This window comes from Mycobacterium sp. PTI7 (genome assembly GCF_056679845.1).
This window is the reverse complement of record NZ_CM155252.1, coordinates 1,762,565-1,819,019: the sequence shown is the minus strand read 5'-3', so window position 1 is coordinate 1,819,019 and position 56,455 is coordinate 1,762,565. Positions and strand designations below refer to the sequence as shown.

Below are 56,455 nucleotides of genomic sequence, written 5' to 3'. Positions count from 1 at the left end.
CCGGGCGAGGTCGACGAACCAGGACGGTGGGACTCCGCATCACGGCGGATCGGCCCCCTGCTCCGCTACGACCTCCCCGCATCCCTCGTGGTCTTCCTGGTCGCCCTGCCGCTGTCCCTGGGCATCGCGATCGCCTCCGGCGCCCCGGCCCTGGCGGGCATCATCGCCGCCGTCATCGGCGGCGTCGTCGCGGGCGCCCTCGGCGGGTCCCCACTCCAGGTCAGCGGCCCCGCCGCCGGGCTGACCGTGATCGTGGCCGGACTGGTGGCCGAGTTCGGGTGGAAGGTCACCTGCATGATCACCGTGGCGGCGGGCGTCCTGCAGGTGCTGTTCGGACTGTCCCGCGTCGCGCGCGCGGCGCTGGCCATCTCGCCCGTCGTCGTGCACGCCATGCTGGCCGGCATCGGCGTGACGATCGCGCTGCAGCAGGTGCACGTGCTGCTCGGCGGCGAGTCCCAGAGTTCGGCGCTGCGCAACGTCACCGAGTTGCCCGCGCAGATCGCCGGGGCGCACGGGCCGGGGCTACTGCTCGGCCTGATCGTCATCGCGATCCTCGTCGGCTGGCGCTGGGTGCCGGGCACGCTGGGACGGGTTCCCGCGCCGCTGGTCGCCATCGTCGCGGCCACGGTCACGTCGCTCGTCTTCGCCTTCGACGTGGACCGCGTGCGTCTCGACGGCTCGCTGCTGGACGCCATCGCGCTGCCGAGCCTCCCGGAGGGCAACTGGGGCGCGTTCGCGGTCGGCGTCATCACCGTGGCACTGATCGCCAGCGTGGAGAGCCTGCTGTCCGCCGTGTCGGTGGACCGGATGCAGAACGGCCCCCGCACCAATTTCGACCGTGAGCTGATCGGCCAGGGCACGGCGAACATCGCGTCCGGCGCGCTCGGCGGCCTCCCGGTCACCGGCGTCATCGTGCGCAGCTCCACCAACGTCGCGGCCGGGGCCCGGACCCGCGCGTCGGCCATCCTGCACGGCGTGTGGGTGCTCGTGTTCGCGCTGCCCTTCGCCGGCATGGCCGAGATGATCCCGATGGCGGCGCTGGCCGGCCTGCTGATCATGATCGGCGTCCAGCTGGTCAAGCGGGCCCACATCGAGACCGCCCGCAGGACCGGCGACATCGCGGTCTACGTCGTCACGATCCTCGGCGTCGTGTTCCTGAACCTGCTCGAGGGCGTGCTGATCGGCCTGGCGCTGTCGATCGCGCTGACCGTGTGGCGGGTGGTCCGTACCCGCATCTCCGCGGAGTCCGACGACGACGAGAGCACGTGGCGGGTGGTGATCGAGGGCTCCTGCAGCTTCCTGTCACTGCCGCGGCTGACGGGCGTGCTCGCCTCCGTACCGCCCGGCACGAAGGCGACCATCGAACTGTCCGTCGACTTCATCGACCACGCCGCGCACGAGGCGATCGAGGACTGGCGCAGACAGCACTGTGCGTCGGGCGGGTCGGTCGACATCCGGCAGCTCGGCTCGGTGGACATGGACAGCGCACTGGTGGGACCGCCCATCCGCGACATCCAGGGCGTCGACGCGCGGTCCGGCGTGATGCCGTGGCGGTCGTGGCAGACCGGGCACGTCGAGGGCGACCCCGCCGAGGGCGACTCCGAGGCGTCCGTGGTGAGCGGCCTGGCGACCTACCAGCGGCGCACCGCGCCGTACCTGCGGCCGCACATGGCGAAGCTCGCCCACGCCCAGCGACCGGAGACGCTGTTCATCACCTGCACCGACTCGCGGATCGTGCCGAACGTGCTCACCAGCAGCGGGCCCGGTGACCTGTTCACCGTCCGCAACGTCGGCAACCTGGTGCCCGCCGGACAGCAGGACCCGTCGATCGAGGCAGCGATCGCATTCGCGGTCGAGAAGCTGAGGGTCTCGTCGATCGTCGTCTGCGGCCACTCGAGCTGCGGTGCGATGAACTCGATGCTCGCCGGCGGTGAGCCCACCAGCCCCGGTGAGCAGCACCTGCACACGTGGCTCGCCAACGGCGGGTCGGCGCTCGAGGCGTACGACGACGGGCGGCACCCGGTCGCTCGGGAGGCTGCCGCCGCCGGGTTCGGCGCGGTCGATCAGCTGGCCATGGTCAACGTCGTGACGCAGGCCGAGGCGCTGATCGTCCACCCCCTGGTGACCGATCTGCACCGGCGCGGCGAACTGGAGGTCATCGGCGTCTTCTACGACATCGCGAGCGCGGCGCCGTGGCGGGTGCGGTCGACGACGATCGGCAGCTTCGACCTCACGGCGGCGAGCCGCGCATGACAGCGGCGGCCAGCCGCGGGTAGGCGCGTCATCGGCACGGGTGCGGCGTCGGATCCCGGGTGGTCCGACGCCGCACCGCGTCCTGGCCGAACGCCATCGATCGCCCGCCGTTCAACCGCGACGCCAGACCACCGGCCAGCGCACACAGCAGTCCGCTGGACGTCGCGGTCAGTACGACGTCACTGCTGCCGACCACCATCGCGAACCCGAACCAGGATGCGACGGCGAGGAGCCCCAGCCGCCACGGATTCCACGTCTGCGGCGGACCGAAGCGCATGCCCACCAGCACGCCGAGCACCAGGGCGAGGCCGTGTCCCGCGTCGGTGAAGTCGCCGTCCGCGGCGATGACGGCCGCACCGACGCCCACCCACCACCCGATCCACATCGGCTGCCACCGCCGTGGGATCGCAGCGGTCAAGGCCCCGAGTACCGCCATGGCGCCGTAGCTCATCCCGACGTCGGTGGCCCGGGTGATGTCGGTCGAGGTCCAGCCCTCCTTCACCGCCGCGACCAGGCCCGCAGCCACCAGCAGGGTCGCCCCGACGTGGCCCACCAGGAACACCACGACCAGACGGGTGCTGCCCCACAGCAATTCGCCGAGGGCGAGCAGGCACAGCAGGTTCGGCAACCACAGGGCGATCGCACCGGCGTCCACGACGAACGCGCTGCCGAGCAGGGTGCCGACGTGCCCGTGGGCGAGATTGTGCAGATTGGTGCTGGCGCGTTCGACGATGCGCTCCTGGGCATCCGGATCGAGCGCCGACAGCGCGGACGTGACGACCAGCAGCATCGCGCCGTACGCCAGGGTCACCCGCAGCCGACCCAACTGCAGCAGACCGGCACGCACCATTGGGTCGACTATGCCCCCGGTGGCGCCGATTCCCGGGTGTCGGCGGCTGGCAGATCCCTGCGAATCTTCAACCAGTACATCGAGAGATCCTCCGGCACACCCGTGATCTTTGGCGCGAACAGCGGCTTGCGGATGCGCTTGGCGGTGACGCCCATCGCGTCCAGGTCCTCGGCGGAGATGCGCTCCAGGGTGGTCTGCGACACCGCGATCCCACCCCGGGTCGCCCGATCCATCACGCGCGCCGCGATGTTGACGTCGATGCCCAACCAATCCGAGCCGATGCGCTGCGGGCGGCCGGTGTGCACCCCGGCGCGCACCCGCGGGGTGTAACCGTCGACCTCGACGGTCTTCGCGGCCTCCAGGGCCCTGAGCACCGCGCGCACGGCCGTCGTCGGGTCGGCGAACACGGCCATCGCGCCGTCGCCCATCCGCTTGACGATCTGCCCGCCCGCGGACAGCAGCGGCGGTTCCATCACCTGGGTGACGCGGCGGAGCAGTCGCAGCGTCGCGTCGTCGCCGGCGCCCAGCGACCATTCGGAGAACCCGACGAGGTCGGTGAAGACGAGGGTCACCTCGCGGTAGGCAGGCCGCCCGGACACCCGCTCGGTCAGGGCCTGCCACACCTGCAGGGCGCCGAGGCTCACCTCTCGCGACGCCGCCTCGCGGTCCAGGATCCGGTCGGCGGCGCGGGCCGCGGCGCGCGGGCCGCCCACCCCCGCGGCCGACAGCGGATCGCCGAAGTCGGGGTCACCCGGGAGCGCGCGCCGTGCCCGCCTGATCAGCGCGACGACGCCCGGGCTGTGATTGGTGGCCTTGAGCCACCCGAGCGGACCGCTCGCGCCGTATCCCGAGTCGGTGCGCTCCAGTCCGCCGGGCCGTTCCTCGAACGACTCGACATCCACGCCGCCAACCCTAGGTGGCTGTTCCGAACACCGGCAACGACGGTGGTCGCGTCGTGGACAACGTCCGTTGTCAGCCATATCGTGGACGGTCACGCCAACGGAAGGCCCCCTGACACATGCTCGAATGGTCCGACGTCGACATCGCCGTGCGCGATGCAGTTCGCGAGTTCGTCGACAAGGAGGTCCGACCGCACCTCGACGATCTCGAGAGCGGTGACATGACTCCCTACCCGATCGTGCGGACGTTGTTCGCCACCTTCGGGATCGACGCGATGGCCAAGGAGTCGCTCGAGCGGCGGCTGGCCAAGATGCGCGACGGCGGCACGTCGGCGCGCTCCTCGTCGGGCGGGATGTTCGGCGGCGGCACCGATCAGGCGGGCATGGGCTTCGTCCTGATCAGCGAGCTGTGCCGGGTCAGCATGGGCGTCGTCACGGGCATGGGCGTCAGCCTCGGGCTGACGGTGCCGACCATCGCATCGCGCGGCACCCTGGCTCAGCAGGAGCGGTGGCTGCCCGAGCTGGTGACCTACGAGAAGGTCGGGGCGTGGGCGATCACCGAGCCGGACTCCGGTTCCGACGCGTTCGGCGGCATGAAGTCCTACGTGGTCCGCGATGGCGACGACTACGTCCTCAACGGGCGCAAGACGTTCATCACCAACGGCCCCGACGCCGACGTGACCGTGGTGTACGCCAAGCTCAACGACGACTCCGCGGGCGAGCCCCTCGATCCGCGCCGGCGCAAGGTCCTGACGTTCGTCCTCGACCGAGGCATGCCGGGGTTCGTCCAGTCCGAGCCGTTCCGCAAGATGGGCATCCACAGCTCCCGCACGGGAGAACTGTTCTTCGACAACGTGCGCCTCGGCCGCGATCGGCTCCTCGGGGAGACCGAGGACAACGAGGCCGGCGACGGCCGCGACAGCGCCAAGTCCAACTTCTCCGCCGAGCGCATCGGCGTGGCCGCGATGGCGCTCGGGGTGATCGAGGAGTGTCTGCGGCTGTCGGTCGACTACGCCAGGGAGCGCACGCTGTGGGGCCGGGAGATCGGCCAGTTCCAGCTCATCCAGCTCAAGCTCGCCACCATGGAGGTGGCGCGAATGAACGTGCGCAACATGCTCTTCCGTGTCATCGAGGCCGCGCAGTCCGGTGCGTCGATCTCGCTGGCGGAGGCGTCGGCGATGAAGTGGTACTGCTCGCAGGCCGCCACCGACGTGGCGATGGAGGCGGTCCAACTGTTCGGCGGCAACGGCTACATGACCGAGTACCGCGTCGAGCAGCTCGCGCGAGACGCCAAGTCGCTGATGATCTACGCGGGAAGCAACGAGGTGCAGATCACCCACGTGGCCAAGGGGCTGCTCAGCGGCTGACGCGCGCGCTCTCGTAGAGGCAGATCGCCGCCGCGGCAGCCACGTTGAGGCTCTCCGCGCTCCCCCGCATCGGGATGCGGACGCGCACGTCGGCCGCCGCGGCGACCTCCGCGGGCAGTCCGTGTGCCTCCGACCCGAACAGCCAGGCCGTCGGCACGTCGAGGTTCACTTCGTCCAGCGACCGTTCGCCGTCGAGCGTCGCGGCCATCACGACGAGTTCCGCGTGGACGAGTTCCGGGATCAGAGCGAGGGTGTCGGGCGCCTCGACGACCGGCACGGCGAAGATGCTGCCCGCCGAGGCACGCAGACACTTCGCGTTGTAGGGGTCGACGCCGTCACCGGCCAGGACCAGCGCGTCGGCGCCCATGGCGTCCGCCAGCCGGATGAGTGTGCCCGCGTTGCCCGGGTCCGAGGTGTCGACGGCGACGGCGATCAGCCGCGGCGCCTCCAGCACCGCGGCCAGCGAGGCGTCCGGCATCCGGCACACCGCCACCAGTCCGACGGGGGTGACCGTGTCCGACAACGCCTTCGCGGCGCGCTCGGTCACCAGCTGGACGGAGGCGTCGGCCAGGAGGTCGCGATAGCGATCGGCGGCGGCCTCGGTGGCGAAGACCTCGTCGACGAGACCACGCCGCAACGCCGACTCGACGAGGTTGGAACCCTCGGCGAGAAAGCGTGCGGCGTGGCGTCGACCGGCGGGACGCTGCAGCTTGATCGCCGCAGCCACCCGGTTGGACTTCTCCGTCAGCAGCGAGGTCAGGCGGCTTCGCCCGACGGTGCGTTGACGTCCTCGGGCAGGGCGCCCTTCGCGACCTCGACCAGTGCGGTGAAGGCGGCCGGGTCGCTGATCGCGATCTCCGACAGGTTCTTGCGGTCCACCTCGACGCCTGCGGCCTTGAGGCCCTGGATCAGACGGTTGTAGGTGATGTCGTTGGCCCGGGCCGCTGCGTTGATCCGCGAGATCCACAGCTTGCGGAACTCACCCTTGCGGGCGCGGCGGTCGCGGTAGGCGTAGGTCAAGGAGTGGAGCTGCTGTTCCTTGGCCTTGCGGTACAGCCGCGAACGCTGGCCGCGGTAGCCCTTGGAGGCCTTGAGGACTGTGCGCCGCTTCTTCTGGGCGTTGACTGCGCGCTTCACGCGTGCCATGGGGTGTTCCTATTCTCAGTCGGTGCGATGGGAGGCCACGAAGGCCTGCGGGCTGGGTCAGCCGTTGAGCATCTTGGTGACGCGGGCGGTGTCGTTGGCTGCGACGGTCGTACGTCCATCGAGCCGACGCGTGCGCTTGGTCGCCTTGTGCTCGAGCAGGTGTCGCTTGCCCGCCTTCTGACGCACGATCTTGCCGGTTCCGGTCTTGCGGAACCGCTTGGATGCGCCGCTGTGGGTCTTGGCCTTGGGCATGAGTCCTCAGTTCTATGGGGTGTCGGTCGGTGCTTCGTCGGCCGGCGCCGGGGCGGCCGGGGCTGGTGCCGCCGGCGCGTTCGGTGCCTGCGCGTTGGCGCCCTGCGTATTGGTGCGCGGAGCAGCCGGGGCGTCTGCGTCGTGCGCCGCCTTGGCGCGAGTCTTCGCACCGCGGTGCGGTGCCAGCACCATCGTCATGTTGCGGCCGTCCTGCTTGGCGGACGTCTCGACGAAGCCGTAATCGGCGACGTCGGCGCCCAGCCGCTGCAGAAGTCGGTACCCGAGTTCGGGCCTCGACTGCTCACGTCCACGGAACATGATCGTGACCTTGACCTTGGACCCTGCTTCGAGGAAGCGGACGACGTGACCCTTCTTGGTCTCGTAGTCGTGGGGGTCGATCTTCGGCCGCAGCTTCTGTTCCTTGACGACGGTCTGCTGCTGGTTCTTGCGAGACTCGCGAGCCTTCTGAGCCGTCTCGTACTTGAACTTGCCGTAGTCCATGATCTTGCACACCGGCGGCTTGGCGTCGGGGGCTACTTCGACAAGGTCGAGATCGGCATCCGCGGCGACGCGGAGGGCATCTTCGATGCGCACGATGCCTACCTGTTCACCACCCGGTCCAATGAGGCGGACTTCGGGTACGCGAATGCGCTCGTTGATGCGTGTCTCAGTGCTGATGGGGCCTCCTATGTAGTCTTCGAGGAGACCAGCACCACGGCACCCAAACAGGTCGGGCCCCGTCGATGACAGGGCCCGAATGCCGACCGGTCACGACGAAGACGTCGCCTGTGCGTCGCACAGAACGGGCACCTCACGGTGCCTGTGACCGGACCGTCGAGCCCATGGGGCCAACGGTGGGAGCGGGACTCCACTTGCTGTCCCGGCAGTTGCCGAGACGGTCGCACGTGCCAGTCTAACAGCCATGACCGATCTTCCCGAACACCCGGACCAGGCATCGGAGCCGCAGACCCGCGAGTTGGCCGAGATCCCGGCCGTCGAGGTGATCACCCGGGCCGCCGTCATGTTGATGAGCGCCGCCGCCGAGAAGCTCGGACTCGGTGACGACGATCCCGACGAGAGCCCGCACCGCGACCTCGACGAGGCCCGCCGCCTCATCAACGCGCTCGCCGGACTGCTGAAGGGTTCCGTCGAGTACCTCGGTCTGCACGCCGGCCCGATCCGGGACGGACTGAAGGGTTTGCAGCTCGCCTTCCGCGAATCCAGCGCCGCACCCGAGGAGCCCGGCAAGGGTCCGGGCGAGTGGTTCACCGGACCCGTCTGGTAACCCGCTCCCCCGCAGTCCCACCCATTTCCCGGTTCGACCGAATATCCTCGCGCCCTATGACCCTGGCCCCGACCGACAAGCCGGCGAACAAGAAGACCCGCTCCGCCTTCTGGTGGGTTCCCGCGGCCGCGGGCTGGACGGTCGGCGTCATCGCCACGCTGTCGTTGCTGGCGAGCGTCTCTCCGCTGATCCGCTGGATCATCAGGATCCCGCGCGAATTCGTCAACGACTACGTCTTCAACTTCCCCGACACCAGCTTCGCGTGGGCGTTCGTGCTCGCGCTGCTGGCCGCGGCACTGGCGGCCCGCAAGCGGATCGCCTGGTGGATCCTGGTGCTCTACATGGTGGCCGCCTCCGGGTGGAACGTCGCCGACCTGGTGACCGGTGGCGAGAGCGTCATGGAGGACATCGGCGAGGTCATCGGACTGGGATTCCACGTCGCGGCCATCGCGTTCCTGGTCCTCGCTCGCGGCGAGTTCTGGGCGCGGGTCAGGCGGGGCGCCCTGGTCAAGGCCGCCGCCGCGCTGCTGGCGGGCATGGCCGTCGGCACGCTGATCGGTTGGGCACTGCTCGAACTGTTCCCCGGGTCCCTGGCCCGTTCCGATCGGCCCTGGTACGCACTGAACCGGGTGAGCGCGTTCGCCGGCGCCGACGCCGACACGTTCAGCGGGCACCCGCACGTCCTCGTCAACGCGCTGCTCGGCCTGTTCGGCGCGGTCGCACTCATGGTCGCGGCGATCGTCCTGTTCCAGAGTCAGCGGGCCGAGAACGCGCTCACCGGCGAGGACGAATCCGCCATCCGCGGCCTGCTGGAGCTGTACGGCAAGAACGACTCCCTGGGCTACTTCGCCACCCGCCGGGACAAGTCGGTGGTGTTCGCGCCGAACGGGCGCGCGGCGATCACCTACCGCGTGGAGGTGGGCGTCTGCCTGGCCAGCGGTGACCCCGTCGGCGACCCCAAGGCCTGGCCCGCCGCCATCGCCGCGTGGCTTCAGCTGTGCACCACCTACGGCTGGGCACCCGGGGTGATGGGCGCGAGCTTCGCTGCCGCGCAAGCGTTCCGCGAGGGTGGCCTGAACGCCATCGAACTCGGCGACGAGGCGATCCTGTACCCCGATCGCTACAAGCTCTCCGGCCCGGACATGAAGCCGGTCCGCCAGGCCGTGACCCGTGCCCGCCGTGCGGGACTGACCGTCCGGCTGCGCCGGCACCGCGACCTCTCCCCCGCCGAGATGGCCGCCGTCCTCGCCCGGGCCGACTCCTGGCGCGACACCGAGACCGAACGCGGCTTCTCGATGGCGCTGGGCCGTCTCGGCGATCCCGCCGACGGCGACTGCCTGCTGGTGGAGGCCGTGCGCGAGGGCGCCGGCGGTCCCGAGCACGGGGACACCGACGACGAGGTCGTGGCGATGCTGTCGCTGGTGCCGTGGGGCACGAACGGCGTCTCGCTGGACCTGATGCGGCGCTCCCCCCAGTCGCCCAACGGCACCATCGAATTGATGGTCAGCGAACTCTGCCTGCAGGCCGAGGACATCGCCGTCACGCGGATCTCGCTGAACTTCGCGATGTTCCGGTCGGCGTTCGAGGAGGGCGCCCAGCTCGGCGCCGGCCCCGTCGCGCGGCTGTGGCGGGCCCTGCTGGTGTTCTTCTCGCGCTGGTGGCAGCTCGAGACGCTGTACCGCTCCAACATGAAGTACCAACCGGAGTGGGTCCCGCGCTACGCCTGCTACGACGACGCCAGGCTGGTGCCCCGGGTCGGCATCGCATCGGTGATCGCCGAGGGATTCCTCATCCTGCCCTTCAGCAGGCGACACGAGCAGCACACCGGGCAGCACTCCGCGGTGCCGGTGAGCCTGGCCGAGAGCGGTCGACTGCACGACGACGGCTCGCTGCCGGACATGACCGGCATCACCGTCGACGACGACACGCCGAGCCGGTCGCGGCTGCCCGAGCAGGTACGGGTCCGGATGGCCAAGTTGAAGACGCTGCAGGACAAGGGCATCGACGCCTACCCCGTCGGCCAGGCGCCCAGTCACACCATCGCCCAGGCGATGACCACCTCGGACGTCGCCGTCAGCGTCGCGGGCCGCGTGCTGCGCATGCGCGACTACGGGGGCGTGCTCTTCGCCCAGGTCCGCGACTGGTCGGGCGAGGTGCAGGTGCTGTTCGACGACGCGCGCCTCACCGAGGGCCGGACGGCGGACGTCACCAACGCGATCGACCTCGGCGACCTCGTCGAGGTCACCGGCGTCATCGGGCAGAGCAGGTCCGGCACCCCGTCGCTGCTCGTCGACCGGTGGCGGCTGATCGGCAAGTGCCTGCGCCCGCTGCCGGACAAGTGGAAGGGTCTGACCGATCCGGAGGCCCGCGTCCGCACCCGCTACGTCGACCTCGCCATCAACACCGAGTCGCGCGACCTCATCACCGCCAGGAGCCGGATCCTGCACTCGATCCGGGAGACGTTGGTGGGCAAGGGCTTCCTCGAGGTCGAGACGCCGATCCTGCAGCAGATCCACGGCGGGGCCAACGCGCGGCCGTTCATGACCCACATCAACGCCTACGACCTCGACCTGTACCTGCGGATCGCCCCCGAGTTGTACCTGAAGCGGCTGTGCGTGGGCGGCGTGGAACGGGTCTTCGAACTCGGCCGCGCCTTCCGCAACGAGGGCGTCGACTTCAGCCACAACCCCGAGTTCACGCTGCTCGAGGCGTATCAGGCGCACGCCGACTACAACGTGTGGATCGACGGTTGCCGCCAGCTGATCCAGAACGCGGCCGAGGCGGCCAACGGCAGCCAGGTGGTGATGCGGCCCGGCGAGGTCGACGGCACGCTTCAGGCGGTCGACATCTCCGGCACGTGGCCGGTGAAGACCGTCCACGGGGCGGTGTCCGAGGCGCTCGGACGCGACATCGGCCCGGACACCGACCTGGCGACGCTGCGGTCGCTGTGCGACGGCGCAGGCGTGCCCTACCTGACGCACTGGGACGCGGGTGCGGTGGTGCTGGAACTCTACGAGCGACTCGTGGAGGGACAGACGCAGCACCCGACGTTCTACAAGGACTTCCCGACGACGGTGTCGCCGCTGACCCGCCCGCACCGGAGCATCCCCGGCGTCGCCGAGCGGTGGGACCTGGTGGCGTGGGGCGTCGAATTGGGCACCGCGTACAGCGAACTGACCGACCCCGTGGAGCAGCGCAGGCGTCTGCAGGAGCAGTCCCTGCTGGCGGCGGGTGGCGATCCCGAGGCGATGGAACTCGACGAGGACTTCCTGCAGGCCATGGAGTACGCCATGCCGCCGACCGGGGGGCTCGGCGTGGGCGTCGACCGCGTGGTCATGCTGATCACCGGCCGCAGCATCCGCGAGACCCTGCCGTTCCCACTGGCCAAGCCGCGCTAGCCGTCGCACGACTCCGAGGTCGCGTCCGGCAACCTCACAGCCTCCCTACAGCATCGGCGTCCACGATGACGTGGTGACGACTTCGATGCCGATGATCGCCGGCGACGTCTTGGCGGACGGCGCAGGAACGTGGGGGCGCGAACACCTTTCGCTGATGCACGGATGGCTGCCGCTCACCATCCAGGTGGTGGCGGCCGTGATCGTGGTGGCCGCCGTCGGTTGGCGGCACCCACGGTGGCGTCTGCTGTGGCTGCCCGTGGCCGCGGCTGCGGGGGTCGCGCTCACCGAGATCGCCTACTGGTACGTGTCGTCCGAGGGGCTCGCGGGCGACCCGGCGCCGAAGCGGCTCTGGATGTGGACGACGATCACCGGCGCGGCGGTCGTGGTCCTCGTCGCCGGGTGGCGCAGCGCACCGTGGTGGCGACGTACGGCGGCCGCGGTCGCGGTCCCGCTGTGCGTGCTGTGCGCGGCCCTCGCGCTGAACCTGTGGGTCGGCTACTTCCCCACCGTGCAGGTCGCGTGGAACCAGTTGACGGCGGGTCCCCTGCCCGACCAGACGGATCAGGCGACCGTCGTCGCCATGCAGCGGGCGCGCACGATTCCCGACCGCGGAACGGTGGTGCCGGTGACGATCGACTCGACGCCGTCGGGCTTCAAGCACCGCGGCGAACTCGTCTACCTCCCGCCGGCGTGGTTCGCCTCCGATCCGCCCCCTCCGCTGCCGACGATCATGATGATCGGCGGGGAGTTCAACACCCCGGCCGACTGGCTGCGGACGGGGAACGCCGTCACGACCGTCGACGACTTCGCCGCCCACCACGGGGGCAACGCACCGGTTCTCGTCTTCGTCGACTCGGGCGGCGCCTTCAACAACGACACCGAATGCGTGAACGGGTCGCGGGGCAATGCCGCCGACCACCTCACCAAGGACGTCGTGCCGTTCATGGAGAAGACGTACGGCGTGAGCGCGAACCGCGCCAACTGGGGCATCGTGGGCTGGTCGATGGGTGGCACCTGCGCGGTCGACCTGGCGACGATGCACCCCGACATGTTCAGCTCGTTCGAGGACATCGCCGGCGACATCGCGCCCAACTCGGGCACCAAGCAGCAGACCGTCGACCGGCTGTTCGGCGGCAGCGAGGCGCAGTACGCGAGCTTCGATCCGACCGCCGTGATCACCAAGCACGGCCCGTATTCCGGACTGTCGGGCTGGTTCGACGTCAACGGGTCGATGCCGTCGGCCCCCACCGTGGTCGACGTCGCCAACGGCGGCAACGGGCTGGGTGGCCGCGACGCCGCGGGCCACACCAGCGACCAGACCACGGCCGCCGAATCACTCTGCGGGCTGGGCGGAGTCAACGGGATCGACTGCGCGGTGGTGCAGCAACCGGGCAAGCACGACTGGCCCTTCGCCGCGCAGGCGTTCGTGGCGGCGCTGCCGTGGATGGCCGGCAAGATCGGCACCCCGGGCGTTCCGGCGCAACCCCTGCCGAGTCCGACACCGCAGGCCGTCGCCGCGCCGGTCCTGCAGGCGGCCGCCAAGTAGACACCGTCCACGCCGTCCTGCGGGCATACTGGGCTGCCACCCGGCACCCGGTCGAAAGGTCCACTCCGGCTAATGAGCACAGCGATCATCGGCACCGGTTTCATGGCACGCGTGCACGCGGAGGCACTGGCCCGCATCGGCGTCCCGGTGCTCGGTGTCGTCGGTTCGTCCCCAGAACGCGCCGCACTGGCGGGACTGGCGCCGGTCTACGAGAGCGTGGCCGAGGCGCTGGCCGACGACCGCGTCACCACCGTCCACGTCTGCTCGCCCAACCACTCGCACTTCGAGCAGGCGCTGGCCGCGCTCCGAGCCGGCAAGCACGTGATCTGCGAGAAGCCCCTGGCGATGTCGTCGGCCCAGGCCCGCGAACTTCGGGACGTCGCAGCGGATTCGGGCCTCGTCCACGCCGTCTGCTTCATCAACCGGCACTACCCGCTCTGTCAGGAGGCCGCGGCGCGGGTGGCCTCCGGCAGCGTCGGTGCGGTGCGCCTCGTCACCGGCGGCTACCTGCAGGACTGGTTGTCCAAGGACACCGACTGGAACTGGCGTCTCGATCCGGACCTGGGCGGCTCGCTGCGGGTGGTCGGTGACATCGGTTCGCACTGGCTCGATCTCGTCGGCTTCGTCAGCGGCCGCCGCGTCGAGGCCGTGATGGCGGACCTCACCACGGTGGTGCCCGAGAGGCGGCGCCCGCTCGGTTCGGTGGAGACGTTCGCGCAGTCGTCGTCCGACGCCGAGCCGGTCCCGGTGACCACGGAGGACGTCGCAGGCATCCTGCTCAGATTCGAGGGCGGTGCCCGCGGGGTGCTGTCGCTGTCTCAGGTGTCGCCGGGGCGCAAGAACCACCTGAGCTTCGACGTGAGCGGCTCCGAGGCCTCGCTCGCCTGGGGCACCGAGGATCCCGAGCGGCTGTGGATCGGCCACCGCGACGGACCGAACCAGATCCAGTTCCGTGACGCCGGTGACGTTCCCGCCGGACACGCCCAGGGCTACCAGGACACGTTCAAGGCGCTGTTCCGTGCGGCGTACGCGGCGATCGACTCCGGCGGCGCTCCGACGACACCGGACTACCCGACGTTCGACGACGGCCTCGAGCAGGCACTCGTCGCGGACGCCGTCGAGGCCAGTGCCCGCAGCGGGCGTTGGACCACCGTCCGCCGCGACGCCTAGCCCCTCGCGGCGGCGCGCCCGGTCAGTAGTCCGCCTCGGCGGCCAGGATCTCGGCGAGGAACGCGTCCGGGCCGGGTCGTCCGAGGCGAGCGCGCGCGTAGTCCCGCGCGCGGGACCGCAGCTCCGCGGCGGCGGGTGCAGCCGGCACGTCGGCACCGACGTCGACGCTCGTCGAGGTCCAGTCGTGGTTCCACGCCGAGTCCCCGGTGAGCGGGGCGCCGTCGCCGACGAGTTCCACCCGGGCGACGCCGTCGGCGTCGAGGGCGCCGCGGCCGGTGATCCCGCCCGCGTCGAGTCGTACCTCGATGCCGGACGCGGACAGCCCGCCCGCCATCGCCACCCGCACCGTCGCCGCGACACCGTCGTCGCCGGCATCGACCCGCCACGACACGGTGTGGTCGGCGGCGTCGAACACGCCGGGTGGCACCGCGTCCCAGTTCAGCGACCCGGTGCCGTCCGCGACGGCCGCCGGGGTTCCCCCGCCGCCGCCGGCACCCGCGGCCAGGGCGTAGTCCGCACGCCGGGCGGATGCCACGTCGAGCGCCGGCAAGGTCGCGTCCCACACACCCGCGTCCTCGGCGAGTTCCCGGCACGCGTCGACGAGTGCGACCACCCGGGGATCGCCGGCCCCCCGGTGCGCGGCGAGGGCGCCCCGATGTCCGGCGAGGAGTTCGCGGACCTCGGCGTCCACGGCGTCCTCGTCGAGGTAGTCCTCCGCGGCGACGAGAGCGACGGCCAACTCCGCGTCGAGCAGTGCGCCGTCGAGACCGGCGATGCCGTCCCGCAGGCTCGCCGGCCACCATCTGCGCGCCCAGTGTCCGATCGCGATGCGGCGCACTGGATTCAGCGCGTCGACGGCCGGTTGCGCACCCGGCACGTCGACGGATCCCGAGACGGTCCGCCCGTCGAGTGCGGCCGCCACGGCGGCGTGCCCGTCGCTGCCGACCACGCGCCACAACCAGTGCGCCGCGGTCACGTCGGTGATCGTGATCCGTGCCGCATCGGCACCAGCCGGGTCGTCGACCGTCCAGGCCAGCACGGCGCCGGCCACCTCGAGCACGGCGAGCACGGGCGGTCCGGTGACCTCCGGACCGCTGCTCCACAGTCCGCCGTCGACGTCGAACCTCATCGGACCACCTCGAGTTCGAGCATCGACTTGATGCGCTGCCGGTGGTCGAGACTGACCGACCGTGCGACGCCCTCGATGAGGCTGCGGACGTCGTCGACGTCCCCGCAGGGCTCCTGCCACACGTCGCGACCGTGCAGCCTCGCCCACAGCCGGGACACGTAGGGCCGCGCGAAGGTACCGAGGTCGTCGATGACCTGCTGCTGCCGGGGATGGATCGGCTCGCCGTCCGCCAGGTAGCGCCGCGCATGCATGACGTAGGCCTCCTTGCGCAGGCGTGCCTGCACGACGCGGCTCAGCTCGAACCGTGGCGCCGCCGACTCGTTCAGCGGCGCCAGCTCGACCGCCACGGCGATGCCGACGACGAGCGTGGCCTGCTTGTCCTCGGCCAGCAGCCCCCACGGGGCGCACGCACGGTCGACCTCCTCGGCGCACAGTGCCGGGATGTCGGGGAGTTCCTCGCGGTCGAGCGCCCGCCGCAGGGTCGCCCTGACGCGTTCGACCACGCTGCGGTCCAACGGCCGCGAGCGTTCCGAGGCGGTCCACACCAGCGGCGGGCCCTGCGGTTCGGTCGAACTGAGCCCGACGTCGGTGATCGACCACGGAAGGGCCCGCGGAGACGACCGTGCGCGGGCGCCCAGGTCGAACGGTGTCGCGTCGGCCACCAGCGCGGTCCACACCCGTTGCCGCGCCACCCGGGCGCCGTGGCCGTCCGCGGCACCCAGCACCGTCGTCAGGCCCGCGAAGAAGGGCTCTGGGGCGGTCGTGCCCGGCCGCACGTCACCCCAGCTGCGCACCAGCTGCGCCTCGAGGTCGTCGATGACGGTCTCGTCGCCGACGTACCGGTTGAGCACCTCGATCGCGGTGCGGTCCCGGTCGTCGTGCATCTCCCGCAGCACTGCCTCCGCCGCCGCGCGGGGCGAGTCCTGTTGCGCCGGATGCCCTCTCATGGCCGCGAGTTCGAAGCACATCGGGAAGTACAGCTCCTGCGCGTTGCCACTGGTGATCTTCAGCCGCCGCCGCTCCGCCTTGAGCAGCTCGAACCATGCTGCCGTGCAACGCAATCGAGGCGCATTGTCGAGAATCGCCTCGAGGACGCCCGCGGCGGCGTCCGGGTCGAGCATCGGGGCCGAGAACCGGGGGTTGGCCCGCAACCGCAGGACGAGCGGGTCGAGGATGCGCTTGACGGTGCGGCGCAGGGGTCCACCATCACCGGCACTGAGGGCCTCGACACCGGGGCCGATGGCCCGCCACGCGCGGTCGATGACGGCGCGTCGGGGCACGGCGACGGCGACGGATGCCTCGACCTGACCGGTGCTCATCGGTCCACCATAGGGGGCCGTACGGAAGTTGGGATCGGTAGCGCCGCGCCTGCGCGACGCTGTGCCGATGTCCGACGCCCTGCTCACCTCGTTCACGTTCATCGCCTTTGCCGCGCTCGCCGTGGTGGCCGCCAATCTCTGGTGGACGCGGTTCCCGACGCCCTCGACGCCGACGACGCCGGAGCGGCCGCCGAGCGTCGGCATCGGTACGGTCCGATCGGTCGCCGACCCCGTCACCGTCGAGGTCGAGAGCGTGTCCGGCCAGCGGTTCGTGGGCCGTCTGCACCGGTCCGACGACGTCCTCACGGCGGCCCTGCGTCCCGGGGTGGTCCTGCTGGTGTCGTTCGATCCGGCTGCGCGCGAACGGCTCTCGTTGGCGGACGACGCCGATGCCATCCGGTCGGCCGTCGCCGCGAGGTGACGGTCAGCGGGCGCCGTCGACGGCGAAGGTGACCAGCGCGGCCCAGTACAGCGGACTCGCCGCGACGTCGCCGGACCGCCAGCGTCCCAGTTGGTCGCGCTGCCACCGGTTGACCGCACGGCCGGCGTCGTCGTCCCGGTGGGCGCGGTCGACCGCGATGACGACGTCGGACATCGGGTCGGCGTCCGATGCGACGAACCGGCGGTGACCCGCGGTGGTCGGCAGCGACCACGAGGTCGCCGTGACGACCCGGGCACCGCCCAGTACCGCCGCGGCGACCAACCCGGTGGCCTCGTCGAACCGGTAGTCGCCACCCGAGGCGCAGGCGATCAGGGCCACGCGCGACGGCACCGGGAGTTCCAGCGACATCAGGTCCGCCGCCGTCAGCGGTTCCGCCTCGGCGAGGTGCAGGGCCGCGCGGTCGGCACTTCCGGACTCGGCCGCCGTCGCGTGTCCGACGTAGAGGAGCCGGCCGGGCCGCTCGGCCAGCATCGCGGCCAGCCAGCGCCGATCCGCGTCGGTCCGCCGGAAGAGTTCGACGGCGGCGCCGACCGGGGGAAGCACCGGTCCGCGCGCGATCGACTCCGAGAAGTGGCGCGCCAGCGGGGTGTCCGGGTGCGGGCGGCCCAGCACCGACCCGAGCGCGGAGTCGACCCGCTGGCCCGGAACGCGCGGATCGAGGACCAGCAGCGGTGGGCGGTGCGCGTCCGACGCCGGATCGCGCTGCGGCCGCGGGGTGTTCACGATGTTGGCGGGGACGGACATCAGGACGTCGACGAGGTCGAGCAGGCGCCGGCCGGCCGTCCACTCGGAGGGCTCGCCCTCCGGCCACGGAACGCGCGCGGGCGCCGTGCCCTCGACGGTGACCGCCGCGACGCGGGCCCGCCGCGTGGCCTCGGCGTCGGGACGCGCGGCCGGCACGGCCAGCAGCACCCAGGGCATCCGGGCCAACCGTGCACTCGGCGAGACGAAGAGCACTGCGCGGGGATACGCGACCGACTCGATCAGCAGCCGCCACGCGTCGTCGGAGAGCAGGAGCACGCCGAGGCGGTAGGCGAGGACGAGTTCGGCGGCCGGCGTGGCGAGTGGCCCCCGGGTCAGCGCCCGGCCCAGTGCGTCGCCCACCGACTCGTCGGACGTCGGTTCCGGTAGCGCCCCGGCCAGTTCCGCGACCGCGGCGAGCAGCAGCGGTTCCTCGATCACCCAGGTGACGGTGCGGGCGGGGTCGCCGACGACTCGCAGGCTGGCATAGGTGGCGATCCCCACGTCGGCGTACCGCAGGACCAGCGTCGAATCGCTCACGGCCACGTGATCCAGGCAACCTCGTCGGTGGTGACGTGCTGTCCGTAGCGCTCGAGCGCGAGGCGGCGATACCGGGCCAGTACCGGTCCCCCGGTGGGATCCATCGCGAGCGGCGGCAGCGGGCCCAGCCGGGTCAGCGACGGGCCGACGTCGACGGGCGGCCCGGCGGCGACGAGGGCGAGTTCGTCCACGTCGCTCGGCGGGGCAGGCGCGGTGGTGACTCGGGACCACTCGACGTCCTCCGCCGGCGCCCTGTCGGCGGTGAACGTGCCGCGCGCACCGTGGTATTCGATCAGCTCGCTGAGCAGCCCGGTGTTCTCCCACTCGGAGGCGACCGCGAACGCACCCGCCAGCAGCGGCGCCGAGATGCCGGCCGCCCACCGCGCCCGTGCCTCGGCGTCCGCGATCGAGTACCGCACGGAGTCGACGGCGAGCGCGGCGGGCAGCTTCAGATCGGCCGCGCGGGCGAGCTTGGTCATCGCGGTCGCGAAACCCGGGCCGGCGGGGTCGGCCCGTATGGCCCCGAGCGAGGAGCGGTACCGCGCCTCGAGTTCGTCCCAGCCGTCGTCGGGACGACCCGCGCCGTCGAAGCCGAGATCGGCGAGCGCGTCTGCCCGCCACACCGTGCCGAGGTGGTCGTCGAGCCGCGCGTAGGCGAGCCAGCTGCTGCGCGGGGACTCGTCGAGGCAGTCGCGGGCCTGCTCCACCATGCCGACGGCGTCCTGGTAGCGGCCCCGGGTGATGGCGATCCAGCTGCGCTGCAGCAGGATTCGATGAATGTGCAGCGGCTTGCCGAGTTCGCGCCAGTGCCGTTCGGCGTGCTCCCAGCTCTCGTCGGCGGCCCGCAGCAGGCCAGCGCCCATCCTGGTCAGCCCGAAGTACAACCAGCACCGCGACACGTCGTGCGCCCGGGCGTGGGTCGCGATCGCCGGGTACGCCTCGTTGATCAGCCGTTCGGTCGCCATCTGATCGCCCCGCGCCCAGCACGCCGTGCCCCGTTCCAGCCGGGTCCGCGCCGTGGCGAGTTCCCATCCCCTGGCCGCCGCACGGGCGCCCGCCCGCTGCAGCCAGGGTTCCGCCTCGTCCAGCCGCCCCGTCTCGATGCAGTACCGCGCGTAGCCGAGCGCACCGATCACGAAGAGGTTGTCCCCCGACTCGTCTTCGTGACGATTCGCGCCGATCTCGGCGATCACGTTCTGCCAGAGCGGCACCGAACGCACGTGGAGGTCGTCGTCGCAGAGCGCCACCGCGCAGTTGATCCGTGCGTAGGTGCACAGGTAGCCGTACTCGTCGGCGGGTCCGTCTCCCGGCCCCATCGCGTCGAGGTCCGCCAACTCGATGGCCGCGGACTCGTGGTCGCCGAGGGCCGCGGCCAGACCGACGTCGAGGAACCGGGCGCGGCGGGTGTAGCGGGACGTCATCCGCCGGATGTCCGGCACGGTCATCGTGCACCGCGCGACGACGTCGGCAGGTGCGGTGCCCGCGAGGATCGTCGCGTAAATCGCCAGGCACTCCGTGATCCGGCGGACGGCCTCACGCGTGCCGTCGTAGGCCGTCCGCACCAGGTACAGCTCACCGAGCTGCGCGAGCGCCTCGAGCATCAGATCGTCGCGGTCGGCCTGCTCGATCCGCGGCATCGACGACAGCAGCAGTTCCTTGGCCGCAGTCTCGTCGGCCGCGAGCGCCAGGTGACGGGCCCGCTCGAGGTCGTCGGCGATCGACACGGCGTCAGCATAGTGCGCCGCCGCGCCGCCGGAGGGTGCGTGACGGACGCGGAACGACGGAGGGCGGCGGACGCGTCGAGCACGTCCGCCGCCCCGGGAGCGAGCCGTCAGGAGCAGGTCACGGTGATCTCGAACTTCTTCGAGACCATCCCCGCCATCGGGTTGTTCATGTCGGCGCCCTGCGCGTCACCGGTGATCGTGTAGCTGCTGCCGTCGACCGCGACGGCCGCGCTGCCGGTCTTCATGCCGCCCATCTCGGACACCGCGAGTGCGCTGCCGTCGACGACGAGGCCCAGCGACTCGACCTTGGGGGTGGCCTCGTCGGTCATCACGACGCCGAGCCCCTGTGCGCCGCCACCGATGGGTGCGCTGGCGATGTTGATCTTGCCGCCCTGCTTCACGCAGGTGACCGACTTGAGGTCCAGGCCGGCGAGGTCCTTGCCCTCGACCTTGACCTGGGTGCCGCTGCTCGAGCCGCCGTCTCCGGCGGCAGTGGTCTCGGTCTTGTCGTCCGAGCACCCGACCAGCAGCAGGGCCGCTGCAACCAGGCCGATCGTCGCGGTTCCGACTCGCTGCATGCCCATGTTCATGTCTGCTCCTTCGTGTCACGTCGCCCCAGTGGCGTCGTCGTGGAGCAAGTACACGAGGCGCGAATCGCTACCGATCCCAACTATTCGGCGCGGTACGGTGACGGTGTGCCCGACACTCACCCCGTCGATCAGCCCGCCGACGACCCGCACGACGACGACGTGCTGGACGCCGAGGTGGTTCCCGCGGACCAGGTCGAGCCGGGAACGGCACCGGTCGACCTGACGTACGGGCCCGTCTCCACCTCCCCGATGGACACCGGCTACACCGCGGCCGGCGTGCCCACGTTCGACTCGGTGCGGGAGAAGATCGAGACACGGTTCGGCACCGCGATCGGCGCGGCCGAGCTGGCATCGGAGACGCCCGAGGGCCGCAGCGCCGAGGAGCAGTACGAGGCTCGGCAGAAGGCGGCCGCCGACCGGCTGGCGCAGATCCGCGCCGCCATGAAGTCCACCGACGACTCCTGACGGTGCGGCACGTCAGCATCGCCGAGCGGCGGGCCCGGCTGGGACGACGGCACCTCCTCGCGCCGTCCGTCCAGGACGCGGACGCGTCGGTTCCCGCGGTCGCCCACCGGTTCGTGGGACTGCACGCCACCGACCCCGCCACGCCGTATCTGACGCTGTGGGCCCGGGTCCCCGGCTTCCGGGTGGCCGGCCTCGACCACGCAATGTACGAGGCGCGCACCGTCGTCAAGCACCTCGCGATGCGACGGACGCTGTGGGTGGTCGACACCGACGACCTGCCCGCCGTCCAGGCCGCGGCCAGTGACCGCGTCGCGGGCACCGAACGCAGACGTCTAGTGGCCGATCTGGTCAAGGCCGGCATCGCGGCCGACGGCGACGCCTGGCTCGACACGGCGACCGCCGCGGTGCTGGGCCACCTCGCCGAACACCGGCACGCCAGCTCCCGCGAACTGCGGGCGGCGCTGCCGGAGCTGGCGGGCGACTACGATCCGGCGCCCGAAAGGACTTGGGGCGGAATGGGTCCGGTGTCGCCGCGGGTGATGACGGTGATGGGCGTCCGCGGCGACCTGGTCCGCGGTCCCAACGAGGGAACGTGGACGACGTCGCGGCCGCGGTGGCTCGTGCTGTCGGAGTGGCTGGGGTCGAAGCCCGAACCGGTGTCGCCAGACGTGGCGCGGGCCACGCTGATCGCCCGCTGGCTGCGGACGTTCGGCCCCGCCACCGCGATGGACGTGAAGTGGTGGTTCGGCCACACCCTGACGTGGGCGCGCGAGGGCCTGCGCGACGTCGGCGCCGTCGAGGTCGACCTCGAGGGCGGCAGCGCGCCCGGCTACCTGCTGCCCGACGACCTCGAGCCGGAACCGGACGCCGGACCGTGGGGCGCGCTGCTGCCCGGCCTCGACGTCACGACGATGGGCTGGCAGGACCGCGAGTGGTACCTCGGCGGCCACCGCGACCGGGTGTTCGACCGCAACGGCAACGCCGGACCGACCGCGTGGTGGGACGGCCGCGTCGTCGGCGCGTGGGGTCAGGATGCCGGCGGCCGGGTCGTGCTGGCCCTCGCCGAGGACCTGCCGACCGACGCCACGGCCGACCTGAACCGCCGCGCCGCCGCGCTGACGGAGTGGCTCGGCGGCGTGCGGGTCAAGCCGCGCTTCCCGTCACCCCTGTCGAGGTCGGTCGGCTAGGCGCTGACCTTCACCTTGCGCCGCTTCTTCGCGGGCGTCTCCGCGACCGGCAGCATCTCGGCCAGGAAGTGACCGGTGTAGCTGTCCGGGTGCGCGGCGATCTCCTCGGGCGTCCCGGTCGCCACGACGGTGCCGCCGCCGGCGCCACCCTCGGGGCCCATGTCGATGATCCAGTCGGAGGTCTTGATCACGTCGAGGTTGTGCTCGATGACGATGACGGTGTTGCCCTTGTCGACCAGTCCGTTGATGACCTTGAGCAGCTTGCGGATGTCCTCGAAGTGCAGGCCGGTGGTCGGCTCGTCGAGGATGTAGATGGTCCGTCCCATCGACCGCTTCTGCAGTTCGGCGGCCAGCTTCACGCGCTGCGCCTCGCCGCCGGACAGCGTCGGCGCGGGCTGGCCCAGCCGCACGTACCCGAGGCCGACGTCCACCAGCGTCTTCAGGTACCGGTGGATCGACGAGATGGGCTCGAAGAAGTCCGTCGCCTCCTCGATCGACATGTCGAGCACCTCGGCGATGGTCTTGCCCTTGTAGTGCACCTCGAGCGTCTCGCGGTTGTAGCGGGCTCCGTGGCACACCTCGCAGGGCACGTAGACGTCCGGCAGGAAGTTCATCTCGATCTTCAGGGTGCCGTCACCCGAACACGCCTCGCAGCGACCGCCCTTGACGTTGAACGAGAACCGGCCGGGCTGGTAGCCGCGCACCTTCGCCTCGGTGGTGGCCGCGAACAGCGTGCGGATCTTGTCGAACACGCCGGTGTAGGTGGCGGCGTTCGAGCGCGGGGTCCGCCCGATCGGCGACTGGTCGACGCGCACCAGCTTGTCGAGCTGGTCGAGGCCGTTGATCCTGGTGTGCCTGCCCGGCACCTGACGGGCGCCGTTGAGCTTGTTGGCCATCACCGTGGCGAGGATGTCGTTGACCAGCGTCGACTTGCCCGATCCGGAGACGCCGGTGACCGACGTCAGCACGCCCAGCGGGAACGACACGTCCACGTCGTGCAGGTTGTGCTCGCGCGCCCCGACGACGGTGATCTGCCGCTTGCGGTCGATGGGTCGCCGGATCTCCGGCACCGCGATGCTCTCCCGGCCCGAGAGGTAGGCGCCGGTGATCGACTCGCGGTTCTTCAGCAGGTCACGGTAGGTGCCGTTGTGCACGATGTTGCCGCCGTGCTCACCCGCCGCCGGGCCGATGTCGACCACCCAGTCGGCGTGGGCGATGGTGTCGAGGTCGTGCTCGACGACGATCAGCGTGTTGCCCAGGTTGCGCAGGCGCACCAGGGTGTCGATCAGCCGCCGGTTGTCACGCTGATGCAGGCCGATCGACGGCTCGTCGAGGACGTACAGCACGCCGACCAGCCCCGAGCCGATCTGCGTGGCCAGCCTGATCCGCTGCGCCTCGCCACCGGAGAGCGTGCCGGCGGCCCGCGACAGCGACAGGTAGTCCAGTCCCACGTCGAGCAGGAAGCCCAGGCGCGACTGCACCTCCTTGAGCACCTGCCCGGCGATCGCCGTCTCGCGGCTGCCCAGCGTCAACGCGTTCAGGAAGCCCGAACAGTCGGCGATGGACAGCTCACAGACCTGGGCGATGGACTTCGCGCCGAACTCGCCGGCCGTCAGCGACACCGCGAGGATCTCCGGCTTGAGCCGGGTGCCCTGGCAGACCGGGCACGGGACGTCGCGCATGAAGCCCTCGTACCGCTCCTTCATCTGCTCGGACTCGGTCTGCTCCATGCGGCGCTGCAGGAACGCCATGACGCCCTCGAAGTCGGCGTAGTAGGAGCGGGTGCGGCCGTACCGGTTCTTGTACCGGACGTGCACCTGCTCGTCGCACCCCTCGAGGATCGCCTTGCGCGCCTTGACCGGCAGCTTGTTCCACGGGGTGGTCATGTTGAAGCCGAGCGCGTCGCCCAGACCCGACAGCATGCGGGTGAAGTACTCGGCGGACTGGCCCATCGACCACGGTGCGATGGCGCCCTCGCCGAGGGTCATGTCGGGGTCCGGCACCACCAGTTCGGGGTCGACCTCCTTGCGGATGCCGAGGCCGGTGCACTCCGGGCAGGCACCGTACGGCGAGTTGAACGAGAACGACCGCGGCTCGAGATCGTCGACCGCGAGCGGGTGTCCGTTGGGGCACGCCAGCTTCTCGGAGAACCGCTGCTCGCGCTGCGGGGTGTCCTCGTCCTGGTCGACGAACTCCAGCACCACGATGCCGTCGGCGAGGCCGAGCGCCGTCTCGACGGAGTCGGTGAGCCGCTGCTTCGACGACGCCTTGACGGTGAGGCGGTCGACGACCACCTCGATGTCGTGCTTCTCCTGCTTCTTGAGCTTCGGCGGATCGGTGAGCGGGTGCACCACGCCGTCGACCCGCACGCGGCTGTAGCCCTGGGTGTTCAGCTTGTCGAACAGGTCGACGAACTCGCCCTTGCGGGTGCGGACCACGGGCGCGAGCACCTGGAAGCGGGTGCCCTCCTCCATCGCGAGGACCTGGTCGACGATCTGCTGCGGCGTCTGCCGCGCGATCCGCTCACCACACACCGGGCAGTGCGGCGTGCCGGCGCGGGCGTAGAGCAGACGGAGGTAGTCGTAGACCTCGGTGATGGTGCCGACGGTCGAACGCGGGTTGCGGTTGGTGGACTTCTGGTCGATCGACACCGCGGGCGACAGGCCCTCGATGAAGTCGACGTCGGGCTTGTCCATCTGGCCGAGGAACTGCCGCGCGTAGGCCGACAGCGACTCGACGTAGCGACGCTGACCCTCCGCGAAGATGGTGTCGAACGCGAGCGACGACTTGCCGGAACCGGACAGGCCCGTGAAGACGATCATCGCGTCCCGCGGCAGGTCCAGGTCGATTCCGCGCAGGTTGTGCTCGCGTGCACCCTTGACGATCAGGCGGTCGGCCAACTGATGGGTCTCCTGTTTCTCATGACTCTCCGCACCGCAGAGAGCTGTCCGCGCACATGCTATGTCCACCCACCGACACGTCTCTGCCGCGCCCGCTACCGTGGCAGACATGACTGCCGTCACCGACGACTACACCGGACACGTCGACACCGGAGCCGCTGCCCGGCGCACGTTGCCCGGCGCCACCATCGTCAAGACGTCGGTGGGCCAGATGGACAACAATTCCTACCTGGTCACGTGTTCCCACACTGGGCAGTCGCTACTCATCGACGCGGCCAACGATGCGCCCGTCCTCCTGGACCTCGTCGAACGCTACGCGCCCCGACTCGTCCTCATCGTCACCACTCACCAGCACCCCGATCACTGGATGGCCCTCGAGGAGGTCGCGACCGCGACCGGCGTGCCCACCGCCGCGCACGAACTCGACGCCGGGCCGCTGCCCGTGACGCCCTCGCGGATGCTGGCCGACGGCGACACCGTCGAGATCGGCGACCTGCGCCTCGACGTCATCCACCTCCGCGGCCACACCGAGGGCTCGGTCGCGCTGGCGCTCGGCGGACCTGCCACCGACGGCGCGGTCCACCTCTTCACCGGCGACTGCCTCTTCCCCGGCGGCGTCGGCAAGACGTGGCGCGACGGCGACTTCGAGCGACTCCTGGACGACGTCGGCAGCAAGGTGTTCGACGTCTACCCGGACTCGACGATCGTGTACCCCGGCCACGGTGACGACACGACCCTAGGCGCCGAGCGGCCACACCTCGGCGAGTGGCGCGAGCGGGGCTGGTGACGACGATGAGTCCATGGCCCACACCAGACAAGCCGGGCCCAGGCCAGGAATCGGTCTGGGACTACCCGCGGCCGCCGCGCCTCGAGGAGTTCCGCGGCTCAATCACCGTCGAACTCGGCGGCGAGACGATCGCCACGACCGATCGCGGCTGGCGGGTCCTCGAGACCAGCCACCCGCCGACCTATTACGTGCCGGCGGGCGCGTTCGCGCCGGGCACGCTGCGCGAGACCGCCGGTTCGTCGTGGTGCGAGTGGAAGGGTCAGGCCAGCTACTACGACCTGGTGACCCCCGCCCGAACCGCCGAACGCTCGGGTTGGACGTACCTCGCGCCGACGCGCGGCTTTACGCCGATCGCCGGCGCCATCGCGGTCATGGCGTCTCAGGTCGACCGGTGCACGGTCAACGGCGAAGAGGTACGGCCACAACCGGGCGGTTTCTACGGCGGCTGGGTCACCAGTTGGGTGACCGGGCCGTTCAAGGGGATTCCGGGCTCGATGGGCTGGTAGCCCACCGGAACTAGGACGTGTGGACGATGAGCACGTCGGTCTGGGACCGACGGGCGACGTTCGCCGGAACCGAGCCCAGCAGGCGTCCGGCGATCGTGCTCAGGCCGACGTTGCCGACGACCAGCAGATCGGCCTTGACCTCCCCGGCGAGTTCGACGAGGGCGTCGACGGGGGCGCCGACGATCGCGCGCTCCTCGACGTTCTCGGCGCCGGCCGCGTGGGCGCGGTCACGGGCCTCGCGCAGGATCGCGTAGATCGGTGCGTTGCCGGACATCTTGTAGCCCTCGTCCTTGAGGACGTCCGCGGCACGCTGGTCCTCGTTCTGCGGGAAGTAGGCCGTGGTGACGATCAGCTTGGCGCCCGAACCCGCGGCGATCGAGCCCGCGCGATCGACTGCGCGCAGCGACGAATCCGAGCCGTCCGTTCCGACAACCACGGTGGTGTAGCCGCTCATGCATGCCCTCCAAGTATCGATTCCAACGCCACCCGAGACCCTAACCCGTCACCCCGCGAGCGGGGGCTGATTCGCCCGGATGACGGGCGTTCTACCGGCACCGATGGTAACCGGCGGGGGCACCGGACCTCCCCCATTGGTGACGAAACGTACCCGTGGCGAGTCGTGCCACCCGGGTCGCAGCGCCCCCGGGTACGTGACGCGGGTCATCACCGGCGTCGCGAGCGCGGAATCATCGTGTCCGTCAACGGCATTCGACGGGGGTCGGATCACTCCCGGTGCCGCGGGTCGAAGTTGTGCGGTGGACCCTCCCCCACGTCGACGGCAAAGTCGGTGTCGGAGAACGTATAGCGGTACCACGGCTCGTCGTCGCACCGCCCCAGCTGGTGGCGCAGATTGCTGAACGCACCGTAGACGACGCGGTAGGACTGTCCGTTGTACTGCTGGAGGATCTCCTTCCACGTCCTTGGCGCGGCGCGGATGAACGCGGCCATGTCGGCCGTCAGCTCGTCCTCCGACATCGCGACGACGCCGGGCGGCGGGTCACCGAGTTCGAAGACCGTGCTGCGGTCGAAGTGCGAGCGCACGAACTTCGGGCTGATCGGGATGGTGCAGTCGAGTCCGATCTTCGACGCGGTGCCGGGCGCGGCGTCCTCGGCGATCATCGGGTCGACGGTCATCGTGTTGCCGCTGCCGATGGTGACCGTGTCGAGGTGCGGCATGTACCGGAACGCCATCGCGAACTGCACGGCGTTGTCGTCCCATATGTCGACGTCCTCGTCGAACACCATGGCGATCTTCGGCAGTCCCTGCTTGGAACAGGTCAGCATCACGCCGAGCGCCTGCTTCGAATCACCCGCGCCGCGCGTCCGGATCTTCGCGTAGGCGATGTTCGACAGTCCGCCCAGTGGAGCGCGGACCTCCTTGACGTCGATGCCGGCCATCGCGAGTCCCCCGTAGAGGTCGGACTCGATCATGGGCAGCTGCAGCATGTTGTCGGTGTACCAGGGGTGCGTGCCGCCGATGGTGGCGTGCTGGAAGATGCCGCCCCTGCGGAACGTCATCGCCTTGACCACCGCGCGGAAGTTGGCTTTGATTCCGCCGCCGTACATTCCGGTGAATTCCCCGTACGGGCCCTCGTCGTGGGTGAGTCCCTCGGTGGCCATCAGTTCGCACTCGATGACGATCTCGGCGTTGGCGGGCACCAGCAGGTCGATGGTCTCGCACTTGACCAGCTTGGCCGGATGTCCGTAGAAGTTGCCGAGCACCTCGAAGTCGTCGGTACCGGGTGGGACGCCCGTCAGCGCGGCCACCTTGTCCACCAGTGGGCCCCCGAGCACGATCGCCAGTTCCAGGTTGTGCCCCTTGGCCTGGGCCGCCTGTGCGTTCAGCCGCGCACGATGCGACGTGCACGTCATGTCGAACATCTTCTCGTTCTTCGTCCGGAACATGCTGCGATAGATGCCCCAGTCGTAGACGCCGGTGTCCGGGTGCTTGCTGACCACCAAGTTGTCGTTCGTGTACGCGTGCCCGTCACGGTCGTGGTGCAGGAAGAGCGGCAGCCGCGTCAGATCGACGTCGTCGCCGGTGAGGATGACCTCCTTGCACGGCGCGGTCTCGACCACCTCCGGCGGGATGCGGCCCTTGCCGAGTTCGACCATGCGGCGGCCGGTTTCGCTCTTGTCGCACCCCAGCGCCCAGGCCGTCTGATCCTGGTTGGAATACGCGTTGGCGAGGAACTGGAACTCGCAGTCGGTGACCTTCTCCACCAGCACGGCGGTCAACGGGTGCGCCTCCATGACCGCGGGCAGTTCGTCGACGCGCTTCTCCTCGGTGACGCGGACCAGCAGACCCGCCTTCTCCATGTCCTCGACGAACTCACTCAGGCTCTGCTGCGGCACGATCGGCCCCTCACTCGAATGCCGGTGCGGCGTCGCCGGTCTCGACGTAGTCGCGGAGGTGGTGCAGGAGCACGCCCCACGTCGTGTTGCACTTGCGGAAGTTCCCGTGGGTGCCCGGCCATCCGGCATGGCGGAGTTCCACGACCGTGCGGTCGCCGGCGGGACCGATCGTGAACGTCGCCGTGGTGCCCACCGAGTCGCCCGGCCCGCCGGTGCAGCGCCAGTCCACCCGGGTGGGTGCGTCCGATGCGACCACCTCCCAGACGAATTCGGGATGGCCGGCGTAGGGGAACACCCATTCCGTGCCGATCTCGCCGGTGCCGCGCGCACCGGGCGCGTGCCAGGCCCTGATCCCGTCCACGGTGGTCAACGCCGCGTACACCTGCTCGGGTGATCCCTGGATCCTGATCTCGTGGTCGATCTCGGGCACGTCGGTCTCCTAGCTGCCGTGGTGGTCGAGTTCGGGGAAGTCGTAGTCCCGCCAGCCGGGCACGTCGGCCACCTCGACGAACTCCTTGCCGTGCTCGGCCACCGACGGCCCGCAGGCGTCACCGGCCACCCTGATGACGGTCCCGTACGGGTAGGTCGCGTCGATCCCCAGCGCGGAACCGGTGCGCTGATCCAGCGGAATCGAGTCGGGGATCGACGGATCGAGCGGTCCCGCACCGAGCCCGTCGACGACGATGACGTCGCGTGCGGGCTGACTGCGGAACGACACGGCCCACTCGACCTGTTCGGAGTCCTGGACGTCGATGTCGGGGTCCACCACGATGACGGTCTTGGGCCGCACGTTGGTGGACATCGCCGCGAGGATCGCCGCACGCGCCTCGCCGGCGTACCGGGGGCGCATCGCGATCACGACGTAGAAGGACACGCCGCCCGACTGCGGGATCGCGACCCGTTCGATGGTCGGGAACTGCTGACGCATCATCTGCAGGAACGACGCCTCGAAGGCCAGTTGCTTGAGGGTGTGGTTCTCGGTCGGCGGGACACCGGTGAGCAGTGCCTGGAAGTAGGCGCCGTTGCGGTGCGTGATCGCGGTCGGTCGCGCGATCGGCTTCATCGACGCCGGCGTGTAGTAACCGGTGTACTCCCCCAGCGGTCCCTCCATCACCGTGGTGTCGAACACGACCTCGAACTCGATGACGAACTCCGCGTGCGCGGGCACCTCGACGTCGATCGTCCGGCACCGCACCAGCTCGACGGGCGCACCCCGGAGCCCGCCCGCGACCTCGAAGTCGTCGGTGTCGTCCGGCACCTGGATGGGGCCCGTGTAGGCCAGCATGGGGTCCACGCCGATCACCAGCGCGGCGTGAAAGGTCTTGTCGCCGCGCGCCACCGCCTTCGCCATGTTCTTGCCGAAGCGGTGGAACGGCTGGGCCATGAACGACAGCGTGCGTGCGTCGATGATCTCGAAGCGGTAGTGGCCGATGTCGGGGATCCCGGTCTCGGGATCGCGGCTCACCACGATGCCCGGTGTGATGTACGGGCCGCCGTCGTCGGGGCTGTACCTCGGCACCGGCAACGTCGTGAGATCGACGTCGTCGCCGAGGATCACGTTCTCGTGGACCGGGCCGTCGTCGACCACGACGGGCGGGATGCGGTGCGACAGGCCGTTCAGGATGTGCGGGACGACGGTGTCCTCGTCGCATCCGAAGGCGATGAGCGCCTTGGCACGCGAGTTGTACACGCCGCCGACCAACGGGAAGTCCGTTCCGTTGTCGGTGAATACGATCGCCGGTCCCGCCACCGACGCGCTCTTGCGCATGGCCTTCGCCACCTCGAGTTCCGGTGCGACGTGACGGTCGACGTCGATCAGCTCGCCCCGGGCCCGCAGCGCGTCGAGGAACTCGCGGAAATCCTGGAACGCCATGGTGGGATGCCCCATACTCTCTGCGTGAAGGTGGCGAGCAAATACAAGAACTACCGTGCCAAGATCACGGTGGCAAGGGGTTGGTTCCCCGAAGCCGCCCGATGAGCGGCCGCGCCGGCTTCACCGACTTCGCGCTCGATCTCTACGGCTCCGCCGGCGTCTCCCCGGCGTGCCTGCTGCTGCAGGAGCGACGCGCCGTGGACGTGAACCTCGTCCTGTTCGCGGCCTACGTCGGCGCCCACCGGGGGCGGCCGCTGACCGCGGCGGACCTCGCGCGCGTGGCCGCGAGCGTCCGGCCCTGGCAGGACGAGGTGGTCGTGCCCCTGCGCCGGATGCGCCGTCGTCTCGCCGACGGACCCGAGCCCGCACCCACCGCAGCGACGACCGCCCTGCGGGACCGGATCAGGGGCGTCGAACTCGACGCGGAGATGATCGAACTCGAGCATCTGCGCGGGCACGCCGAGGCCCTGGTCGACGACGGACCACGTGACTCTCCGTCCACGGGCGAACGGACGTCGGCGGCCATCGACCTGGCCCTGGGCGGTGCGGGTCCGGCCGGCGACGAGCGCGCTGCCGTCGACGTGATCGCCTCGGCCGCAGTGGAATTGGCGGGACGGTGCCCGTCGTGACGCGGCGGGTGATCGTCGCCATCACCGGAGCCTCGGGGGCGATCTACGGCGTCCGGGCCCTCGAGCAGTTGCAGAAGGTCTCCGACGTCGAGACGCACGCCATCGTCACCCCGTCGGCGCACCGCACCATCGCCCACGAGACCGACTACCGCCCCGAGGATATCCGCGACCTGGCCGACCACCTGCACCACCCGAGGGACATCGGCGCGGCGGTGTCGTCGGGATCGTTCGTGACGGCGGGCATGCTCGTCGCGCCGTGCTCGGTGAAGACGCTCAGCGGAATCGCCAACAGCTACGGCGACGAACTGGTGGTCCGCGCCGCGGACGTGTGCCTCAAGGAACGCCGGCGCGTGGTCCTGCTGTTGCGGGAGACGCCCTTTCACGCCGGCCACATCGATCTGATGGCCCGGGCCACGGCCAACGGCGCGATCGTGATGCCACCGGTGCCCGCGTTCTACGCGATGCCCACGACCATCGACGACATCGTCGACCAGACCGTCGGCCGGGCGCTCGAACTGCTCGACGTGGCAGTGCCCGGCATCAAGCGGTGGGACGGCAGATCGGTGCTGCCCGACGACGGCTGAGCCGCGTGGTCACCCGCGGCCGAAGTACAGCTCCTGGGTGGCGATGCAGACCAGCTGCCCCGCCCGGTTGTACATCGTCGACGTGGCGAGACCGCGCCCGTCCAGGCCGCTCGGCGAGAACTGGTCCGACAGCACCCAGTCGTCCAGGTCGATCGGCCGGTGGAACCACAGCGCGTGGTCGATCAGCGCGTTGAAGGTGCTGATCGCCGTGGCGCGCCGCATCACCAGGGCCGTCTCGAGCATCGTCGTCCCCGAGAGGTAGGTCAGCAGGCAGCTGTGCAGCACGGGGTCCGGCGCCACCGACTCGATGGGCCGCCACCACAGCCGCACGCGGGGGGACGGCTCGGGGAAGTCGACGGCCAGCCGCGGGGGCGGGTCGACGTACCGGAGGTCGAAAGGCTGCGGCCGCACCCAGTACCCGCCGAACTCGTCGCCGTAGCTGCCGAGCTGGTCCTGCACCGGCGGCAGCGCCTCCGGGGCGGGCACGTCGGGCATGGCGATCTGGTGCTGGTCGCCGCCGACCGCGGTACTGAACGACGCGAGCGCCTCGAGCAGCACGACACCGCCCTGGCTCGCCGTCACCTTGCGGGTGGAGAGCGTCCCGCCGTCGCGGGATCGGACCACCTCGAAGTCCACCGGATGGCGGGCGTCGCCCGCGCGCAGGTAGTAGACGTGGATGCTGTGCGGCAACCGTCCCGGTGTCGTCCGGCTCGCCGCCATGAGCGCCTGGCCCGCGATGTGCCCGCCGACGATGTGGTGCGCCGGGTTGTCCATCTGGTCGGCCACGAAGTGGTCGTCGTCGACCTGGTCGACCTGCAGGGTGGTGATCACGTCGGACAGCGACGGCGATGGGAAGCTCACGGCGGCATCATGCCGCAGCGCGATCACGGACCCGCAGCCACGTGCTCCCGACGGCCGAACATTTCGCCCTGGTGGTTAGGCCAGCTAAGCTGGGCGGCATGTCGTCCATCAGAGCAGCGGTCGCCGGGGCCCTGGCCGTCGCCGGTCTGTGGGCGGGTGCCGCGGTCGCCAACGCCGAACCCACGCCTGCGCCCGCGCCGCCGCCCGCACCCAAGACCACCATCGAGGGCAACGGCACCTACCAGGTCGGCGTCGACATCGCGCCCGGCGTGTACAAGTCCGCGGGCCCGATCGACGGCGGCGCCTGCTACTGGAAGCGCCTCAACGGCGACGCGATGGTCGACAACGGGCTGACGAAGAAGGCGCCGGTGGTCACCATCGACCCCACCGACACGACGTTCCGCACCAGCGACTGCCAGACCTGGCAGATGACCGACTGCTCGCAGGTCGACTGCAAGGGCCCCAGCGGCCTGCCGCCCGGCGCCCTCGGACCGCTGCTGAGCATCCTCGGCGGCCAGATCAATCCCGGCGCCACCGCGCCCGGTCCGCCGCCGGCCTCCGCCGCGCCGGCACCCGCACCCGCGGGCTGAGCCCCTTCGACGAGCGATGGGCACCGCCGAAGCGGTGCCCATCGATGCGAGCGAGTGACGGGATTCGAACCCGTGTGAACGGCTTTGCAGGCCGGTGCCTAGCCACTCGGCCACACCCGCATCGACACTGACGATGCCAGCGCCGGCCACCGGCCACCACCCTTTCGCTCGCGATGATCGCTCGACCCGACGAGCGGCTCCACGACTGCGGCGTGCGATCGGCCGCCGCGCGATAGCTTGTTCGGCATGCTGCAGTGGTTGGCCGATCCCCCGTTCTTCGGCGGACCGGGCCAGGGAACGCGTCAGATCGTGGAACTGTTCGTCGCCTTCGGGCTGACGGCGCTGATCGGCCTGGAACGCGAGGTGCAGGGCAAGAGCGCCGGCCTGCGCACCCAGACCATCGTCGGCACCGCGTCGGCGCTGATCCTGCTCGTCAGCAAGTACGGCTTCCAGGACGTGCTGACCCCCGACCTGGTGGTGGTCGACCCGTCCCGCGTCGCCGCCCAGATCGTCTCCGGCATCGGCTTTCTCGGCGCGGGCATCATCATCTTCCGGCGCGGCTCGGTGCACGGGCTGACCACCGCGGCCGCCGTCTGGGAGTCCGCGGCGATCGGCATGGCCGCGGGCTCGGGCCTGCTGCTGCTCGCGTGCACCGTGACGGCCATGCACTTCATCATCATCCTGGGATTCATGCCCGTGGCGCGACGCCTGGCGTCCCGGTTGAGCGGCGCCATCACGCTGCACATCACCTACGAGGACGGCAGCGGCGTACTACGCCGGATCCTGGAGGCGTGCAGTCGACGCAACTGGCAGCTGACCGAACTGGCGGCCGACCCGGTGGGTGAACCGCTCGGGGCGCCCGACGGGCACGTCGGCGTCCAGGTGACGCTGACCGGGTCCGGCATCCTGCGCGCCCCGATGCTGCTCGCCGACGTCGACGGCGTCTCGGGTGTCCGCCAGCTCGACGACGATCCGGACTAGACGCGGCCCCGGGCCGCCCGCGACGACGCCACCAGGCCCACCACGGCCAGCACCGCGAACGACCCGAACAGCCACCGCGCCGCCGTGGCGTCACCGCGCTCGGTGGCGTTGACCACGACACCGGCCAGGCCCGCGCCGAACGCCCCGCAGATGAGCTGCACGGTGCTGATCGCCGCCGCGGCGGTCCGCCCCTCGACGGGATCCTCGGCCGAACCCATCGCCCATGCCGACAGGTGGGGCCACGCCGTACCGACCCCGATGCCGGTGATGAACAGGGCGACGACCCACACGCCGACCACGCCGACGCCGGCCCCGTCGACCTGGCTCACCGCGGCGAAGGTGAGGCCCACCGCCATGATCAGCGGCGTGCCGGCGACCAGACGCGCGACGAGCCGCTCGCTGCTCAGGGAGGCACTCGAGATCTCGCTGACCGTCCAGCCGATCGACAGCGCCACCGCCAGGAAGCCCGCGGCGACGGGCGCGAGCCCCGCCAGCCGCTGACCGAACAGCGGCACGTACATGTCGACCATGGTCGCCGCCATCAGCAGCCCGAGCGTCAGGTAGATCCACTTCAGCGGGCCCGGCCGGAAGGCGCCTGCGGGCAGCACCGTCGCCGACGCGCGGCGGTCGACGATCAGGAACGCCCCCACCAGTGCGACGCCGAGGGCCAGCAGACCCGCGGTCAGCGCGGCGGTCCGGACGATGCCCGCCACGCTGATCGTCAGTGCCGCCGACCCGAGCAGCAGCAGTGACCACACCGGCACGCGGCTGACCGTCTCCGCCGCCGCTCGTCCGCCCGTTCGTCCCGGCAGCGCGAACGGCACCACCACCGCGACCAGGACGGTGAGGACGGCCAGCGCCGCGAACGCCCACCGCCACGACGCATACTGCGCGAACAGGCCGCCGGACGCCGGCCCGAGGATGGTGCCCACGCCCCACATCGCGGAGACGAGCGCGGACGCCCTGGTCCACAACGATTGCGGGAGAACGGAATTGATGACTGCGTAGCCCAGACCGGCGAGCAGCCCACCTGCGGCGCCCTGCACCATCCGACCGGCGAGGAGCACCTCCATGGTCGGCGCCAGCATGCAGACGGCGCTGCCGGCCGCGAAGACGCCGAGCCCCACCAGATAGGACCAGCGCGGCCCGAGCCGCGACAGCGTCGAGCTGACGGTGGTCGCCATGACCACCGAGGCGACCAGGTAGACCGTCGTCACCCACGCGTAGTACCGCTGGCCGCCGATCTCGGCCACGGCGCTGGGCAACAGGCTGATGGTGAGGAACTCGTTGGTCGCGTACAGCGCGACGCCGCCGGCGAGCACCGTCGATGCGCCGAGGTACCTCGGCCCGAGAAGAGCACGCCAGCCGGTCGGCGCTGCTGCCGCGGTTCTCGTCATCGGCCCTACGTTAGGAACTCAACCGCCGTTGAGGTCAAGCCGACCTACTTCAGGCCGGCGGCGTCCATGCCGCGCAGTTCCTTCTTCAGGTCGGCGATCTCGTCGCGGATGCGGCCCGCGAGTTCGAACTGCAGGTCGCGCGCCGCGGTCATCATCTGCGCCGTCATGTCCTTGATGAGGTCGGCCAGTTCGGCGCGCGGCATCGACTTGGTGTCGCGACCCTCGTAGACGCCGGCGCTGACGGCGCGGCCCGGCTCGCCCTGCGCCCGCCGTCCGCGCGAGGCGTTGCGGCCCGAGCCCCCGACGTCGATGGTCTCGGTGTCGTCGGCCTCGCGGTAGACCTGATCCAGGATGTCGGCGATCTTCTTGCGCAACGGCTGCGGGTCGATGCCGTGGGCCTCGTTGTAGGCGACCTGCTTGGCCCGACGGCGATCGGTCTCGTCGATGGCCTCGCGCATCGAGTCGGTGATCTTGTCCGCGTACATGTGCACCTCGCCCGACACGTTGCGCGCCGCGCGGCCGATGGTCTGGATGAGGCTGCGCGTCGATCGCAGGAACCCCTCCTTGTCGGCGTCGAGGATCGACACCAGCGACACCTCGGGAAGGTCGAGACCCTCGCGCAACAGGTTGATGCCAACCAGCACGTCGTACTCGCCGAGGCGGAGCTGCCGGAGCAGCTCGACGCGGCGCAGGGTGTCGACCTCGGAGTGCAGGTACCGCACCCGGATGCCCGTCTCCAGCAGGTAGTCGGTGAGGTCCTCCGCCATCTTCTTCGTGAGCGTGGTGACCAGCACGCGCTCGTCGAGTTCGGTGCGCTTGCGGATCTCGCCGATCAGGTCGTCGATCTGGCCCTTGGTGGGCTTCACGACGATCTTCGGGTCGATCAGGCCGGTGGGCCGGATGACCTGCTCGACGAACTCACCGCCGGCCTGGCTGAGTTCGAACGCGCCGGGCGTGGCGGAGAGGTAGACGGTCTGGCCGATCCGGTCGGCGAACTCCTCCCACGTCAGCGGGCGGTTGTCGACGGCCGACGGGAGGCGGAAGCCGAAGTCGACGAGGTTGCGCTTGCGGGACATGTCGCCCTCGTACATGCCACCGATCTGCGGCACGGTCACGTGCGACTCGTCGATCACCAGGAGGAAGTCCTCCGGGAAGTAGTCGATCAGCGTGGCCGGCGCCGTGCCCGCGCCACGCCCGTCGATGTGGCGGGAGTAGTTCTCGATGCCCGAGCAGAAGCCGACCTGCTTCATCATCTCGAGGTCGTAGTTGGTGCGCATCCGCAGCCGCTGCGCCTCCAGCAGCTTGCCCTGCCCCTCCAGTTCGGCCAGGCGGTCCTCGAGTTCCTTCTCGATGCTGGAGATGGCCTGCGCCATCCGCTCGGGCCCGGCCACGTAGTGCGTGGCGGGGAAGATCCGCAGCGAGTCGACCTTGCGGACGATGTCGCCGGTGAGCGGATGCAGGTAGTAGAGCGCCTCGATCTCGTCGCCGAAGAACTCGATGCGGACCGCGAGTTCCTCGTACGCCGGGATGATCTCGACGGTGTCGCCGCGGACCCGGAACGAGCCACGCGTGAACGACATGTCGTTGCGGGTGTACTGGACGTCGACCAGCAGCCGCAGCAGTGCGTCGCGCGGCACCTCCTGACCGACCTGCAGCTCGACCGACCGGTCCATGTAGGACTGCGGCGTGCCGAGACCGTAGATGCACGACACCGACGCCACCACCACGACGTCGCGCCGGGACAGCAGGCTCGACGTCGCCGAGTGCCGCAGCCGCTCGACGTCGTCGTTGATCGAGCTGTCCTTCTCGATGTAGGTGTCCGTCTGCGCGATGTACGCCTCGGGTTGGTAGTAGTCGTAGTACGAGACGAAGTACTCGACCGAGTTGTTGGGCAACATGTCCCGCAACTCGTTGGCGAGCTGCGCGGCGAGCGTCTTGTTGGGCGCCATCACCAGCGTGGGACGCTGCAGCCGCTCGATGAGCCACGCCGTGGTGGCCGACTTGCCGGTACCGGTGGCGCCGAGCAGCACGACGTCGCGCTCGCCCGCCCGGATGCGCCGTTCGAGGTCTTCGATGGCGGCCGGCTGATCGCCCGCGGGCTCGTACTCGCTGACCACGTCGAAGCGGTTGCCGGACCGGACCATCGACTCCACGGGACGGTGCTCCGAGTGCGCGAGCACCGGGTGTTCTGTCGCGAAGGCCATGGTCACAGGGTAAGCACCGACTACGACAAGTTCATTCCCGCCGCCCCCTCGCACGCGCTACCGTGACGCCGTGCGCGAACCCGTGCGGATCGCCCTGCGGCTGCTGGGCGCGGTGCTGCTGGTGCTCAGCCTGGCCTGCGCGGTCCTGCTGGTGTGGCCCGGCCCGGGCCGGGTGGCCGAGATCATGGGCGTGACGTGCGGCGACGGCGGTCTGGGCCCGTCACACCGGTGCGGGTGGCTCGACGCGGCCCTCCTGCTGTGGAGCGGCGTCACCGGCGGTCTGCTCGCCGGTTTCGTGCTGCGGATGCTGACCCGCCCGGAGGGCAGCCGACCGTTCGTGATCGATCTCTCCCGGCTGCGACGGTGACGGGCCCGGTGCACCCGCCCAAACGGGAGGTCTTCGACGTAGGCAACCGGACCAACACCGACCCCAAGGGCATCGTCCGCGCCGTCGACGTCTACGACGTCCGGCCCTGGGGCCTCTACATGGCCAGGCCGACACCCGGGCGCGCCCAGTTCCACTACCTCGAGTCGTGGCTGCTGCCGTCCCTCGACCTGCGGGCGTCGGTCTTCCACTTCAGCCCCGGTCACGAGCGGGACCAGGACTTCTACCTCGACGTCGGTCGATACACCGTCGACGGCGACGTCTGGCACGCCGAGGACCACTATCTGGACCTCGTCGTCCGGACCGGTCGCGGGGTCGGGATCACCGACGTCGACGAGTTGCTGGAAGCGCGCGCCGAGGGTCTGCTCGACCCCGCGTCCGCCGAACGAGCGGTACACACCGCCGTCCGGACCGTCGACGGTCTGGCCCGGCACGACTATGACCTGGGGCGGTGGCTGAACGGTCACGACATGGTCCTGACGTGGCGGTCGGCGTAATGTCGTTGATCATGAGAACCGGCACGAGTGGATGGTTCGCGGTGTGTGCTGCGGCCGTCCTGGCGATCGGGGCACAGGCGGGCGCCCCGACCGCATCGGCAGACCCCGAGTCGCCCCCGCCCCCACCGGGTGCTCAGCAGGAGGCGGCGGACCTCCCAGCGGCTGACGCCGCCCCCCAGTTCGGTCCCGGACCGCACAACGTCGTCTACCGAGCGCGCGTCGACGGCGTCTCACGCGGCGCGACGATCACCTACAAGATGTCCGACACCGAGTTCAACACGGCGGTGCCGACCATGGTGCCGGGCCGCACGTTCGAGGCGACGGGCGTCGTGTCCGACCCTCAGCAGGCCGGCATGCAGGTGTCGATCCAGTGGCCGTACTCGGCGAGCCTGCACTGCGACATCTTGGTCGACGACCAGGTGGTGGCGCAGGCGGACCAGTTCGTGGCGCCCCGCTTCACGCCGCAGCGCAACGACCCCGGCTACGGCGTGCTCAGCTGTGGCTCGGTGACGAACTTCCCGCAGGGCAACACCGCGACCGTCGACGGGCCGCCCCCGGGTGCCGAGCCGCCCGCGCCGGCCGACCCGAACACCGCACCCCCCGCCGCCGCTCCCCTGGCCTGATCCGGCTCAGGGCGTCCAGCCCGTCTCCGTCGCCCACGCCATCGCACGCTCATACGCGTCCGCGAACCACGGCTCCTTGGCGTCGGCGTAGTCGCCGGAGTCGTCGTGGCCCGCGGCGGCCACTTCGCGCTTGAGCGCCGCGTACTCGGCGCGGACGTCGGGTTCGGCACGCAGCCAATCGCGGAAGATCAGCGCGAACCGCTGGTTCGGCCGGCCGTCCACGCGGACGTGCACGTTGGTGGGCCGACCCGGATCCGCCGAGGCGTGAAACCGCTTGTGCCACTGCGATTCGTCGTCGGAGTGCACCTCGTCGCCGACGACGGTTCCCACCCGCGGGTAGCCGGCCGCGGTCAGCGCGTCGGCCAACTCGTCGGCGACGTCGAGTGCGGACACCGTCACCTGGACGTCGATGACGTCCTTGGCGTCGAGACCGGGCACGGCCGTCGATCCGACGTGATCGATGCGTACCGCCCGGTGCCCGCAGGCCGTGGCGAGCCGGGTGACTATGCGCCGAGCCTGCTCGGGCCACGTCGCATCGGCCGAGACGACCACCGGAGCGGTGCGGGCGGGCCGGCCGGCGTGCAGGTTGTCGGCGAACGGGACGATGCGGTCCTGCCACAGCGCACGGGCGGCCGCGGCGAGATCGTCCGCGGTGCCGGCGTTGTCCAGCCACACGTCGGCGACGGCGCGCCGCTGGTCCTCGGTGGCCTGCGCGGCGATCCGTGCGCGGGCGTCGGCCTCGGTGAACCCGCGGTGTTCGATCAACCGGGCGATGCGGACGTCCTCGTCGGCGTGCACGATGACGACGAGTGGGAACATCGGCGCCATCTGCGATTCCACGAGCAGTGGGATGTCCTCGATGATCACGGCGTCGTCGGCGGCGGCGTCGATCAGCTCGGCCCGGCGCGCGCCGACGAGCGGATGGACGATGCCGTTGAGCGTCGCCCGCTTCTCGTCGTCGCTGAAGGCGATCGACGCGAGGGCGGGCCGGTTCAACGAGCCGTCGTCCTGAAGGATTTCCTCGCCGAAGGCCTCGACCAGTTTCGCGAGGCCCTCCGTCCCGGGTTGGACGACCTCGCGGGAGATCACGTCACCGTCGACCACGACGCCCCCGAGGTCACTGAAGGTCGACGACACCGTCGACTTGCCGGCACCGATGCCGCCGGACAGACCGATTCTCAGCACGGGACCAGTCTGTCAGGCGTCGGCGTCCGGTCAGCCCTCGACGCCCGTCAGTTCGACGGTCGGGTGCTCGAGGGTCGTGTCGGCGATCGTCGAACCGTCGGCGAGGTCGAGCGCGACCAGGCGGCGGGCGCCGGGATCGCTGACGTAGGCCACGCCGTCCTGCACGTGCAGGTTCGGCATCGGCGACTGCCACTCGTCGGGCTCCGTCCACGCGCCGATGGCCGGGACGTGTGCGGTGCGCTGCGCGGTGACCGGGTCGAACACGTGCAGGTGCCCGTCGGTGCCGAGGATGACGGCGTCGCCCCCGGGTCCGCGGTCCAGCGACCGGAAGCTGTAGCTGGCGTCGATGGGCACGATCCGGATGGTGCCCGCGGCGGTGTCGGTCAGGGTGAACCGGCGGGGCCGCTCCAGGTCCGCGTCCGGATCGGTCTTGTAGTCCCCGAGGACGACGGTCGATTCCTCACTGCCGGCCTGGTTGCCGATCCGGCCGTACGGGTCGGGCCCGGTGACCTTGCGGATGTCGTTGCCGCGGACGATCAGGATGCCGTCCTCGCAGCCGAAGGTGAGCACTCCGTCGGCGGCGGCGGCCTCACCGTGCAGGCCCGGGCACTGGTCGTTGGTGGCGACGGGCCGTCCCGACGGGTCGAGAATCTCTGCGCCGGAACGACTCTCCTCGTCACCGACGCTGACGACCGTCGTTCCGTCTGCGCGTGCCACCGCGACGCCGTGGTGCGGTGCGGTGGTCATGGACTTCTCGACGGCGCCGTCGCCCTCGAGCAGCGCCGCGGGATCGACGACGTCGATTCCCCCGGTGCCGTCGGTGAACAGGGTCAATTTGCCGTCGTGGGCGACCGCGTGGCCGGGTTCCGCTCCGCCGTAGCGGATGTCGGTCATGGCGGGCGGGGCCGTGTAGTGGTGGCCGTGGTCGCCGTGCGCCTCGGTCCAGGTGCCCAGGTCCAGCGCCGCGAAGCCGCCGGACTGCGACACCAGGACGTGGCGGCCGTCCGCTGCGGGATTGAGGCGTACGAAGCCCTCGACCGGGACGTCGGCGACGGTCTGCAGTGTGCGGGCGTCGACGACCAGGACGCCACCGTCATAACTCAGCGCGAGACGCGGAGTCGCCGAGGCGCGTTCGACCGGCGCGGCCGTCGTCGACGCGGTGGTCGACGACTCGGCCTGATCACCGTCCTGGTCGGCGCCGCAGGCTGCGGCGAGCATCGAGGCGGACAACAGGGCGATGAGGCGGGGCGTCGGGATCACGACGGGAAGCCAACCAGCTACTGAAAATCATTGTCAAAAAGCGATGTGTGCACGTATTGGCGTGGCGCTGACCGTCGTTCGGCGCAGGAGAGCCCCCGAAGACGGCGAACGCCCCGGCTCGGTGAGCCGGGGCGTCCGTCGTGAACGACTACTGGTTAGGCGTTGCCGGCCAACTTCTCGCGAAGCGCAGCAAGCTGAGCATCGCTGGCGAGCGTTCCGCCGGTGGGCTCGTCGCCACGCGAGGACGTCGTCGTCCCGGACGATGCGGGGCGGCTGGCCGCCTCGGCGTCGGCCGCGGCGAACTTCTCCATCTGCGCGGTGTGCATCTTGTGACGACGCTCGGCCTCGGCGTACCGGGCCTCCCACTCGTCACGCTGCTTCTCGAAGCCCTCGAGCCACTCGTTGGTGTCGGCGTCGAAGCCCTCGGGGAAGATGTAGTTGCCCGCTTCGTCGTAGCTGTCGGCCATGCCGTACTTCGACGGATCGAACTCCTCGGTGTAGTCCTCGTTGGCCTGCTTGAGGCTCAGCGAGATCCGGCGACGCTCCAGGTCGATGTCGATGACCTTGACCATCGCGTCGTCGCCGACCTGGACCACCTGGTCCGGGACCTCGACGTGGCGCTCGGACAGCTCCGAGATGTGCACCAGGCCCTCGATGCCCTCCTCGACGCGGACGAACGCACCGAACGGCACCAGCTTGGTGACCTTGCCCGGCACGATCTGCCCAATGGCATGCGTGCGGGCGAAGTGGCGCCACGGATCTTCCTGAGTCGCCTTGAGCGACAGGGACACCCGCTCGCGATCCATGTCGACGTCGAGCACCTCGACGGTGACCTCGTCGCCCACCTGAACCACCTCGGAGGGGTGATCGATGTGCTTCCAGGACAGCTCGGAGACGTGCACCAGGCCGTCGACGCCGCCGAGATCGACGAACGCGCCGAAGTTGACGATCGAGCTGACGACACCCTTGCGGACGGCGCCCTTCTGCAGCTGGTTGAGGAACTCGCTGCGCACCTCGGACTGGGTCTGCTCCAGCCAGGCGCGGCGGCTCAGCACCACGTTGTTGCGGTTCTTGTCGAGTTCGATGATCTTCGCCTCGATCTCGCGACCGATGTACGGCTGCAGATCGCGGACGCGACGCATCTCGACGAGCGACGCCGGCAGGAAGCCACGCAGCCCGATGTCGAGGATGAGGCCACCCTTGACGACCTCGATGACGGTGCCCTTGACGGCCTCGTCCTTCTCCTTGAGTTCTTCGATCGTGCCCCAGGCGCGCTCGTATTGAGCCCGCTTCTTGGACAGGATCAGGCGGCCTTCCTTGTCCTCCTTGGTGAGGACCAGCGCTTCGACCTCGTCGCCGACGGACACAACCTCTGAGGGGTCCACGTCGTGCTTGATCGAGAGTTCGCGGGAGGGGATGACGCCTTCGGTCTTGTACCCGATGTCGAGCAAGACCTCGTCGCGGTCGACCTTGACGATGGTGCCCTCGACGATGTCACCATCGTTGAAGTACTTGATGGTCTTGTCGATCGCGGCGAGAAAGTCCTCGGCCGAGCCAATGTCGTTGATGGCTACTTGCGGCGAGGTGATGGAGGGACTTGGCATATGGTGGGTGGCTCCGGACAGGTTTAATGGTAGGGACAGTTGTGGTGAGGTTCCGGCGCGACAGCACCGACACCCTGTGCACCCGGGTAACTCGAGATGACGCACACAGGTACCGGTAGATCGTACTCGTCGGGGTCCATGCAGGCCAAACCCGGTCCGGTTCCCGACTAGCCTGCTCCTGTGCACCCGCCGCCACCCGCCCGCGTCCTCTTGCCCGCATTTCCACGGCGGATCCGCGCGGTGGGCGCCCCGATCGGCATCCTGATCCTCCTTGCGCTGGTCACGGGCCTGATCGTCATCGGCCTGACCGCCCTCAACCCCGTCGGCACCGCCCTCGGCTTCGTCCTGTCCACGCTGGCCATCGCGGTCGTGGTGCTCGCCTATCTGTGGCTCGACCGCTGGGAGCCGGAGCCGCCGCGGCTGCTGGTCCTCGCGTTCCTGTGGGGCGCGTCGGTCGCCGTCATCGTCTCGATCGTCCTGAGCCTGTGGCTGGAAACCCTGATCACGCCGGGACCCGCCGACGCCGACTCGTCCAGCTTCCTGTCGGTGGCGATCACGGCCCCGATCGTCGAAGAGGCCGCCAAGGGACTGTTCCTGCTGGTCATGCTGACCGGTAGGCGGCGCAACGAGATGAACTCGCTGACCGACTGCCTGGTCTATGCCGGCCTCACCGGCGCGGGCTTCGCCTGGCTGGAGGACATCCTCTACATCGGCGGGGGTGACTCGATCGGCGATTCGCTGCTCACCGCGGCCATGCGGTTGATCATGGGGCCGTTCGCCCATCCCCTCTTCACCACCATGTTCGGCATCGGCGTCTACCTCGCGATGCAGCGCCGCAGTCCGCTCGCGAAGGTGGCGTTCGTCGCGCTCGGTTACGCCGGTGCGGTGTTCATGCACGGACTGTGGAACGGCTCCTCGCTGCTGGGCCCCGAGGCGTACTTCGGGGTGTACCTGCTGTGGATGGTGCCGATCTTCCTGCTGGTGATCGGGCTCGGCGTGCACGGCAGGCGCCGCGAGCAGCGCGTCGTGGCCGACAAACTGCCCGGCATGGTCGCGGCGGGCCTCGTCACGCCGAACGAGGCGACCTGGCTCGGCTCGCTCCGGAACCGGAAGATGGCGATCACCGCGACCCGCACCCACGACGGCAAGGCCGCGGCCGCGCAGGTGCGGCGGTTCGCCGCCCAGGTGGTCGAGTTGGCGTTCGTGCGGGACCGCATCGACCGCGGCTTCGGCGACCAGCGCGTGGCGGCGCTGCTCGCCGAGGAGGCCTACTGGGTGCACGCGGCGCGCGCCGAGGCGCCGGCGCTGCAGCGGTTGGCGAGCTACCGACCACCGGGCTGACCGTCAGCCCGCATCCAGGTTCGGGCCATAACCTGCGGCGATGATCCAGCACATCGTCGACTACGCGGGCATCGCCGCACTGGCCGCATCGGGTGCGGTCGTCGGGGTCCGCAAGGGATTCGACCTCTTCGGCATCGCGACGCTGGCCGTGTTGACCGGCGTCGGTGGCGGCATCCTGCGCGACGTCCTCCTCGACATCGATCCACCCTCGGCGCTGCAGCGGTGGCCCGACGTCACGCTGTGCGTCGTCGTCTCGATCGTCACCACCGTCTTCGCCAAGACGGTGATCAGACTGAGTCAGCTGGTCCTCGTCCTCGACGCGCTCGGCATGGGCTTCTTCGCGACGTCGGGTGCGGCCATCTCGGTGGACCACGGCGCCAGCTGGTTCGCCGCGACCGTCCTCGGCATGATCACCGCGGTCGCGGGCAGCATCATGCGCGACGTCGTGGCGCGCGACGTGCCGATGGTGATGGGCCCCGACGACATGTACGCCGCACCCGCGATGCTCGGCTCCCTGCTGTACGTCGCGCTCGACCACACCGGCGCGCAGTGGCTCGCCGTGGTGGTCGGGTCACTGGTCGCGACGCTGCTCCGGTTGGCGGCGATCACCTTCCACTGGCGACTGCCCACCGGCCCGCGCGAACTGATCGCCCACGCGCACCGCCACCGCGTCGAGCCGAACGGACGCTGACCGGGTCAGTGCGCGGCGGCATCCCAGCTGCGGCCGTAGCCGACCGACACCTCGAGCGGGACGTTCAGCGGGTACGCCCCGCCCATCTCGCGCCGGACCAGCGCCTCGAGGGTGTCGCGTTCGCCGTCGGCGACCTCCAGCAGCAGTTCGTCGTGCACCTGCAGCAGGATGCGCGACCGCAGGCCGGCCTCCTTGATCGCGGAGTCGACGTTGATCATCGCCACCTTGATGATGTCGGCGGCGCTGCCCTGGATGGGCGCGTTGAGCGCGGCACGCTCCGCCGCCTCGCGGACGTTGCGGTTGCTGCTGTCGAGTTCCGGCAGGTAGCGCCGCCGGCCGAGGACGGTGGACGTGTAGCCGTCCTTGCGCGCCTGGTCCACGATCTCGCGCAGGTAGTCGCGGATGCCGCCGAAGCGGTCGAAGTACTGGTCCATCTGCACCTTGGCCTCTTCGGTGCTGATCTTCAGCTGGGCAGACAACCCGTAGGCGCTGAGGCCGTAGGCCAGCCCGTAGGACATCGCCTTGACGCGCCGGCGCAGTTCCGCGGTCACCTCGTCGATCGGGACGTCGAAGGCCCGGGACGCGACGAACGAGTGCAGGTCCTCGCCGGTGTTGAACGCCTCGATCAGGCCCTCGTCACCCGACAGGTGGGCCATGATGCGCATCTCGATCTGGCTGTAGTCCGCGGTCATCAGTTCCGCGTAGCCGTCGCCGACGACGAACGCGTCGCGGATCTCCCGCCCGGCCTCGGTGCGGATGGGGATGTTCTGCAGGTTCGGCTCGGTCGAGGAGAGCCTGCCGGTGGCCGCGATGGTCTGGTTGAAGGTGGTGTGGATCCGGCCGTCGGAGGCCACGGAGTTCAGCAGCCCGTCGACCGTCACCTTCAACCGCGTGGCGTCGCGGTGCGTCAGCAGGTGCTGCAGGAACGGGTGGCCCGTCTTGTCGAACAGCGACTGCAGCGCGTCGGCGTCGGTCGTGTAGCCGGTCTTGGTGCGCTTGGTCTTCGGCATCTCGAGTTCCTCGAACAGCACGACCTGCAGCTGCTTGGGCGATCCCAGGTTGATCTGCTTGCCGATCACGCCGTACGCACTCTCCGCGGCGTCGCGGATCTGGTCGGCGAACTGGCTCTGCAGGCGGCCCAGCAGCGTCGTGTCGATGGCGATGCCGGCCGACTCCATCTCCGCCAGCGCGCGCTGCACGGGCAGCTCCATCTGCCCCAGCAGCGACGACGAGTCGATGCGGGCCAACTCCTCGTCGAGCGCCGTGGCGAGGTCCATCACGGCCGACGCCCGCAGCAGCAGCGTCTGCACCGCCTGTTCGTCGACGCCCTCGGAGTCGTCGAGCAACGAGAGCTGTTGCTGCTCGGGGCTTTCCGCGCGCAACTCGCGGCGCAGGTAGCGCACGGACAGGTCGTCCAGCGCGAAGCTCCGCTGGCCCGGGCGCACCAGGTAAGCCGCCAGCGCCGTGTCGGAGGTGACGCCGCGCAGGGTCCAGCCCCTACCCTCCAGGTCGTGCATCGCGAGCTTGGCCTCGTGCAGCGCCTTCGGCGGGCCCGGATCGGCGAGCCACGATGCCAGCGCAGCCTCGTCCTCGGGGGTGAGCGTGGTGGTGTCGACGTAGACGCCCTCGCCGTCGGCGGCGACGAGCGCCAGTGCCGTCGCGTCGCCGTCGAAGGCGAGGTGCGTGCCCACGACGGCCACGCCGAAGCGGTCGCCGAGGCTGTGCTCGGAGAGCCAGGCCGCCAGCGTGCCCGGAACGAGCGCGCCGCCGCGGACGTCGAAGCCCAGCTCGACCTCCGGATCGGCCGACGCCAGCGTCTCGAACAGCCGGTCCCGCAGCACCCGGAACTCGAGATCGTCGAAGAGGCGGTGGATCTGGTCGCGGTCCCACGGCTGCATGCGCAGCGTGTCGGGGGTCTGCGGAAGCGGCACGTCCTTCACCAGGTCGGTGAGTTCGCGGTTCAGGATGACGTGAGACAGGTTGGCGCGCAGCGACTCTCCGACCTTGCCCTTGACGGTGTCGACCTGGTCGACGAGCGCCTGCAGCGAGCCGTACTCGACGATCCACTTCGACGCCGTCTTCTCCCCGACGCCCGGGATGCCCGGCAGGTTGTCGCTGGGGTCGCCGCGCAGGGCGGCGAAGTCCGGGTACTGCCGTGGCGTCAGCCCGTACTTCTCCACCACCGCGTCGGGCGTGAAGCGGGTGAGTTCACTGACACCCTTGCGCGGGTAGAGCACGGTGACGTCGTCGGAGACCAGCTGCAGGGCGTCGCGGTCACCGGTGACGATCAGGACGCGGTAGCCCTGACTCTCGGCCTGGGTGGCCAGCGTGGCGATGATGTCGTCGGCCTCGAAGCCGGCCTCGGCGAGCGTGGTGATGCCCAGCGCGCCGAGCACCTCCTTGGTGATGTCGATCTGACCGCGGAACTCGTCCGGCGTCGCCGAACGGCCGGCCTTGTACTCGGGGTAGCGGTCCATGCGGAAGGTCTGGCGCGAGACGTCGAAGGCGGCGGCCACGTGAGTGGGCTGCTCGTCGCGGAGCAGGTTGATCAGCATCGCGGTGAAGCCGTACACCGCGTTGGTGGTGAGCCCGCTCTGCGTCTTGAAGTTCTCGGCGGGCAGCGCGTAGAACGCACGGAACGCCAGCGAGTTGCCGTCCAGCAGCAGCAGCGTGTGCTTCGCGTCTGCGGATTTGGCGGCGGCGGCGCTCTGCGGCGCGGTCTTGGCAGGGCTCACGCCCTCACTCTATTCGGGGGCTCCGACGTGCCACCGCCGCCGAGCGGGATCGGGGCGCGCGGCCCGGCCGACGAGGAACTGCAACACGTTGCAGTTTCTGCATGGCGATCGTTTACGCTGACCGGGTGCCAGGTGAAACCGACGCCGCAACGCAACTACCGGCCATCGACGGATGGTGGAGCCTGGACGATTCCGGCGCCCCCCACCTGATCGCCGGGAAGTGCACCCAGTGCAGCACCTACGTCTTCCCGCCCCGGGCAAACAACTGCCCGAACCCGGCGTGCGACGGCGACGAACTCGCCCAGGTGCCGCTCTCCCGCCGCGGAACCGTGTGGAGCTACACCGAGAACCGATATCCCCCGCCGGCCCCCTACCCCGCGCAGGAGACATTCGAGCCGTTCGCGATCGCCGCGGTCGAACTCGCCGACGAGGGCCTGATCGTCCTCGGCAAGGTGGCCGACGGCACGCTGGCCGCCGACCTGAAGGTCGGCATGGAGATGGAGTTGACCACGATGCCGCTGTACACCGACGACGACGGCTTCGTGCGCAGCGTCTACGCCTGGAGGATCTCGTGAGCGCTGAAACATCCCCCGAGTCGCTTCGCTCCAGCCCGGACCCGCTGTACATCCTTGGGGCCGGCATGCACCCCTGGGGCAAGTGGGGGCGCGACTTCACCGAGTACGGCGTCGTCGCTGCGCGGGCCGCGCTGGCCGAGGCCGGACTCGACTGGCGTCAGATCCAGATGGTGGCCGGTGCCGACACCATCCGCAACGGCTACCCCGGCTTCATCGCGGGCTCGACGTTCGCCCAGAAGCTGGGGTGGAACGGCGTCCCCGTCAGCTCGAGCTACGCGGCCTGCGCCAGCGGCTCGCAGGCGCTGCAGAGCGCACGCGCCCACATCCTGGCCGGATTCTGCGACGTCGCGCTGGTGATCGGCGCCGACACCACTCCGAAGGGCGCGTTCGCGCCGGTCGGCGGGGAGCGCAAGAACGACCCGGACTGGCAGCGCTTCCACCTGATCGGCGCGATGAACCCCGTGTACTTCGCGCTGCTGGCCCGCAGGCGCATGGACCTCTACGGCGCCACGTCCGAGGACTTCGCCCAGGTGAAGGTGAAGAACTCGCGCCACGGCCTGCAGAACCCGAATGCCCGCTACCGCAAGGAATCCGCGGTCGAGGACGTGCTGGCGAGCCCCGTCGTCTCGGACCCGCTGCGGCAACTCGACATCTGCGCCACGAGCGACGGCGCCGCGGCGCTGATCGTGGCGAGCAAGGCGTTCGCCGAGAAGCACCTAGGCTCGCTGGAGGGTGTGCCGTCGGTGCGTGCGGTCAGCACCGTGACGCCGCAGTACCCGCAGCACCTGCCCGAACTGCCCGACATCGCCACCGATTCCACGGCGGTGGTGCCCGGTCCGGACCGCGTGTTCAAGGATCAGATCCTCGACGCCGCCTATGCCGAGGCCGGCATCGGACCCGAGGACGTCAGCCTCGCCGAGGTCTACGACCTGTCGACGGCGCTCGAACTCGACTGGTACGAGCACCTCGGACTGTGCGCCAAGGGTGAGGCCGAGGAACTGCTCCGCAGCGGTGCGACCACCATCGGCGGCCGCGTACCGGTCAACGCATCCGGCGGGCTGGCGTGCTTCGGCGAGGCCATCCCCGCGCAGGCGATCGCGCAGGTCTGCGAACTCACCTGGCAGCTCAAGGGTCAGGCCATCGGCCGGCAGGTCGAGGGCGCCACGGTGGGCGTCACCGCCAACCAGGGACTGTTCGGCCACGGCTCGTCGGTGATCGTCGCGCGCTGAGGGGTGCGTGAGCGTGCGCGAAGTCGGGTTCTCGACCGGCGTGTCGCCCGCAGACACGCACGCTCGCCGAAGAAGGTGCCGCCCGAGAAGGTGCCGCCGGAGAAGGTGCCCGGGGCCGGGGTGGGGGCTAGGGGCTAGGCGACGCCGAGGTAGGCGGCGCGAATGCTGTCGTCCTTCAACAGGTCCCGCGCGTTGCCCTCGCGGGTGACGCGGCCGGTCTCGAGGATGTAGGCGCGGTCCGACCGGCTCAGCGCCTGCTGGGCGTTCTGCTCGACGAGCAGCACCGTCGTCCCCTGGCCGTTGATCTCGGAGATGATCCGGAAGATCTGCGAGATGACCATCGGCGCGAGTCCCATCGACGGCTCGTCGAGCAGCAGCACCTTGGGCCGGGCCATCAGGGCACGGCCGATCGCCAGCATCTGCTGCTCACCGCCGGAGAGAGTGCCGCCCACCTGCGTTCGCCGCTCCGCGAGCCGCGGGAACGTGGTGAACACCCAGTCCAACCGCTCGCGGTGTTCGCCCTTGGACGGGAACTTGCGGCCGTAGCAACCCATTTCGAGGTTGTCGACCACCGACATGCCGGGGAACACGCCGCGGCCTTCGGGCGCCTGGATGAGACCGTCGCCGACCCGCTTGTGCGCCTTGACCCGCGAGACGTCCTGGCCGTCGAACCACACCGAGCCCGACGTCAGCGGCCGCAACCCGGAGATCGCGCGCATCATCGTGGTCTTGCCGGCGCCGTTGCTGCCCAGCAGCGTCACCAGTTCGCCCTGGCGGACCGTCAGCGAGACACCGTGTAGCGCCTGGATGCGGCCGTAGTGCACGACGGCGTCGCGCACCTCCAGCAGCACCGGCCGCGGGTCGAGGTCGGTGGCCGGAGGCGTCTCAGGCGAGTTCGTCATCGGGGACTCCCAGGTAGGCGGCGATCACGGCGGGATCCTCGCGGATCTCCGCGGGCAGGCCGTCGGCGATCTTGCGGCCGAACTCGAGGACGACGATGCGGTCGGTGACACCCATGACCAGTCGCATGTCGTGTTCGATCAGCAGCACGGTGTAGCCGTCGTCGCGGATCGCCTGGATCAGTTCGATGAGCGCCGACTTCTCACTCGGGTTGAAGCCGGCCGCGGGCTCGTCGAGGCAGAGCAGCTTCGGCTCGGTGGCCAGCGCGCGGGCGATCTCCAGCCGCCGCTGGTCGCCGTAGGGCAGGTTCTTGGCCTTCTCCTCGCCGCGGTGCGCGATCCCGACGAACTGCAGCAGCGCCGCCGCACGCTCGATGGCGTCGCGTTCCTCGCGGCGGTGCCGCGGCGTCCGGATCAGCGCACCGGGCACCGAGGTCTTGTGCCGGGCGTCGGTGCCGACGACGACGTTCTCGAGCGCCGTCATCTCGCCCCACAGCCGGATGTTCTGGAACGTCCTCGCGATGCCGCGGCGGGTGATCTCGTGTCGCTTGATCTTGCCGAGCGGCGCACCGTCGAACGTCACGCTGCCCGACGTCGGCCGGTAGACGCCGGTGATGGCGTTGAAGCACGTCGTCTTCCCCGCACCGTTCGGGCCGATGAGTCCGAGGATCTCGCCGCGCCGGATGTCGAAGGTGACGGCGTCCAGCGCCGTGAGGCCGCCGAACTTGACGGTGAGTTCGTTGGTGGCGAGCAGCGTCTCGCCCTCGGCCACCTGGACGGGCCGGTGCAGGACGGCCAGGTCCTCGTCGATCAGGGTGTCGTCGGTGCCGGGCTGATCGCTCATGCCGCCGCCTTCGAGTCGTCGGCGCTGCGCAACAGCTTCTTCGCCGACTGGCCGTAGGCGAGGAGCTGCTGGCGCACCGGGAACAGGCCCTGCGGCCGGAAGACCATCAGCACCACCAGCGCGAGTCCGAAGAACAAGTACTTCAGGTCGCCGAGGTTGATGCCGAGGAACTCCACGCCGAGCAGCCGGTTGGGCAGGTACACGATGATGAACGCCCCGAAGATGACGCCCAGTTTGTTGCCCTGGCCGCCGAGGACCACTGCGCACAGGAACAGCATCGAGTTGATGATGTTGAACGTCGGTGGTGCGACGTACTGCACCTGGCCCGCGTAGAGCGCTCCGGACAGGCCACCGATGGCGGCGCCGATCACGAATGCCCACAGCTTGAAGCGGAAGGTGTTGACGCCCATCACCTCTGCGGCGTCCTCGTCCTCGCGGATCGCCACCCAGGCGCGGCCCACGCGGCTGCGCTCGAGGTTGCCCACCAGGAGCAGGATCCCCACCATGAACAGCAGGCCGAGCCAGAACCACCAGGTGCCGTAGTTGGCGTCGCCGGCCGAGTTGCCGTTGGAGAACACGCCGTTGGGCAGGCCCTCCTTCTCCCCCACGTGCGGATAGGCGATCTGGTTGAGTCCGCGGGGGCCGTTGGTGACGTCGGCCAGGTTGTCGGCGAGCAGGCGGATGATCTCGCCGAAACCGAGCGTCACGATGGCCAGGTAGTCGCCGCGCAGACGCAGCGTCGGGGTGCCCAGGATCAGACCGGCGAGTGCGGTGACCGCCATCGCGAGCGGCACGCACGACAACCACGCCCAGTCCGAGCTGAAGAATCCGCTGGCGCCCATGACGTTCCACGGGCTGTCCGGACTGGTGAGCAGCGCCACGGTGTAGGCGCCCACCGCGTAGAAGCCGACGTACCCGAGGTCCAGCAGGCCGGTCTGACCGACCACGACGTTCAGGCCGATCGCGATGATGGCGATCATCGCGAACTGCGCCATGGTGCCGCCGAAGCTGATGCCGGGGGTGTCGAGGAAGGGCGGGGTGTAGAGCGGCAGGAGCGCCAGCAGGCCGAATCCGACGGCGCCCACCAGCCACTTGTGCGACCGGCCGAGCCCGGCCCACCAGCTCCGCAACCCGTCGCCCGGGGCCAGCAGATGGCTCGTCCGACGGGTCGGCGTCGCACCGCCGGCGGCGTCGGTGGGGTCGGTGTCGGTCGTGGTCGTGTCGTCGTCACCGGGCCGGGTCATGCTCGCGCCTTTCCGAGACTCTCGCCGAGTATGCCGGTGGGCCGGATGAGCAACACCAGCACCAACAGGACGAAGGCCACGACGTCACGCCACTGGGTGCCGAAGACCGCCTGGCCGTAGTTCTCCATGATGCCGAGCAGCAGACCACCGAGCAGGGCGCCCCGCAGGTTGCCGATGCCGCCGAGCACCGCCGCGGAGAAGGCCTTGATGCCCAGCAGGAAGCCGCCCGAGTAGATGATGCCCTGCGGCACCTTCAGCGTGTAGAGCAGCGCGGCGGCGCCGGCGAGCAGGCCACCGATGAGGAAGGTGGTCATGATGATCCGCTCGCGGGACACGCCCATCAGCGTCGCGGTGGTCGGATCCTGCGCGACGGCGCGGATGCCGCGGCCGAACTTGGTCCGGTTGATCGCCATGTCGGTGAGGAGGGCGAGAACCAGTGCGGCGACGACGATCACGATCGTCACGTTGGACACCGAGGCGCCGAAGATCGTGAACTGGGTCTTGGGTTGCACCAGGACGATCGGCTGCTGGGCGTTGGAACCGCCGTACCCGTCGATCAGGCGCGGCAGGATGAAGTGCACGAACTCCTGCAGCACGAACGACATGCCGATCGCCGTGATGAGGAACGTCAACGGTCGCGCGTTGCGCCGGCGCAGCGGACGGTAGGCGACGAACTCCAGGCCGACCGCCGCCGAGCCGGACACCAGCATCGCGAAGATCATGGCTATCGCGAGGTACAGCACCGTGAGTGCGATGCCCTTGTTGTAGGCGTTGCCGCTCGGGGTGAATCCGAGGATGACGTCGAGGCAGAAGTACGCCCCGAACATGCCCAGCATGAAGATCTCGGAGTGCGCGAAGTTGATCAGCCGCAGGACGCCGAACACCAGCGTGTAGCCGACCGCGACGAGCGCGTAGATCGCACCCCACGACAGCCCGTCGATCGTGAACTGCCAGAACCCGTTCAGCAGATTGTCGACGTTGAAGTTGATGTTGGCGGCGGTACAGACGTACTCACCCAGACAGTCGGACGGCATCCGGGGGCGGCTCCTTGCGGCGAGGGACGGGCGACTTCAACGAAAACGCGTCCGGAACTGACTGGTTCCGGACGCGTTCCCGTCGTCGAATTCTCTACTGAACCTTGAACATCCAGATCAGGTTCGTCGTCAGTTCACCGGCGGGGGTCCACTGGTAGTTGCGGGCCACGCCCTGACCGTTGTAGTTGCGGACGTAGTCCAGCAGCGCCGGCCGGGTGATCGCCCCGGAGTCGATGCCCTTCAGCAGGATGGTGCCGAGGTCGTAGCCCTCGGTGCTGTAGGTGCCGGGGTCGGCGCTGAACTTCGTCTTGTACTCCTCGGCGAACGTGCCCGTCGCGGGGCCGCACGGGCAGGACAGCAGCGCGTCCTTGGCGGCCTCGCCGGCCTGGTCGACGAACTGCTGGTCCTTGGTGCCGTCGGCGCTGACGAACGTCGCCGTCACGCCACCGTCCTTGAGCTGCTGGACGAGCGGTGCTGCCTCGGAGTAGTAGCCCCCGTAGAACACCGCCTCGGGGTTGGCACCCTTCAGCTGGGTCACCGCGGCCGAGAAGTCCTTGTCGCCCTTCTTGACCGAGATGTTGCACGTCGAGTCGGCGACGGGTCCGAGCGTCTCGCGGACCGCGGTCGCGAGGCCGAGGCCGTAGTCGGTGCTGTCGTCGACGACGCAGATCTTCTTCTGCCCCAGCGTGTTCTTCAGGTAGTTCGCGACCGACGGACCCTGGACCGCGTCGTTGGCGAGGCCGCGGAAGAAGGTCTTCCAGCCGTTCTCGCTCAGCGTCGGGTTCGTGGCCGACGCGGTGACGGCGACCAGGCCGGCCTGATCGAAGACCGTTCCGGTGGCCTTGGTCTCACCCGAGAACGCCGGGCCGACGAGCCCGATCGTGTACTGGTCGTCGACGATCTGCGGTGCGATGGCGGTGGCCTTCTGCGGGTCGCCCTCGGTGTCGAACTTCTTGAGCTGCACCTGGCAGCCCGGGTTCGCCTCGTTGTGCTTGTCGATGGCCAACTGGACGCCGTTGACGATGTTGATGCCGAGCGCGGCGTCGGGCCCGTTGAGGGCTCCGGCCATGGCGATCGACACCGGCGGGCAGGTGGCCTTGCCGTCGCCCGCGGGATCGGCCGGGGCCGCACCCTCGGCGGGCTTCACCTCTCCGCCGTTCTGATCGATCTGGACCTGCTCGACGATCTTGAGAGCGGATTGCGAGGAGCTCTCCTCAGGGGCCGACTGATTACAGCCGGCCAGGGCCAGCGCAAGCATGCCTGCGCTACCGAGAGCAAATGCACTCCGTGCGACACGACCGTGCACGTTTCACCTCCGGGTCAGAGTTGTCATCGGCGTCGTCTCCGCGGCACGGATCGGCCTGGGCGGCGACGCTTCGGGTAGAACATAGCCAACGAGTGGCCGTAGTGCGTGCTGTTGGGAAATGCGAGCCGCGTGCGGGCTGAACCACCCGGTGAAACACCGGGTTTGGAAACGCAGTCGTTACTCGTCGCCGGGTGTGCCGAGCGTCTCGAGGACCACCTCGGCGACGCGCTTCATGGTGGTCCGGCGATCCATCGCGGCACGCTGAATCCATTTGAACGCTTCGGGTTCGGTCATCGCCTGCTTCTCCTGCAGCAAACCCTTCGCGCGTTCGACCAGCTTGCGCGTCTCGAGGCGGTCGGACAGCGTCGCGACTTCCTGCTCCAAGGCGGCGATCTCGCCGAACCGGCTGACCGCCAGCTCGATGGCGGGGATCAGGTCGCTGATCGAGAACGGCTTGACGAGGTACGCCATGGCACCCGCGTCGCGGGCCCGCTCGACGAGTTCGCGTTGCGAGAAGGCGGTGAGCACCACGATCGGCGCGATGCGCTTCTCGGCGATCTCGGCGGCAGCGTCGATGCCGTCGCGGCGCGGCATCTTCACGTCCATGATGACGAGGTCGGGCTTCAGACTCTCCGCCAGTTCGACGGCCTCCTGGCCGTCGCCGGCCTGGCCGACGACGTCGTATCCCTCCTCGCGCAACATCTCGGCGAGATCCATGCGGATGAGGGCCTCGTCCTCGGCGATGAGGACGCGACGCGCCACGGGGGCGTCCGGCGTAGAAGCTGTCATCCCGACATTGTCGCGTGACGGACGCAGTTCAGCGACCTCGGGGCCGTAACGGGGTTAACCGGTGATCCTCTATGGTGAGAGACCGCGCTCGAGCGTTGGCCCCCGTATCCCAACTGGCAGAGGAAACGGATTCAAAACCCGTCCAGTGTGAGTTCGAATCTCACCGGGGGCACCACGTGCGACTTCCCGCCCGTCACGCGGCACCGCCGCGACCCCGGGTGGGTGGTCGCGGCGGCGTCCGGTG

At 70.0% G+C, this 56,455-nt stretch carries 51 protein-coding genes and 2 tRNA genes; 23 read left to right on the top strand and 30 right to left on the bottom strand.

Annotation, left to right across the window (positions count from 1 at the left end; genetic code table 11):
- Window positions 1-48: 48 nt before the first annotated feature.
- The gene (locus tag AC1MEY_RS08765; protein ID WP_480231375.1) at window positions 49-2,253 is read left to right on the top strand and encodes a SulP family inorganic anion transporter; all 2,205 of its coding nucleotides are present in this window, start codon (window positions 49-51) and stop codon (window positions 2,251-2,253) included.
- A gap of 28 nt (window positions 2,254-2,281) precedes the next feature.
- On the opposite strand, the gene AC1MEY_RS08760 is transcribed toward AC1MEY_RS08765, so the two are convergent.
- Window positions 2,282-3,103, bottom strand: coding sequence for a rhomboid-like protein (locus tag AC1MEY_RS08760; RefSeq protein WP_480230273.1), 822 nt, complete (start codon window positions 3,101-3,103; stop codon window positions 2,282-2,284).
- An 8-nt stretch (window positions 3,104-3,111) separates the two neighbouring features.
- Entirely contained in the window at window positions 3,112-4,005 is an 894-nt protein-coding gene (locus AC1MEY_RS08755) for an adenylate/guanylate cyclase domain-containing protein (protein ID WP_480230272.1), read from the bottom strand.
- Between the two features lie 116 nt (window positions 4,006-4,121).
- Here AC1MEY_RS08755 and AC1MEY_RS08750 point away from each other — a divergent pair, with 116 nt between their 5' ends.
- On the top strand, window positions 4,122-5,369 hold the full coding sequence (locus tag AC1MEY_RS08750; protein ID WP_480230271.1) for an acyl-CoA dehydrogenase family protein: 1,248 nt from the start codon (window positions 4,122-4,124) through the stop codon (window positions 5,367-5,369).
- Here the strand turns inward: AC1MEY_RS08750 and AC1MEY_RS08745 are convergent.
- The 4 genes from AC1MEY_RS08745 to infC are packed head-to-tail and all read right to left on the bottom strand — an operon-like array spanning window position 5,359 to window position 7,445.
- The gene (locus AC1MEY_RS08745; protein WP_480230270.1) at window positions 5,359-6,096 is read right to left on the bottom strand and encodes a TrmH family RNA methyltransferase; all 738 of its coding nucleotides are present in this window, start codon (window positions 6,094-6,096) and stop codon (window positions 5,359-5,361) included. The genes AC1MEY_RS08750 and AC1MEY_RS08745 overlap by 11 nt on opposite strands.
- Before the next feature lie 29 nt (window positions 6,097-6,125).
- Window positions 6,126-6,515, bottom strand: a complete 390-nt coding sequence (gene rplT / locus AC1MEY_RS08740) for a 50S ribosomal protein L20 (protein ID WP_163798995.1) — start codon at window positions 6,513-6,515, stop codon at window positions 6,126-6,128.
- A gap of 57 nt (window positions 6,516-6,572) precedes the next feature.
- Window positions 6,573-6,767: a 50S ribosomal protein L35 gene (gene rpmI / locus AC1MEY_RS08735; RefSeq protein WP_163798992.1), complete on the bottom strand. Its 195-nt coding sequence runs from the start codon at window positions 6,765-6,767 to the stop codon at window positions 6,573-6,575.
- 12 nt (window positions 6,768-6,779) lie between these two features.
- Window positions 6,780-7,445, bottom strand: coding sequence for a translation initiation factor IF-3 (gene infC, locus AC1MEY_RS08730; RefSeq protein WP_480231374.1), 666 nt, complete (start codon window positions 7,443-7,445; stop codon window positions 6,780-6,782).
- 244 nt (window positions 7,446-7,689) lie between these two features.
- On the opposite strand from infC, the gene AC1MEY_RS08725 reads away from it, so the two are divergent.
- The 4 genes from AC1MEY_RS08725 (at window position 7,690) to AC1MEY_RS08710 (ending at window position 14,166) form a co-directional block, all read left to right on the top strand.
- Window positions 7,690-8,052, top strand: a complete 363-nt coding sequence (locus AC1MEY_RS08725) for a DUF1844 domain-containing protein (protein WP_480230269.1) — start codon at window positions 7,690-7,692, stop codon at window positions 8,050-8,052.
- A 56-nt stretch (window positions 8,053-8,108) separates the two neighbouring features.
- Window positions 8,109-11,450, top strand: a complete 3,342-nt coding sequence (gene lysX / locus AC1MEY_RS08720; RefSeq protein ID WP_480230268.1) for a bifunctional lysylphosphatidylglycerol synthetase/lysine--tRNA ligase LysX — start codon at window positions 8,109-8,111, stop codon at window positions 11,448-11,450.
- A 730-nt stretch (window positions 11,451-12,180) separates the two neighbouring features.
- The gene (locus AC1MEY_RS08715) at window positions 12,181-12,996 is read left to right on the top strand and encodes an alpha/beta hydrolase (protein ID WP_480231373.1); all 816 of its coding nucleotides are present in this window, start codon (window positions 12,181-12,183) and stop codon (window positions 12,994-12,996) included.
- 72 nt (window positions 12,997-13,068) lie between these two features.
- Window positions 13,069-14,166 (top strand): Gfo/Idh/MocA family protein, encoded by a 1,098-nt coding sequence (locus tag AC1MEY_RS08710; RefSeq protein ID WP_480230267.1) that lies wholly within the window; start codon window positions 13,069-13,071, stop codon window positions 14,164-14,166.
- Between the two features lie 22 nt (window positions 14,167-14,188).
- Here AC1MEY_RS08710 and AC1MEY_RS08705 read toward each other — a convergent pair whose 3' ends face one another.
- Window positions 14,189-15,295 (bottom strand): hypothetical protein, encoded by a 1,107-nt coding sequence (locus tag AC1MEY_RS08705; RefSeq protein ID WP_480230266.1) that lies wholly within the window; start codon window positions 15,293-15,295, stop codon window positions 14,189-14,191.
- Window positions 15,292-16,614, bottom strand: a complete 1,323-nt coding sequence (locus AC1MEY_RS08700) for a hypothetical protein (protein ID WP_480230265.1) — start codon at window positions 16,612-16,614, stop codon at window positions 15,292-15,294. The genes AC1MEY_RS08705 and AC1MEY_RS08700 overlap by 4 nt, the downstream gene beginning before the upstream one ends.
- 67 nt (window positions 16,615-16,681) lie before the next feature.
- Here AC1MEY_RS08700 and AC1MEY_RS08695 point away from each other — a divergent pair, with 67 nt between their 5' ends.
- Window positions 16,682-17,035 carry a hypothetical protein gene (locus AC1MEY_RS08695; protein WP_480230264.1) on the top strand — a complete coding sequence of 118 codons (354 nt, stop codon included), beginning with the start codon at window positions 16,682-16,684 and terminating at the stop codon, window positions 17,033-17,035.
- Window positions 17,036-17,038: 3 nt separating this feature from the next.
- On the opposite strand, the gene AC1MEY_RS08690 is transcribed toward AC1MEY_RS08695, so the two are convergent.
- From AC1MEY_RS08690 to AC1MEY_RS08680, 3 genes are all read right to left on the bottom strand, one after another.
- Window positions 17,039-18,343: a CHAT domain-containing protein gene (locus AC1MEY_RS08690; RefSeq protein ID WP_480230263.1), complete on the bottom strand. Its 1,305-nt coding sequence runs from the start codon at window positions 18,341-18,343 to the stop codon at window positions 17,039-17,041.
- A complete protein-coding gene (locus tag AC1MEY_RS08685) occupies window positions 18,334-20,061 on the bottom strand; it encodes a serine/threonine-protein kinase (protein WP_480230262.1) in 1,728 nt (575 codons plus the stop codon). Before AC1MEY_RS08685 ends, AC1MEY_RS08690 begins: the two co-directional genes overlap by 10 nt.
- Before the next feature lie 107 nt (window positions 20,062-20,168).
- Window positions 20,169-20,639: a lipoprotein LpqH gene (locus tag AC1MEY_RS08680; RefSeq protein WP_480231372.1), complete on the bottom strand. Its 471-nt coding sequence runs from the start codon at window positions 20,637-20,639 to the stop codon at window positions 20,169-20,171.
- Window positions 20,640-20,900: 261 nt separating this feature from the next.
- On the opposite strand from AC1MEY_RS08680, the gene AC1MEY_RS08675 reads away from it, so the two are divergent.
- Together AC1MEY_RS08675 and AC1MEY_RS08670 are read left to right on the top strand one after the other, a co-directional pair.
- Entirely contained in the window at window positions 20,901-21,116 is a 216-nt protein-coding gene (locus AC1MEY_RS08675; RefSeq protein WP_480231371.1) for a hypothetical protein, read from the top strand.
- A gap of 2 nt (window positions 21,117-21,118) precedes the next feature.
- Window positions 21,119-22,303: a winged helix DNA-binding domain-containing protein gene (locus tag AC1MEY_RS08670; RefSeq protein WP_480230261.1), complete on the top strand. Its 1,185-nt coding sequence runs from the start codon at window positions 21,119-21,121 to the stop codon at window positions 22,301-22,303.
- Here the strand turns inward: AC1MEY_RS08670 and uvrA are convergent.
- A complete protein-coding gene (gene uvrA, locus AC1MEY_RS08665) occupies window positions 22,300-25,203 on the bottom strand; it encodes an excinuclease ABC subunit UvrA (RefSeq protein ID WP_480230260.1) in 2,904 nt (967 codons plus the stop codon). The genes AC1MEY_RS08670 and uvrA overlap by 4 nt on opposite strands.
- 109 nt (window positions 25,204-25,312) lie before the next feature.
- Here uvrA and AC1MEY_RS08660 point away from each other — a divergent pair, with 109 nt between their 5' ends.
- Together AC1MEY_RS08660 and AC1MEY_RS08655 are read left to right on the top strand one after the other, a co-directional pair.
- A complete protein-coding gene (locus tag AC1MEY_RS08660; protein WP_480230259.1) occupies window positions 25,313-25,990 on the top strand; it encodes an MBL fold metallo-hydrolase in 678 nt (225 codons plus the stop codon).
- A gap of 5 nt (window positions 25,991-25,995) precedes the next feature.
- Window positions 25,996-26,496, top strand: coding sequence for a DUF427 domain-containing protein (locus tag AC1MEY_RS08655; RefSeq protein WP_480230258.1), 501 nt, complete (start codon window positions 25,996-25,998; stop codon window positions 26,494-26,496).
- A 10-nt stretch (window positions 26,497-26,506) separates the two neighbouring features.
- On the opposite strand, the gene AC1MEY_RS08650 is transcribed toward AC1MEY_RS08655, so the two are convergent.
- The 4 genes from AC1MEY_RS08650 to AC1MEY_RS08635 all read right to left on the bottom strand — a co-directional run bounded on the left by AC1MEY_RS08650 (window position 26,507) and on the right by AC1MEY_RS08635 (window position 30,724).
- A complete protein-coding gene (locus tag AC1MEY_RS08650; protein ID WP_480230257.1) occupies window positions 26,507-26,950 on the bottom strand; it encodes a universal stress protein in 444 nt (147 codons plus the stop codon).
- Between the two features lie 269 nt (window positions 26,951-27,219).
- Window positions 27,220-28,851 (bottom strand): UbiD family decarboxylase domain-containing protein, encoded by a 1,632-nt coding sequence (locus tag AC1MEY_RS08645; protein ID WP_480230256.1) that lies wholly within the window; start codon window positions 28,849-28,851, stop codon window positions 27,220-27,222.
- Between the two features lie 10 nt (window positions 28,852-28,861).
- The gene (locus AC1MEY_RS08640; protein ID WP_480230255.1) at window positions 28,862-29,281 is read right to left on the bottom strand and encodes an SRPBCC family protein; all 420 of its coding nucleotides are present in this window, start codon (window positions 29,279-29,281) and stop codon (window positions 28,862-28,864) included.
- A 9-nt stretch (window positions 29,282-29,290) separates the two neighbouring features.
- A complete protein-coding gene (locus tag AC1MEY_RS08635; protein ID WP_480230254.1) occupies window positions 29,291-30,724 on the bottom strand; it encodes a UbiD family decarboxylase in 1,434 nt (477 codons plus the stop codon).
- Window positions 30,725-30,825: 101 nt separating this feature from the next.
- Between AC1MEY_RS08635 and AC1MEY_RS08630 the strand changes: the two genes are divergently transcribed.
- Together AC1MEY_RS08630 and AC1MEY_RS08625 are read left to right on the top strand one after the other, a co-directional pair.
- On the top strand, window positions 30,826-31,353 hold the full coding sequence (locus tag AC1MEY_RS08630; protein ID WP_480230253.1) for a TIGR02444 family protein: 528 nt from the start codon (window positions 30,826-30,828) through the stop codon (window positions 31,351-31,353).
- Window positions 31,350-31,937 (top strand): UbiX family flavin prenyltransferase, encoded by a 588-nt coding sequence (locus AC1MEY_RS08625; protein ID WP_480230252.1) that lies wholly within the window; start codon window positions 31,350-31,352, stop codon window positions 31,935-31,937. The genes AC1MEY_RS08630 and AC1MEY_RS08625 overlap by 4 nt, the downstream gene beginning before the upstream one ends.
- Window positions 31,938-31,946: 9 nt before the next feature.
- Here AC1MEY_RS08625 and AC1MEY_RS08620 read toward each other — a convergent pair whose 3' ends face one another.
- Window positions 31,947-32,798, bottom strand: a complete 852-nt coding sequence (locus AC1MEY_RS08620) for an acyl-CoA thioesterase (protein WP_480230251.1) — start codon at window positions 32,796-32,798, stop codon at window positions 31,947-31,949.
- Between the two features lie 98 nt (window positions 32,799-32,896).
- Between AC1MEY_RS08620 and AC1MEY_RS08615 the strand changes: the two genes are divergently transcribed.
- Complete coding sequence (locus tag AC1MEY_RS08615) at window positions 32,897-33,388, top strand: hypothetical protein (RefSeq protein WP_480230250.1); 492 nt, start codon at window positions 32,897-32,899, stop codon at window positions 33,386-33,388.
- Window positions 33,389-33,437: 49 nt separating this feature from the next.
- Here the strand turns inward: AC1MEY_RS08615 and AC1MEY_RS08610 are convergent.
- A tRNA-Cys gene (locus AC1MEY_RS08610) sits at window positions 33,438-33,508 on the bottom strand.
- Between the two features lie 126 nt (window positions 33,509-33,634).
- On the opposite strand from AC1MEY_RS08610, the gene AC1MEY_RS08605 reads away from it, so the two are divergent.
- The gene (locus AC1MEY_RS08605) at window positions 33,635-34,369 is read left to right on the top strand and encodes an MgtC/SapB family protein (RefSeq protein ID WP_480230249.1); all 735 of its coding nucleotides are present in this window, start codon (window positions 33,635-33,637) and stop codon (window positions 34,367-34,369) included.
- Here the strand turns inward: AC1MEY_RS08605 and AC1MEY_RS08600 are convergent.
- Together AC1MEY_RS08600 and uvrB are read right to left on the bottom strand one after the other, a co-directional pair.
- Complete coding sequence (locus tag AC1MEY_RS08600) at window positions 34,366-35,766, bottom strand: MFS transporter (RefSeq protein WP_480230248.1); 1,401 nt, start codon at window positions 35,764-35,766, stop codon at window positions 34,366-34,368. The two genes, AC1MEY_RS08605 and AC1MEY_RS08600, sit on opposite strands and share 4 nt — an antisense overlap.
- Window positions 35,767-35,810: 44 nt before the next feature.
- Window positions 35,811-37,970, bottom strand: coding sequence for an excinuclease ABC subunit UvrB (gene uvrB / locus AC1MEY_RS08595; RefSeq protein ID WP_480230247.1), 2,160 nt, complete (start codon window positions 37,968-37,970; stop codon window positions 35,811-35,813).
- 70 nt (window positions 37,971-38,040) lie between these two features.
- Between uvrB and AC1MEY_RS08590 the strand changes: the two genes are divergently transcribed.
- The 3 genes from AC1MEY_RS08590 to AC1MEY_RS08580 are packed head-to-tail and all read left to right on the top strand — an operon-like array spanning window position 38,041 to window position 39,475.
- Entirely contained in the window at window positions 38,041-38,337 is a 297-nt protein-coding gene (locus AC1MEY_RS08590; RefSeq protein ID WP_480230246.1) for a hypothetical protein, read from the top strand.
- Window positions 38,338-38,345: 8 nt separating this feature from the next.
- Window positions 38,346-38,852, top strand: coding sequence for a ribonuclease FAU-1 family protein (locus AC1MEY_RS08585; RefSeq protein WP_480231370.1), 507 nt, complete (start codon window positions 38,346-38,348; stop codon window positions 38,850-38,852).
- Window positions 38,853-38,863: 11 nt separating this feature from the next.
- Entirely contained in the window at window positions 38,864-39,475 is a 612-nt protein-coding gene (locus AC1MEY_RS08580; protein WP_480230245.1) for a hypothetical protein, read from the top strand.
- Between the two features lie 6 nt (window positions 39,476-39,481).
- Here AC1MEY_RS08580 and coaE read toward each other — a convergent pair whose 3' ends face one another.
- The 3 genes from coaE to rpsA form a co-directional block, all read right to left on the bottom strand.
- Window positions 39,482-40,660, bottom strand: a complete 1,179-nt coding sequence (coaE, locus tag AC1MEY_RS08575; RefSeq protein ID WP_480230244.1) for a dephospho-CoA kinase — start codon at window positions 40,658-40,660, stop codon at window positions 39,482-39,484.
- A 30-nt stretch (window positions 40,661-40,690) separates the two neighbouring features.
- Window positions 40,691-41,920, bottom strand: coding sequence for a zinc metallochaperone AztD (gene aztD, locus AC1MEY_RS08570; RefSeq protein WP_480230243.1), 1,230 nt, complete (start codon window positions 41,918-41,920; stop codon window positions 40,691-40,693).
- 155 nt (window positions 41,921-42,075) lie between these two features.
- The gene (rpsA, locus tag AC1MEY_RS08565) at window positions 42,076-43,524 is read right to left on the bottom strand and encodes a 30S ribosomal protein S1 (protein ID WP_480230242.1); all 1,449 of its coding nucleotides are present in this window, start codon (window positions 43,522-43,524) and stop codon (window positions 42,076-42,078) included.
- Window positions 43,525-43,755: 231 nt separating this feature from the next.
- On the opposite strand from rpsA, the gene AC1MEY_RS08560 reads away from it, so the two are divergent.
- Together AC1MEY_RS08560 and AC1MEY_RS08555 are read left to right on the top strand one after the other, a co-directional pair.
- Window positions 43,756-44,865, top strand: a complete 1,110-nt coding sequence (locus tag AC1MEY_RS08560) for a PrsW family intramembrane metalloprotease (protein ID WP_480231369.1) — start codon at window positions 43,756-43,758, stop codon at window positions 44,863-44,865.
- Between the two features lie 40 nt (window positions 44,866-44,905).
- Window positions 44,906-45,556 (top strand): trimeric intracellular cation channel family protein, encoded by a 651-nt coding sequence (locus AC1MEY_RS08555; RefSeq protein WP_480230241.1) that lies wholly within the window; start codon window positions 44,906-44,908, stop codon window positions 45,554-45,556.
- A 5-nt stretch (window positions 45,557-45,561) separates the two neighbouring features.
- Here the strand turns inward: AC1MEY_RS08555 and polA are convergent, their stop codons facing one another.
- Entirely contained in the window at window positions 45,562-48,291 is a 2,730-nt protein-coding gene (polA, locus tag AC1MEY_RS08550; RefSeq protein ID WP_480230240.1) for a DNA polymerase I, read from the bottom strand.
- Between the two features lie 101 nt (window positions 48,292-48,392).
- Here polA and AC1MEY_RS08545 point away from each other — a divergent pair, with 101 nt between their 5' ends.
- Window positions 48,393-48,866: a Zn-ribbon domain-containing OB-fold protein gene (locus AC1MEY_RS08545; RefSeq protein ID WP_480230239.1), complete on the top strand. Its 474-nt coding sequence runs from the start codon at window positions 48,393-48,395 to the stop codon at window positions 48,864-48,866.
- Between the two features lie 65 nt (window positions 48,867-48,931).
- Window positions 48,932-50,095 (top strand): lipid-transfer protein, encoded by a 1,164-nt coding sequence (locus AC1MEY_RS08540; protein ID WP_480231368.1) that lies wholly within the window; start codon window positions 48,932-48,934, stop codon window positions 50,093-50,095.
- Window positions 50,096-50,229: 134 nt separating this feature from the next.
- Here the strand turns inward: AC1MEY_RS08540 and AC1MEY_RS08535 are convergent, their stop codons facing one another.
- The 6 genes from AC1MEY_RS08535 to AC1MEY_RS08510 all read right to left on the bottom strand — a co-directional run bounded on the left by AC1MEY_RS08535 (window position 50,230) and on the right by AC1MEY_RS08510 (window position 56,211).
- Window positions 50,230-50,997: an ABC transporter ATP-binding protein gene (locus AC1MEY_RS08535; protein WP_480230238.1), complete on the bottom strand. Its 768-nt coding sequence runs from the start codon at window positions 50,995-50,997 to the stop codon at window positions 50,230-50,232.
- Window positions 50,981-51,838, bottom strand: a complete 858-nt coding sequence (locus tag AC1MEY_RS08530) for an ABC transporter ATP-binding protein (protein WP_480230237.1) — start codon at window positions 51,836-51,838, stop codon at window positions 50,981-50,983. Before AC1MEY_RS08530 ends, AC1MEY_RS08535 begins: the two co-directional genes overlap by 17 nt.
- Window positions 51,835-53,082 carry a branched-chain amino acid ABC transporter permease gene (locus tag AC1MEY_RS08525; protein WP_480230236.1) on the bottom strand — a complete coding sequence of 416 codons (1,248 nt, stop codon included), beginning with the start codon at window positions 53,080-53,082 and terminating at the stop codon, window positions 51,835-51,837. Before AC1MEY_RS08525 ends, AC1MEY_RS08530 begins: the two co-directional genes overlap by 4 nt.
- On the bottom strand, window positions 53,079-54,116 hold the full coding sequence (locus AC1MEY_RS08520; protein ID WP_480230235.1) for a branched-chain amino acid ABC transporter permease: 1,038 nt from the start codon (window positions 54,114-54,116) through the stop codon (window positions 53,079-53,081). Before AC1MEY_RS08520 ends, AC1MEY_RS08525 begins: the two co-directional genes overlap by 4 nt.
- A gap of 94 nt (window positions 54,117-54,210) precedes the next feature.
- A complete protein-coding gene (locus tag AC1MEY_RS08515) occupies window positions 54,211-55,422 on the bottom strand; it encodes a branched-chain amino acid ABC transporter substrate-binding protein (RefSeq protein ID WP_480230234.1) in 1,212 nt (403 codons plus the stop codon).
- A 177-nt stretch (window positions 55,423-55,599) separates the two neighbouring features.
- Window positions 55,600-56,211, bottom strand: coding sequence for an ANTAR domain-containing response regulator (locus tag AC1MEY_RS08510; protein ID WP_480230233.1), 612 nt, complete (start codon window positions 56,209-56,211; stop codon window positions 55,600-55,602).
- Window positions 56,212-56,309: 98 nt separating this feature from the next.
- Here AC1MEY_RS08510 and AC1MEY_RS08505 point away from each other — a divergent pair.
- Window positions 56,310-56,386 (top strand) — tRNA-Leu (locus tag AC1MEY_RS08505).
- Window positions 56,387-56,455 lie beyond the last annotated feature (69 nt).

Excerpts from the sequence above, each read along its gene's own strand:
- AC1MEY_RS08760 (WP_480230273.1), bottom strand. The coding sequence starts at position 3,103 with ATGGTGCGTGCCGGTCTGCTGCAGTTGGGTCGGCTGCGGGTGACCCTG.
- AC1MEY_RS08750 (WP_480230271.1), top strand. The coding sequence starts at position 4,122 with ATGCTCGAATGGTCCGACGTCGACATCGCCGTGCGCGATGCAGTTCGC.
- rplT (WP_163798995.1), bottom strand. The coding sequence starts at position 6,515 with ATGGCACGCGTGAAGCGCGCAGTCAACGCCCAGAAGAAGCGGCGCACA.
- rpmI (WP_163798992.1), bottom strand. The coding sequence starts at position 6,767 with ATGCCCAAGGCCAAGACCCACAGCGGCGCATCCAAGCGGTTCCGCAAG.
- AC1MEY_RS08725 (WP_480230269.1), top strand. The coding sequence starts at position 7,690 with ATGACCGATCTTCCCGAACACCCGGACCAGGCATCGGAGCCGCAGACC.
- lysX (WP_480230268.1), top strand. The coding sequence starts at position 8,109 with ATGACCCTGGCCCCGACCGACAAGCCGGCGAACAAGAAGACCCGCTCC.
- AC1MEY_RS08715 (WP_480231373.1), top strand. The coding sequence starts at position 12,181 with ATGATGATCGGCGGGGAGTTCAACACCCCGGCCGACTGGCTGCGGACG.
- AC1MEY_RS08710 (WP_480230267.1), top strand. The coding sequence starts at position 13,069 with ATGAGCACAGCGATCATCGGCACCGGTTTCATGGCACGCGTGCACGCG.
- AC1MEY_RS08705 (WP_480230266.1), bottom strand. The coding sequence starts at position 15,295 with ATGAGGTTCGACGTCGACGGCGGACTGTGGAGCAGCGGTCCGGAGGTC.
- AC1MEY_RS08700 (WP_480230265.1), bottom strand. The coding sequence starts at position 16,614 with ATGAGCACCGGTCAGGTCGAGGCATCCGTCGCCGTCGCCGTGCCCCGA.
- AC1MEY_RS08695 (WP_480230264.1), top strand. The coding sequence starts at position 16,682 with ATGTCCGACGCCCTGCTCACCTCGTTCACGTTCATCGCCTTTGCCGCG.
- AC1MEY_RS08680 (WP_480231372.1), bottom strand. The coding sequence starts at position 20,639 with ATGCAGCGAGTCGGAACCGCGACGATCGGCCTGGTTGCAGCGGCCCTG.
- AC1MEY_RS08675 (WP_480231371.1), top strand. The coding sequence starts at position 20,901 with ATGGACACCGGCTACACCGCGGCCGGCGTGCCCACGTTCGACTCGGTG.
- AC1MEY_RS08660 (WP_480230259.1), top strand. The coding sequence starts at position 25,313 with ATGACTGCCGTCACCGACGACTACACCGGACACGTCGACACCGGAGCC.
- AC1MEY_RS08655 (WP_480230258.1), top strand. The coding sequence starts at position 25,996 with ATGAGTCCATGGCCCACACCAGACAAGCCGGGCCCAGGCCAGGAATCG.
- AC1MEY_RS08650 (WP_480230257.1), bottom strand. The coding sequence starts at position 26,950 with ATGAGCGGCTACACCACCGTGGTTGTCGGAACGGACGGCTCGGATTCG.
- AC1MEY_RS08635 (WP_480230254.1), bottom strand. The coding sequence starts at position 30,724 with ATGGCGTTCCAGGATTTCCGCGAGTTCCTCGACGCGCTGCGGGCCCGG.
- AC1MEY_RS08630 (WP_480230253.1), top strand. The coding sequence starts at position 30,826 with ATGAGCGGCCGCGCCGGCTTCACCGACTTCGCGCTCGATCTCTACGGC.
- AC1MEY_RS08615 (WP_480230250.1), top strand. The coding sequence starts at position 32,897 with ATGTCGTCCATCAGAGCAGCGGTCGCCGGGGCCCTGGCCGTCGCCGGT.
- AC1MEY_RS08605 (WP_480230249.1), top strand. The coding sequence starts at position 33,635 with ATGCTGCAGTGGTTGGCCGATCCCCCGTTCTTCGGCGGACCGGGCCAG.
- AC1MEY_RS08600 (WP_480230248.1), bottom strand. The coding sequence starts at position 35,766 with ATGACGAGAACCGCGGCAGCAGCGCCGACCGGCTGGCGTGCTCTTCTC.
- uvrB (WP_480230247.1), bottom strand. The coding sequence starts at position 37,970 with ATGGCCTTCGCGACAGAACACCCGGTGCTCGCGCACTCGGAGCACCGT.
- AC1MEY_RS08580 (WP_480230245.1), top strand. The coding sequence starts at position 38,864 with ATGAGAACCGGCACGAGTGGATGGTTCGCGGTGTGTGCTGCGGCCGTC.
- rpsA (WP_480230242.1), bottom strand. The coding sequence starts at position 43,524 with ATGCCAAGTCCCTCCATCACCTCGCCGCAAGTAGCCATCAACGACATT.
- AC1MEY_RS08555 (WP_480230241.1), top strand. The coding sequence starts at position 44,906 with ATGATCCAGCACATCGTCGACTACGCGGGCATCGCCGCACTGGCCGCA.
- AC1MEY_RS08545 (WP_480230239.1), top strand. The coding sequence starts at position 48,393 with ATGGCGATCGTTTACGCTGACCGGGTGCCAGGTGAAACCGACGCCGCA.
- AC1MEY_RS08540 (WP_480231368.1), top strand. The coding sequence starts at position 48,932 with ATGCACCCCTGGGGCAAGTGGGGGCGCGACTTCACCGAGTACGGCGTC.
- AC1MEY_RS08535 (WP_480230238.1), bottom strand. The coding sequence starts at position 50,997 with ATGACGAACTCGCCTGAGACGCCTCCGGCCACCGACCTCGACCCGCGG.
- AC1MEY_RS08530 (WP_480230237.1), bottom strand. The coding sequence starts at position 51,838 with ATGAGCGATCAGCCCGGCACCGACGACACCCTGATCGACGAGGACCTG.
- AC1MEY_RS08525 (WP_480230236.1), bottom strand. The coding sequence starts at position 53,082 with ATGACCCGGCCCGGTGACGACGACACGACCACGACCGACACCGACCCC.
- AC1MEY_RS08520 (WP_480230235.1), bottom strand. The coding sequence starts at position 54,116 with ATGCCGTCCGACTGTCTGGGTGAGTACGTCTGTACCGCCGCCAACATC.
- AC1MEY_RS08510 (WP_480230233.1), bottom strand. The coding sequence starts at position 56,211 with ATGACAGCTTCTACGCCGGACGCCCCCGTGGCGCGTCGCGTCCTCATC.